47 protein-coding genes, 1 tRNA gene and 1 pseudogene are annotated in these 41,967 nt (G+C 73.3%); 24 read left to right on the forward strand and 25 right to left on the reverse strand.

Annotated elements, in window-relative coordinates; translation table 11 throughout:
• Window positions 1-262 (forward strand): hypothetical protein (locus ACGF5G_RS20970; protein ID WP_393265065.1); only part of this gene is annotated, 262 nt, incomplete at its 5' end.
• A 104-nt stretch (window positions 263-366) separates the two neighbouring features.
• Here ACGF5G_RS20970 and ACGF5G_RS20975 read toward each other — a convergent pair.
• The 3 genes from ACGF5G_RS20975 to ACGF5G_RS20985 all read right to left on the reverse strand — a co-directional run bounded on the left by ACGF5G_RS20975 (window position 367) and on the right by ACGF5G_RS20985 (window position 1,608).
• Window positions 367-564, reverse strand: a complete 198-nt coding sequence (locus tag ACGF5G_RS20975; RefSeq protein WP_393265067.1) for a hypothetical protein — start codon at window positions 562-564, stop codon at window positions 367-369.
• Window positions 565-1,219: 655 nt separating this feature from the next.
• A complete protein-coding gene (locus ACGF5G_RS20980; RefSeq protein ID WP_393265069.1) occupies window positions 1,220-1,393 on the reverse strand; it encodes a hypothetical protein in 174 nt (57 codons plus the stop codon).
• A complete protein-coding gene (locus tag ACGF5G_RS20985; RefSeq protein ID WP_393265072.1) occupies window positions 1,390-1,608 on the reverse strand; it encodes a flavin reductase in 219 nt (72 codons plus the stop codon). The genes ACGF5G_RS20980 and ACGF5G_RS20985 overlap by 4 nt, the downstream gene beginning before the upstream one ends.
• A gap of 441 nt (window positions 1,609-2,049) precedes the next feature.
• Here ACGF5G_RS20985 and ACGF5G_RS20990 point away from each other — a divergent pair, with 441 nt between their 5' ends.
• Together ACGF5G_RS20990 and ACGF5G_RS20995 are read left to right on the forward strand one after the other, a co-directional pair.
• The gene (locus tag ACGF5G_RS20990) at window positions 2,050-2,265 is read left to right on the forward strand and encodes a GntR family transcriptional regulator (RefSeq protein ID WP_225853629.1); all 216 of its coding nucleotides are present in this window, start codon (window positions 2,050-2,052) and stop codon (window positions 2,263-2,265) included.
• Between the two features lie 193 nt (window positions 2,266-2,458).
• Window positions 2,459-2,881: a hypothetical protein gene (locus ACGF5G_RS20995; protein ID WP_393265074.1), complete on the forward strand. Its 423-nt coding sequence runs from the start codon at window positions 2,459-2,461 to the stop codon at window positions 2,879-2,881.
• A gap of 110 nt (window positions 2,882-2,991) precedes the next feature.
• Here ACGF5G_RS20995 and ACGF5G_RS21000 read toward each other — a convergent pair whose 3' ends face one another.
• Window positions 2,992-3,165: a hypothetical protein gene (locus tag ACGF5G_RS21000; protein WP_393265076.1), complete on the reverse strand. Its 174-nt coding sequence runs from the start codon at window positions 3,163-3,165 to the stop codon at window positions 2,992-2,994.
• A 625-nt stretch (window positions 3,166-3,790) separates the two neighbouring features.
• Between ACGF5G_RS21000 and ACGF5G_RS21005 the strand changes: the two genes are divergently transcribed.
• From ACGF5G_RS21005 to ACGF5G_RS21020, 4 genes are all read left to right on the forward strand, one after another.
• Window positions 3,791-3,979 (forward strand): hypothetical protein, encoded by a 189-nt coding sequence (locus tag ACGF5G_RS21005; protein WP_393265078.1) that lies wholly within the window; start codon window positions 3,791-3,793, stop codon window positions 3,977-3,979.
• 1,098 nt (window positions 3,980-5,077) lie between these two features.
• A complete protein-coding gene (locus tag ACGF5G_RS21010; RefSeq protein WP_393265079.1) occupies window positions 5,078-6,646 on the forward strand; it encodes a replication initiator in 1,569 nt (522 codons plus the stop codon).
• Window positions 6,643-6,840, forward strand: a complete 198-nt coding sequence (locus ACGF5G_RS21015; RefSeq protein ID WP_088995191.1) for an excisionase family DNA-binding protein — start codon at window positions 6,643-6,645, stop codon at window positions 6,838-6,840. Before ACGF5G_RS21010 ends, ACGF5G_RS21015 begins: the two co-directional genes overlap by 4 nt.
• The gene (locus ACGF5G_RS21020; protein WP_393265081.1) at window positions 6,840-8,060 is read left to right on the forward strand and encodes a tyrosine-type recombinase/integrase; all 1,221 of its coding nucleotides are present in this window, start codon (window positions 6,840-6,842) and stop codon (window positions 8,058-8,060) included. The genes ACGF5G_RS21015 and ACGF5G_RS21020 overlap by 1 nt, the downstream gene beginning before the upstream one ends.
• A gap of 77 nt (window positions 8,061-8,137) precedes the next feature.
• On the opposite strand, the gene ACGF5G_RS21025 is transcribed toward ACGF5G_RS21020, so the two are convergent.
• Both ACGF5G_RS21025 and ACGF5G_RS21030 read right to left on the reverse strand, forming a co-directional pair.
• Window positions 8,138-8,209, reverse strand: a tRNA-Val gene (locus ACGF5G_RS21025).
• 127 nt (window positions 8,210-8,336) lie between these two features.
• Window positions 8,337-8,882: a TIGR02611 family protein gene (locus tag ACGF5G_RS21030; protein ID WP_393265587.1), complete on the reverse strand. Its 546-nt coding sequence runs from the start codon at window positions 8,880-8,882 to the stop codon at window positions 8,337-8,339.
• 304 nt (window positions 8,883-9,186) lie between these two features.
• Here ACGF5G_RS21030 and ACGF5G_RS21035 point away from each other — a divergent pair, with 304 nt between their 5' ends.
• Window positions 9,187-9,618, forward strand: a complete 432-nt coding sequence (locus ACGF5G_RS21035; RefSeq protein ID WP_007457244.1) for an SsgA family sporulation/cell division regulator — start codon at window positions 9,187-9,189, stop codon at window positions 9,616-9,618.
• Between the two features lie 105 nt (window positions 9,619-9,723).
• Here ACGF5G_RS21035 and ACGF5G_RS21040 read toward each other — a convergent pair whose 3' ends face one another.
• A complete protein-coding gene (locus ACGF5G_RS21040; RefSeq protein WP_393265084.1) occupies window positions 9,724-10,500 on the reverse strand; it encodes a glucose 1-dehydrogenase in 777 nt (258 codons plus the stop codon).
• A gap of 195 nt (window positions 10,501-10,695) precedes the next feature.
• Here ACGF5G_RS21040 and ACGF5G_RS21045 point away from each other — a divergent pair, with 195 nt between their 5' ends.
• Genes ACGF5G_RS21045 through ACGF5G_RS21055 form a run of 3 tightly spaced genes read left to right on the forward strand, consistent with a single transcriptional unit; the run spans window position 10,696 to window position 12,573 of the window.
• Window positions 10,696-11,598, forward strand: coding sequence for a helix-turn-helix transcriptional regulator (locus ACGF5G_RS21045; RefSeq protein ID WP_393265087.1), 903 nt, complete (start codon window positions 10,696-10,698; stop codon window positions 11,596-11,598).
• Window positions 11,599-11,605: 7 nt separating this feature from the next.
• On the forward strand, window positions 11,606-12,061 hold the full coding sequence (locus ACGF5G_RS21050) for an Rrf2 family transcriptional regulator (RefSeq protein ID WP_334605641.1): 456 nt from the start codon (window positions 11,606-11,608) through the stop codon (window positions 12,059-12,061).
• Complete coding sequence (locus ACGF5G_RS21055) at window positions 12,061-12,573, forward strand: GNAT family N-acetyltransferase (protein WP_393265090.1); 513 nt, start codon at window positions 12,061-12,063, stop codon at window positions 12,571-12,573. The genes ACGF5G_RS21050 and ACGF5G_RS21055 overlap by 1 nt, the downstream gene beginning before the upstream one ends.
• Window positions 12,574-12,713: 140 nt before the next feature.
• Here ACGF5G_RS21055 and ACGF5G_RS21060 read toward each other — a convergent pair whose 3' ends face one another.
• From ACGF5G_RS21060 to ACGF5G_RS21070, 3 genes are all read right to left on the reverse strand, one after another.
• On the reverse strand, window positions 12,714-13,286 hold the full coding sequence (locus ACGF5G_RS21060) for a flavin reductase family protein (protein ID WP_393265092.1): 573 nt from the start codon (window positions 13,284-13,286) through the stop codon (window positions 12,714-12,716).
• On the reverse strand, window positions 13,283-14,104 hold the full coding sequence (locus ACGF5G_RS21065) for an ABC transporter ATP-binding protein (protein ID WP_393265095.1): 822 nt from the start codon (window positions 14,102-14,104) through the stop codon (window positions 13,283-13,285). Before ACGF5G_RS21065 ends, ACGF5G_RS21060 begins: the two co-directional genes overlap by 4 nt.
• 209 nt (window positions 14,105-14,313) lie before the next feature.
• Complete coding sequence (locus ACGF5G_RS21070) at window positions 14,314-14,469, reverse strand: putative leader peptide (RefSeq protein WP_393265097.1); 156 nt, start codon at window positions 14,467-14,469, stop codon at window positions 14,314-14,316.
• Window positions 14,470-14,637: 168 nt separating this feature from the next.
• Here ACGF5G_RS21070 and ACGF5G_RS21075 point away from each other — a divergent pair, with 168 nt between their 5' ends.
• Window positions 14,638-14,817: a DUF4236 domain-containing protein gene (locus ACGF5G_RS21075; protein WP_350706667.1), complete on the forward strand. Its 180-nt coding sequence runs from the start codon at window positions 14,638-14,640 to the stop codon at window positions 14,815-14,817.
• Window positions 14,818-15,009: 192 nt separating this feature from the next.
• Here ACGF5G_RS21075 and ACGF5G_RS21080 read toward each other — a convergent pair whose 3' ends face one another.
• Window positions 15,010-15,906, reverse strand: coding sequence for a hypothetical protein (locus tag ACGF5G_RS21080; protein ID WP_393265100.1), 897 nt, complete (start codon window positions 15,904-15,906; stop codon window positions 15,010-15,012).
• 160 nt (window positions 15,907-16,066) lie between these two features.
• On the reverse strand, window positions 16,067-16,588 hold the full coding sequence (locus ACGF5G_RS21085) for a VOC family protein (RefSeq protein ID WP_393265102.1): 522 nt from the start codon (window positions 16,586-16,588) through the stop codon (window positions 16,067-16,069).
• 50 nt (window positions 16,589-16,638) lie between these two features.
• On the opposite strand from ACGF5G_RS21085, the gene ACGF5G_RS21090 reads away from it, so the two are divergent.
• The 3 genes from ACGF5G_RS21090 (at window position 16,639) to ACGF5G_RS21100 (ending at window position 19,064) form a co-directional block, all read left to right on the forward strand.
• Window positions 16,639-17,100 (forward strand): MarR family transcriptional regulator, encoded by a 462-nt coding sequence (locus tag ACGF5G_RS21090; protein ID WP_357703536.1) that lies wholly within the window; start codon window positions 16,639-16,641, stop codon window positions 17,098-17,100.
• A gap of 57 nt (window positions 17,101-17,157) precedes the next feature.
• Entirely contained in the window at window positions 17,158-18,762 is a 1,605-nt protein-coding gene (locus ACGF5G_RS21095; protein ID WP_393265103.1) for a tetratricopeptide repeat protein, read from the forward strand.
• A gap of 83 nt (window positions 18,763-18,845) precedes the next feature.
• Entirely contained in the window at window positions 18,846-19,064 is a 219-nt protein-coding gene (locus tag ACGF5G_RS21100; RefSeq protein WP_393265105.1) for an MMPL family transporter, read from the forward strand.
• Between the two features lie 121 nt (window positions 19,065-19,185).
• On the opposite strand, the gene ACGF5G_RS21105 is transcribed toward ACGF5G_RS21100, so the two are convergent.
• Both ACGF5G_RS21105 and ACGF5G_RS21110 read right to left on the reverse strand, forming a co-directional pair.
• Window positions 19,186-20,541, reverse strand: coding sequence for an ATP-binding protein (locus ACGF5G_RS21105; protein WP_393265590.1), 1,356 nt, complete (start codon window positions 20,539-20,541; stop codon window positions 19,186-19,188).
• Between the two features lie 98 nt (window positions 20,542-20,639).
• Window positions 20,640-21,296, reverse strand: a complete 657-nt coding sequence (locus tag ACGF5G_RS21110) for a response regulator transcription factor (protein WP_350685874.1) — start codon at window positions 21,294-21,296, stop codon at window positions 20,640-20,642.
• A gap of 95 nt (window positions 21,297-21,391) precedes the next feature.
• On the opposite strand from ACGF5G_RS21110, the gene ACGF5G_RS21115 reads away from it, so the two are divergent.
• Complete coding sequence (locus ACGF5G_RS21115) at window positions 21,392-22,507, forward strand: outer membrane lipoprotein carrier protein LolA (protein ID WP_393265107.1); 1,116 nt, start codon at window positions 21,392-21,394, stop codon at window positions 22,505-22,507.
• A gap of 262 nt (window positions 22,508-22,769) precedes the next feature.
• Window positions 22,770-24,989: a HelD family protein gene (locus ACGF5G_RS21120; RefSeq protein ID WP_393265592.1), complete on the forward strand. Its 2,220-nt coding sequence runs from the start codon at window positions 22,770-22,772 to the stop codon at window positions 24,987-24,989.
• Between the two features lie 299 nt (window positions 24,990-25,288).
• Here ACGF5G_RS21120 and ACGF5G_RS21125 read toward each other — a convergent pair.
• Window positions 25,289-25,555, reverse strand: a pseudogene (locus ACGF5G_RS21125) (hypothetical protein); the annotation flags it as partial.
• 252 nt (window positions 25,556-25,807) lie between these two features.
• On the opposite strand from ACGF5G_RS21125, the gene ACGF5G_RS21130 reads away from it, so the two are divergent.
• Window positions 25,808-26,755, forward strand: coding sequence for a DUF6528 family protein (locus ACGF5G_RS21130; protein ID WP_393265110.1), 948 nt, complete (start codon window positions 25,808-25,810; stop codon window positions 26,753-26,755).
• Window positions 26,756-27,269: 514 nt separating this feature from the next.
• Here ACGF5G_RS21130 and ACGF5G_RS21135 read toward each other — a convergent pair.
• On the reverse strand, window positions 27,270-27,677 hold the full coding sequence (locus tag ACGF5G_RS21135; RefSeq protein ID WP_357704394.1) for a hypothetical protein: 408 nt from the start codon (window positions 27,675-27,677) through the stop codon (window positions 27,270-27,272).
• Window positions 27,678-27,950: 273 nt separating this feature from the next.
• Here ACGF5G_RS21135 and ACGF5G_RS21140 point away from each other — a divergent pair, with 273 nt between their 5' ends.
• A complete protein-coding gene (locus tag ACGF5G_RS21140; protein WP_393265112.1) occupies window positions 27,951-28,340 on the forward strand; it encodes a hypothetical protein in 390 nt (129 codons plus the stop codon).
• A 70-nt stretch (window positions 28,341-28,410) separates the two neighbouring features.
• Here ACGF5G_RS21140 and ACGF5G_RS21145 read toward each other — a convergent pair whose 3' ends face one another.
• The gene (locus ACGF5G_RS21145) at window positions 28,411-29,364 is read right to left on the reverse strand and encodes a sporulation protein (protein ID WP_393265114.1); all 954 of its coding nucleotides are present in this window, start codon (window positions 29,362-29,364) and stop codon (window positions 28,411-28,413) included.
• A gap of 252 nt (window positions 29,365-29,616) precedes the next feature.
• On the opposite strand from ACGF5G_RS21145, the gene ACGF5G_RS21150 reads away from it, so the two are divergent.
• The 4 genes from ACGF5G_RS21150 to ACGF5G_RS21165 all read left to right on the forward strand — a co-directional run bounded on the left by ACGF5G_RS21150 (window position 29,617) and on the right by ACGF5G_RS21165 (window position 33,174).
• Window positions 29,617-30,009: a YciI family protein gene (locus ACGF5G_RS21150; RefSeq protein WP_357704416.1), complete on the forward strand. Its 393-nt coding sequence runs from the start codon at window positions 29,617-29,619 to the stop codon at window positions 30,007-30,009.
• 66 nt (window positions 30,010-30,075) lie between these two features.
• Complete coding sequence (locus ACGF5G_RS21155; RefSeq protein ID WP_393265116.1) at window positions 30,076-31,272, forward strand: RNA polymerase sigma factor; 1,197 nt, start codon at window positions 30,076-30,078, stop codon at window positions 31,270-31,272.
• A gap of 85 nt (window positions 31,273-31,357) precedes the next feature.
• A complete protein-coding gene (locus ACGF5G_RS21160) occupies window positions 31,358-32,320 on the forward strand; it encodes a TIGR03557 family F420-dependent LLM class oxidoreductase (protein WP_393265119.1) in 963 nt (320 codons plus the stop codon).
• Window positions 32,317-33,174 carry an alpha/beta fold hydrolase gene (locus tag ACGF5G_RS21165; RefSeq protein WP_393265122.1) on the forward strand — a complete coding sequence of 286 codons (858 nt, stop codon included), beginning with the start codon at window positions 32,317-32,319 and terminating at the stop codon, window positions 33,172-33,174. The genes ACGF5G_RS21160 and ACGF5G_RS21165 overlap by 4 nt, the downstream gene beginning before the upstream one ends.
• A gap of 146 nt (window positions 33,175-33,320) precedes the next feature.
• On the opposite strand, the gene ACGF5G_RS21170 is transcribed toward ACGF5G_RS21165, so the two are convergent.
• The 7 genes from ACGF5G_RS21170 to ACGF5G_RS21200 form a co-directional block, all read right to left on the reverse strand.
• Window positions 33,321-34,130 (reverse strand): hypothetical protein, encoded by an 810-nt coding sequence (locus ACGF5G_RS21170; RefSeq protein ID WP_393265125.1) that lies wholly within the window; start codon window positions 34,128-34,130, stop codon window positions 33,321-33,323.
• Between the two features lie 95 nt (window positions 34,131-34,225).
• Window positions 34,226-35,029, reverse strand: a complete 804-nt coding sequence (locus ACGF5G_RS21175) for an endonuclease/exonuclease/phosphatase family protein (protein WP_393265126.1) — start codon at window positions 35,027-35,029, stop codon at window positions 34,226-34,228.
• Between the two features lie 8 nt (window positions 35,030-35,037).
• The gene (locus tag ACGF5G_RS21180) at window positions 35,038-36,528 is read right to left on the reverse strand and encodes a phosphatase PAP2 family protein (protein WP_393265129.1); all 1,491 of its coding nucleotides are present in this window, start codon (window positions 36,526-36,528) and stop codon (window positions 35,038-35,040) included.
• Between the two features lie 77 nt (window positions 36,529-36,605).
• Complete coding sequence (locus ACGF5G_RS21185; RefSeq protein ID WP_393265131.1) at window positions 36,606-37,607, reverse strand: YihY/virulence factor BrkB family protein; 1,002 nt, start codon at window positions 37,605-37,607, stop codon at window positions 36,606-36,608.
• Window positions 37,600-38,601: a diacylglycerol/lipid kinase family protein gene (locus ACGF5G_RS21190; protein ID WP_393265134.1), complete on the reverse strand. Its 1,002-nt coding sequence runs from the start codon at window positions 38,599-38,601 to the stop codon at window positions 37,600-37,602. The genes ACGF5G_RS21185 and ACGF5G_RS21190 overlap by 8 nt, the downstream gene beginning before the upstream one ends.
• A 109-nt stretch (window positions 38,602-38,710) precedes the next feature.
• Window positions 38,711-39,289: a Clp protease N-terminal domain-containing protein gene (locus ACGF5G_RS21195; RefSeq protein WP_393265136.1), complete on the reverse strand. Its 579-nt coding sequence runs from the start codon at window positions 39,287-39,289 to the stop codon at window positions 38,711-38,713.
• Complete coding sequence (locus ACGF5G_RS21200) at window positions 39,289-39,525, reverse strand: HTH domain-containing protein (RefSeq protein WP_089001290.1); 237 nt, start codon at window positions 39,523-39,525, stop codon at window positions 39,289-39,291. Before ACGF5G_RS21200 ends, ACGF5G_RS21195 begins: the two co-directional genes overlap by 1 nt.
• Before the next feature lie 141 nt (window positions 39,526-39,666).
• Between ACGF5G_RS21200 and ACGF5G_RS21205 the strand changes: the two genes are divergently transcribed.
• Complete coding sequence (locus tag ACGF5G_RS21205) at window positions 39,667-40,449, forward strand: PP2C family protein-serine/threonine phosphatase (protein WP_393265139.1); 783 nt, start codon at window positions 39,667-39,669, stop codon at window positions 40,447-40,449.
• A 73-nt stretch (window positions 40,450-40,522) separates the two neighbouring features.
• Here the strand turns inward: ACGF5G_RS21205 and ACGF5G_RS21210 are convergent, their stop codons facing one another.
• Window positions 40,523-41,119: a hypothetical protein gene (locus ACGF5G_RS21210; RefSeq protein WP_393265142.1), complete on the reverse strand. Its 597-nt coding sequence runs from the start codon at window positions 41,117-41,119 to the stop codon at window positions 40,523-40,525.
• Window positions 41,120-41,967 lie beyond the last annotated feature (848 nt).

The following is a 41,967-nucleotide window of genomic DNA, read 5'->3' on the forward strand; positions in this document are numbered from 1 at the left end:
CGCCGCAGCGTCGCGACAGCACGCGGCGTGCCGGACAGCCGGCCTGAGTCGGCGGCAATCCACCCATTGCGAGGAAAGGCTCACTGATCTCGACATGACAGCGCACGGCGCCACGCGCCACCGCGCGGACAGCTACAGCCGTCTGCTCCCGCTCAGCTCGGCTGAGCAGTACTGCGCCGATCGTCGGGTGGGCGGTGTCTTCACGACGCACACACCCGACTTTCGTCAGCGTGGCATGGCGGTCTACTCGGCCGTGAGGTAGAAGCGGTAGGTGACCACCGCGGGGATGGTCACGTTGAGCTTCCCCCGCCGTGGTGGTCAGCATCTCCTCGTATCCCAACAGAGCGCCGGAGCGCGGATCGACGATCACGGTGTACTGGGCGGGCAGGCCGTGGCGTTGGTCGTGATCGAGAAGGCTTCCCCGGTGCGTCCAGCGCGGTCAGTGACGGTTCCGGTGACGGTGATGCCGGGGAGGTCGGCAAGAAGTCTGAGCACTGCGGCGCGCTGAGCGGGGTTCAGCAGCCGCAAGCCAGCGAGCTGGGCGACGTCCTCCAGGTACTGCACCCGGCGCCTGAGCCGGGGACGTGCCTCAAGCGTCCCCACCCGGACTGCAGCAGCCGCCAGTACTCCGTCTCCAACTCGAGCCGGCCCTTACGCCCTCGTCGTCCCATCAACACGCCTCACATGATCAGGTGTGCGGGCCGTCGGCAGGTCGGCATCTTCATCAACCGGCTGCGACGAGAGAAGCAGCCGCGTATCAGTCGGCAGTCGAGCAGCAGCGGCCCCACCGATGATCATGGCGGAGAATGTGTGCCACCGCCTGTGAGCACCCTTGGTGACGGCAGCCGCTGGAAGTGCCGGGACGAGCACCGCAAACTCCGCATCGACTCCAAAGAGATCGACGACGGTTGCCGTGATCACGGGAAGCACACCCCGTTTGCCGAGGTCAGGAGCGCGCGCGGATGGGCCTGCTCCCAATCTGCTCCCAACTTACGGGGCGGCAACGCGAAAGCCCGTCACCGGGGGTTCCGGTGACGGGCTCGCTACCTGCAAATATTTATGATGGGCGATACTGGGGTCAAACCAGTGACCTCTTCGGTGTGAACTCTCGGCGAGCGGGTCGGATCGGGCTCGATGCGAGGTCAGACGGCCTGCTGAGGCGCTTCTCGGCTCGGTTCGGCTGGCACCGCTGCTGTACTTCACTGCTGTACTGCTGGCATCAGACGAGGCGCTGGATACGGACCTTCGGGCGCTCGTTTCTGAGGTGGCCTTGCTTGTGCTGGCGGACCTGCTCGTCCCAGACCTCCTGGTCGTAGTCCGGGTCGGGCGGGATCCACTTGTGCGAGCCGTCGCTGTAGTGGAACTTCTCGTCGCCGGGCCGCAGAATGCTCATCGGGTCCAGCCGAGGAATCGGTGGTGCAGGTGGCCGGCGGGGACGTGGGCCAGGTCCTGGGCTGCATCGACGAACTGGGCGGCCAGGTAAAGGGCCAGCGACACCGGAGCACGGTCATACTCCGCTCGCAGCTCCCGCCGCCGGGTCGGGCAGGGCCACTCCCCCGCACAGCCGCCGCACGTCCAAGCCGGCTTGATCGGGTGGTGAGTGGTCATCGCGGGCCGTCCTGGCTGGGCCAGTGGCCGCGGTTGATAGGGATGCGGTGGCGGCTTCGGCACGGCAGGGCCGCGCCGCAGCGGCAGATGTGGCGCCAGTGCCGCCAGGACCACACGGGCCGATGGCGACGGGCGAGGGTGAGCGCTGCCGCCAGGACGTACTCGTCGTAGGAAACGCGCTTCATCGGCTCGCCCCAGCGGCCGGGGCCACGAACCGCCGAGCTGGGGAATTGGAAAGGAAGCACTGCCGCCTCCTGGTGCCGCAGGTGTCCGGAGGCGTGGATGCCCGATCGCAGGGTGCGCCGGACATCCACACCGGCGAGGACGACCCACAGCGCCAACCGGGGGAATCGACCTCCTCGGCAACCTCCCATAGGTACCGTTGGGTAGTCAAGGGCTGGCGTAGGTGGTCTACTCGTGTTGCCAACCGAGGGGAACACCGTGCCACCGCGTTACCGATACGAGCAGATCGCCGACGACCTCGCCGAACGCATCGCGACCGGCGAGTTCCCGCCTGGCTCCAAGCTGCCCAGCCGCCGAGAATTGATCGAGCACTACGGCGTCACCGAGCCCGTGATCGACCGAGCGATGCAGGTGCTAAGGATCAAGGGAATGACCGAGACCCTGCCAGGCGTGGGCGTCTTCGTCGCGGAGTAGGCCGCGCGGCCCGGATCCCTCGCTTTGTAAGTTCTGGGCGCTCTGTCCGGTGGGGTCCGTCCGCGTCCGTGACCTCGGGAATCTGTCTGCGCCCAGCCGCCGGCGGCTGCCCTCGTCCCGGCCGGTTGCTGTCATCGTTGCTTTCGGCAGCCACCGCAGATGGCCTACAGCTCAACACCTAGAGTGGCTGGCTGTGGATCTCGCTGAATGCCTGGAGCGGGTGCTCGGACTCAAGAATCAGCCTCTACCGGGTCCCCATGCCGCTGTTGCCGACGCGGCAGGTCCGGGCTACCGAATCTTGCACCTGAGCACCAGTGCCGAATTCTGGGAGGATCGGTCGCAGGTCAACGAGGTATGGGATCACTTCGACCGGGAGTGCCTTGTCCTGGCGGAGGCACTGATCCAAGTCTGGGGGCCCCCGGAGCGGGTCGAGCTAAGCCCAGTCCTGGACCGCTCGATGCAGGGCGAGACAGTGCCGGCCCTTGCTGGCGTCCTTTCCAACTTCGTGCCGTCCGTGTCTGTCTGGCACTTCGAAGATCGCAGCGTCTGTCTCGGCGTCGGCCAGTGGGACAGGGAACTTCCAGTCGTCCTGGTAGCCGCAGCTGGTGACCTGTAACTGTTGAAGCGGAACTAAGACGGGGCCTCCCGTGACCTGCACCAACGTGCCCGACCCGCTGGCCGCACCCCGTGCCGACCTCACGTCATTGGTGGCTGGTTGCCGACGTTTCACGCTGTCTTGTGCCCCGTGTGTGCCCCAAGCCCGACGAACGGCGCTTCCTCCAACGACGGAACCCCGTCGCCGTCGTGGCCGCCGCCGATCGCACCCAACAGCGCCTCGTTCAGCGGTCGGGGCTGTTCCATGTAGCCCAGGGCGACCATCAGGCCCGTCCCTGCCGTCATCACGCGATGGCGTTGCTGTCGGCAGCCATTCCGGCAGCGCCCTTGGCTCAGTTCGTGGAACCGCCCCGGCGAGCATGACGATAAGCGCGCTGCCGGCAGGCATTGGAACAGAATGCCCGGTCATTTCGAGAGTTCGGGTTTACTGGCACCCCACATCCCAGCCGGGCGCATAACTTAGGTAGCCGCTCCACCTGAAACGGCATACGGAACTCACGTCTGACTTCGAGCGCAATATGGGCTGGCAAAACTGGTTCTTTTAAGCGTCGAGCCACCGAATAAAGCAGGCTGTACAACATATTTTGCCCAAGTATGTGAAAATCTGGATCTCTGCCACCATATCGCCGATTAATGTAGTACCGACGCTGTCGGCAACCGTCAGAGCAGTACTTCCTATCCCTCCTACTCCCCTCGGGAAGCAGAGACCCGCACACCTGGCACGCGCGCTTCGTAGCAGCCACCAGCACATCGTAGAGCGTTACGGCTAATTCTGACGGCTGTGAGCCTCCGCAGCGGTGTTGATCAGGCAAGACCTGCTTCGCGCAGAGCTGCACTCCTATCGGATAACTGGCTAGGGCCACTCTCGCCGGCCACCACGCTTCTGGGTAAGGCGCGAGGAGGGAAGTCAGTGACTCTGCGAATTCTTTTGATCTTGGTGGCGAGTGCATGCATCGGCATTGCTCTGGGCCTCACCACTTCGACCCAGGATGGGTTCTTCGGCGCTCTCGGTATCGCCACGCTTCTTCACGCGGTGATCGAACCGAAGTCCAAGTCCCGCGAGAAGAAGGCGATATCAGGTGCTGAGCCGCTCGACTAACACCTCGGGGACCCCGGCACGTGCAATCCCGGTGCGCCATCCCGTCTGCCATCGACCCGCCCTGCTGGGAGCGGGCCGCCGCCCGGCCCGCCACGTCAAGACGGCCTTGACGCGCGTTCGGACGCTGGCGGGTCGGGTGGGGGTCTGCTCGGCTTGCCCGGGTCGAGGGCAGGTGGGATGGCTCGCGCAACCACCCACGGACCGCAACGCGCCGACGCAGCCCCGGCCATCCTGGAGCCGGAGCGCCCCCGCCGGAGGCGCAGTAACCGCAACCCCCCGACCGCCGCCAGCTCGCCGACGCGGCTGGCGTACGCTCCCCTACGCCGCGCGGGCTCGTGGCCGCGCGGCCCGGCCGGCTGCCGGCCCACCACGACCCGGTCAACGGCCCTGTCGTTCTGCGGCGGCCCCTTGGGCTTCCCGCTTCCGCGCCAGCCGCCGGGCGTGTTGCGTGGCCGGAGTCGGAGCGCCAGCGGAGCGACGGACGCGCGCCCAGGCGGCGGCGCGTGCGGCCCGTTCAGGGCCGCCTTGATAGATGTACAGAAAGTCCTCCCAGACCACCGGCAGCCGGCCGGGGACCGCTTCGGACGCACGATCACGACGGGTTGACGTGTCGAGACCCGGTGCTACTCTGGCGACCGTCGAGCACGCCAGCGCGGCCTTCCCGCCGGACCGCTGGACTCGACTCGGAGACGCTGAGCGGCCTTCCTGCCGCTGCTGGGGGACACGCCCGCCGGCTCTCGATCGCACCGGCCCGCTGTGCCGGTCACCCCCGAATCCATTAAGCGGCCCAGCACGGCCTTCGCCGTCCACGATGGCCCGGATTCGCTGACTCCAACGGGTGGAAGGGCCTGCGGCAATTCCGCCGGATGCCGACGACCAGGCTCCTCCACCCGTCCGGCCTCACCACCAGGCCGTCAACGACAGCGTCAGGAGCCATCAGCTCCTCGGGCGGGAGCGCAGCACAGGCACTTCCGCCTCCGGCGTAAGCCGCCGTCCTCGGCGGTGCCAGGAGACACCACGAACGCCACCAGCGGCAGCACCTCCGCGAGCGGTGGCGGATCGTTCCCCGTCCCTGCCACCGCTTGAGGAGAGAAAGGCATGTCCACCCTGCTCGACCTGCATCGGCCCGGCGTCGCCGCCGGCCGCGACGCCCAGGCCATGTTCCGCGCCGCCACCACCCCGGACTTCTTCGGCTGGCTGGAGCACACCCGCTCCGCCGGCGGCTGCACCCGCCCGATCCGCCTCACCGGCACCCTCACCACCGCCGAGGCAGACACCGGCCGAGTGCTGCGCGAGCAGCACACCGACGAGCTGCCCGATTGCACCCTCTACAAGGCGTGCGGCAACCGCCGCGCCGCGCAGTGCCCCGACTGCGCCTGGACCTACGCCGGTGACGCGTTCCAGGTCGTCCGCTGCGGCCTGACCGGAGGCAGAGGCGTCCCCGCCTCCGTCGCCCGGCACCCGGTCGTCTTCGCCACTTTCACCGCCCCGTCCTTCGGCGCGGTTCACCACCGGCACATCCCCCGCCACACCTGCGGCGACCGGAGGCGCTGCGACTGCCGGCCAGCTCCCTGCCACGCCCGCCGCACCGCCACCACCTGCGACCACGGGCAGCCCGCGGCGTGCTTCGCCCGCCACGACGCCGACGACCCCCAGCTCGGCCAGCCACTCTGCCTGGACTGCTACGACCACGACCACCAGGCCGTCTGGAACGGGTTCTCGGGCGAGTTGTGGCGGCGCACCAAGCAGGCCATCGAGCGCCACCTCGCCGCCCTCTGCCGCCGACGCGGCATCCCGCCCGGCCAGGTCGTCGGCGACTCCAGGCGGGTCCGGACCGTTCCGCCAGTGCGGGTGTCGCACGGCAAGGTCGCCGAGATGCAGCGCCGGGGCGCGGTCCACTTCCACGCCCTGCTGCGCCTCGACGGCGTCGACCCCGGCGACCGCGACGCCCTGGTGCCGCCGCCGGCCGGCGTCACCGTCGACGACCTCGACGCCGCCATCCGCGCCGCCGTCCGGCAGATCACCGTCACCGCGCCCGCCCACCCCGACCGACCGGAGGGCTGGATCGTGGCTTGGGGCGAGCAGGTCGACGTGCGGCGCATCGGCACCGGCGACGGGGACGTGACCGACGGGAAGGTCGCTGCCTACCTGGCGAAGTACGCCACCAAGTCGACCGAGGTCACCGGCCACTACTCGACCCGCCTCACCCCGGACACCATCGACGCCTACGCCGACCCGGAAGGCGACCACCTCGCCCGCCTCATCGACGCCTGCTGGCGACTCGGCCGCCCCACCCACACCACGACAGCCACCGGCGCCGCACCCAGCGGCGAGCGTCAAGGCCACCTTGACACCACACCGAACCCCTACGCGGGGCTGCGCCGCTGGGCGCACATGCTCGGCTTCGGCGGCCACTTCCTCACCAAGGCCCGCCGCTACTCCGTCACCTTCGGCCTGCTCCGCGACACCCGCGCCACCTACCGCCGCGCGGAGGACGACACCGCCGACACCATCACCGTCGGCGTCCTCTCCTACTCCGGGGCTGGCTGGCTCACCGACGGAGACGCGCTCCTGGCCAACAGCGCCGCTGCCGAACGCCGTGAGCGCAGACGCGTGGGACGCCAGGAACTCGCCCACGAAGCCTGGCTTGCCGGAGCCGCCGCATGAGCCACGACCTCCGCCCCCGCTGGTACTCCCCCGCCGAGGTCGCCGTGCTGCTCGGCTTCGGCATCTCCAAGGTCAAGATGAAGATCGCCACCGGCGAGCTGCGCTCCATCAAGGACGGCAAGTACCGCCGCATCCTTCCCGAATGGGTCGACGACTACATCCGCGAGCAGGTCGAACGTCAGGAGGCCGCCTGATGCCCGCCCGTGCCCGCGCCAACGGCGAAGGCTCCATCTTCCCGTACCGCAACGGCTTCGCCGCCTACGTCTGGGTAACCAAGCCGGACGGCCGGCGCACCCGCAAGTACGTCTACGGCAAGACCCGCGAGGCCGTCCACGACAAGTGGATCAAGTTGCACCAGCAGGCTAAGCAGGGCCCGATGGCGACGAGTGTCCCGACTGTCGGCAGCTTCCTCACCTACTGGCTGTCGGAGATCATCGAGCCGAACCGCGCACCATTGACCTACGCGACATACGAGACGTTCGTCCGCCGCTACATCGCCCCCGGCCTCGGAGCCAAGCGGCTCGACCGGCTCCAGTCACGCGACGTGCAGACGTGGATCAACCAGGTGGCCCGCACCTGCCAGTGCTGCGCCCAGGGCAAGGACGCTGCCCGGCCCAAGCACAAGCGGCGCTGCTGCGCGGTCGGCCGCTGCTGCCAGGCCGTCCCGTCCACACGGACGGTCAGCGACATCCGGGCCGCACTGCGGGCCGCCCTCACCCACGCCCAGGCCGAAGACCTCATCGCCAAGAACCCGGCCGTGCCGGTCACCCTCGCCACGGTCCGCCGCCGGCGTGGCAAGTCGTGGTCGAGTGACGAGGCCCGCAAGTTCCTCGAATCGGCCCGCGCCGACGAGGACCCGCTCTACGCCGCCTACGCCCTGGTCCTCGTCGTCGGTCTGCGCAAGGGTGAGGCGTTGGGGCTCACCTGGGACGACATCGACCTCGACGCGGGAGAGCTGACCGTCGGCCGCCAACTGCAACGGGTCCGGGGAAAACTGCTTCACCGCGACACCAAGACCCAGGCGTCCGACGCCACACTCCCCCTCCCCGATATCTGCCTGACCGCGCTCAAGTTGCGAAGCGAACAACGCAACGTGGCGCGAGAAACGGCCGGAAAGGCGTGGCAGGAAACCGACCTCGTATTCACCACCCGCTATGGCACACCGATCGAGCCACGCAACTTCCAACGGAGTTGGCAGACCCGGTGCGACAAGGCGGGCACACGGCCGATCACCGTCCACGACGCCCGGCGTACCTGTGCCTCGCTGCTCGCAGACCTCGACGTCCACCCGAGAGTCGCCATGCAGGTGCTCCGGCACGCCCGCTTCTCCGTGACGATGGAGATCTACACCCAGGTCTCGTCCAAGGCGACGCGGGAAGCCCTCAAGCGCCTCGGCGACTCCCTCGGCCACTGACGCCGCTGCTGTACTTCACTGCTGTACGACAGCAGAAAGGCCACCTCCCGAAGCCGGGAAGTGGCCTTTGACCTGCGTGGGCGATACTGGGATCGAACCAGTGACCTCTTCGGTGTGAACGAAGCGCTCTCCCGCTGAGCTAATCGCCCTCAGCGCCGATGACTCTACCTGATCGAGGGACCGGACCGGAAATCCGGGGTCGGCGCGTCGCTGGGTCTCGACCGCCGCCCCACCACGCCCCCGCCACGGGCACGCCAGGGTCGCCGCAGCGGCACGTCAGTTCGTCGCGAGGTAGTGCAGGGCCTCGGCGATCACGTCGATGCCGAAGCTGTACTTGAGCGACAGCCAGACCACCGTGCCGACGAAGACCAGGCCGACGCTGCCGAGCACGAAGCGTACGGCCAGCGACTGGTCCTTCACCCACTGCGTCCAGCTGTGCACGTGTCGGCGGGTGAAGCCGAGCAGCCGGCGAGCCCAGTGGAACTCGACGGCCCAGATGCCGAGGCCGGCGATCACCAGCAGCCAGCCCGGCCCGGGCAGCGGGATGAGGGCGATGCCGATGGTCACCACGAGTGCGCCGGCGATGGCGATGAAGATCTTGAGGGCGACGCGGCCGGTCGGGTTGGCCCGGATCAGGTCGAGGGTGGTGGCGAGCCGCTGCCGCCAGCGCGGACGGCGCCGCCGCTCGGCCAGCGCCGTTCCGTTGGCGCCACCCCGGTCGACCGGCGTCCGACCTGACCGGCCCTGCTGCTCCATCGGCACCCCGTACCCCCGCTTTTCGGCTGCCCGGACCGCGACTTTCGGCCCGCCCGGCGCGGCCATCGGATCCACTGAGGATCGTTTCGTGACCATTTCCTCCCCCAGTGTGGCGCGCGCCCGTCACTGCAACGGTCGACTGGACGTTACCGGAGTAAGTCGACGACTGAACCACCCGATGCCGGGCGGGATCGCGCACTGGGCAGAACCGGAAAACCCTACATGAATCCTCACATTCACGCGGACTTTCCGACCCCCTTCCCACCACTGGGTGAAGTCAGCGTATGGCGGAGCGTAGCCAGGAGTAGCACCTGAGTATGGGAAAAGCGGGACACGCGCGTTCCGCAGCGGTGCCGGGGGGAGATCGTCCATGAGTGTCATCCGACCGACGACCGTAGAGGTCGAGACGTCGCTAAGGCTCGTCGCACCTGACGCCACGGCCTTGCCGGTGCGTGCCAGTCTGCGTTACGACCCTGCTGATCCGTATGCGGTCCATGTCCTGTTCCACGCCGAATCGGCCGGTGGCGAGGCGGTCAGTTGGTCCTTCGCCCGGGAGCTGCTGGTCACCGGCCTCGACGAGCCGGCCGGCATCGGCGACGTGCGGGTCTGGCCCTGGGCCACCCCGCGCGGGGACTTCGTCGCCCTGGCGCTGTCGTCGCCCGACGGCAACGCCCTCTTCGAGGTGCCGCGCAGCGTCCTGGTGCGCTTCCTGCGGCGAACCTACGTCGTCGTCCCGCGCGGCCGCGAGGCCGAGCACCTGGACGTCGACACCGCGGTGAACCGGCTGCTCGCCGGCCGCTGAGAAAACCGGCAAGACGGGCCATCCGGGGCCGCGCGGATCTGCCGAGTCCGCGCGGCTCCGGCCCGCCAGGGGGTACGCGGGCAGCCCTCCCGCCCGGGGCCGGGCTCAGCCGTGCGTGGTGATGCCGCCGTCGACCGGGATCACCGCGCCGGTGAGGTACGCCCCGGCGCGGGACGACAGGTAGATCGCGGTGCCGGCCATGTCCTCCGGCCGGCCGATCCGCCCGAGCGGCACCTGCCCCTCGATGGCGGCCCGGGACGCGGGGTCGTCCAGCGCGAACGCCATCATCTTGCTCTCGAACGGCCCCGGCGCGATCGCGTTGACCGTGATCTGCTCGCCGGCGAGCTGGTGGGCGAGGCTGCGGGTGAGCATGTGCACGGCGGCCTTGGTCGCCGAGTACGCGTACACCTCCATGAACGGCACCCGGATGCCGTCGACGGAGCCGATGTTGATCACGCGGGCCGGGTCGTCGGGGCTGGCGGACGCCCGCAGCGCGGGCAGCAGCGCGGTGGTGAGCCGGAAGACGGCCTTGACGTTGACGGCCCAGAGCTTGTCGAACGCGCTCTCCGGGTACTCCTCCAGCGGCGCGCCCCAGGTCGCGCCCGCGTTGTTGACCAGCACGTCGAGCCGGTCGACGCGCTCCCGGACGGCGGCGGCGAGGCCCTCGGCGCCCGCGTCGCTGCTGAGGTCGGCGGGGATGGCCTCGCAGCGCCCCTCGGCGGAGAGTTCCTTGGCCACGGCCTCGCACACGTCGGCCTTGCGGGACGAGATGATCACGTGCGCGCCGGCCCGGACGAAGCCCTGGGCGATCATCAGGCCGATCCCCCGCGAGCCGCCGGTGACCAGGACCGTCTTGCCGTCTACTGAGAACAGATCCGTCATGCCCATCCCATCGCGAGTCGGCCGGGACCGCCGGGGGTGAACGCGGCCGGCCCGGCCGGTGCGACCGGCTGCGGGCGTGCCGCGACCGGACGGCTCTACCGCTCGGTAACGTAGCCCGCCGCCGACAGCCCGGACAACCCCCGCCCGCCGTCTTCGGGATGCGATGATCGTCGCCCCGGGCTACCGTCGCAGGCGATGGTCTCTTCCGGTCAGCTCTCCCCCGCGCCGCCCGACACCCCTGCCACCACCCCAGCCGAGATCGACACGCTCACCCTGGGTGACCTCGCGTCCGGCCCGGGTTGGCGGCGTCCGGTGCTGCTGGACCGGGACCTGCTCATCCTGACCGCCGGCGGACACGGCACCGCCGAGCTGGACTTCCGCGCGCTGCCCTGCCGGCCCGGCACGCTGCTGCGGGTGCGCGCCGGTCAGGTGCTGCGCTGCGCCGGCCCGCACCTCGACGCCACGGTGGTGCGCTGGGACGCCGACGCGCTGCGCGGGCTGGACGTCGACCCGGACGCCGTCCCGGCCTGGCTCCAGCTCGCCGGCGAGGACGAGGACGCGGTGATCACCGAGGTGAGCCAGCTCGCGGTGGACTGCCAGCGGCACCACGGGCTGGCCGCCGCCCGCGGCCTGCTCCGCCACCAGCTCGCCGTGCTGCTGCTCCGGCTGTCCCTGCTGCCCGAGGGCCCCCGTCCGGTGCCGCGGGCGGAGGCCGCCACCTTCCACCGGCTGTGCCGGGAGATCGAGCGCGGCTACCAGCACACCCGCCGGGTCGAGGACTACGCCGACCGGTTGGGCTGCTCGGTGCGGACGCTCACCCGGGCCTGCCTCGCGGTGACCGGGCGCAGCGCCAAGCAGGTGGTCGACGAGCGGGTGGCCCTCCAGGCGAGCCGGCTGCTGGCCGCCACCGACGAGCCGGTCGCCCAGATCGGGCGGCGGCTGGGCTTCTCCGAGCCGACGAACTTCGGGCGGTTCTTCACCCGCGAGGTCGGGATGAGCCCGGGCGCGTTCCGGGCCGCCCGTGAGCAGCCGGCGCCCGGTCCGGTCGTCCGGCCCCGTCCGCCCGCTGACGCGGTCGGCGGGCTCCGCCGGGCATGATGACGGGGTGCAGATCTCCGCGCGCGGCGACTACGCGGTACGGGCGGCCCTGAGCCTTGCCACCGCGTACCCCAGATTGCTCTCCACCCAGGCCATCGCGGCGGAGCAGGACATGCCGCGCAAGTTCCTGGAGGCGGTGCTGGCCGACCTGCGGCGGGCCGGCATCGTCCGGGCGCAGCGCGGCGCGGAGGGCGGTTACACGCTGGCCCGGCCGCCGCGGGAGGTGACCGTCGGCGCGGTGCTGCGCGCGGTGGAGGGCCCGCTGGCCGGGGTCCGCGGCCTGCGCCCGGAGGAGACCAGCTACGAGGGCGCTGCCGAGAACCTGCCCGGGCTCTGGGTGGCGGTGCGGGCGGCCGTGCGACGGGTGGTCGACGAGGTGAGCCTCGCGGAGATAATCAGTGGCCGGCTGCCCGCCCACGTGCGTAGGTTGACCGCTTTGCCCGACGCCTGGGAGCCGCGCTGATGCCCACCCCCACCCTGCAGACCGACCGGCTGCTGCTGGAGCCCTACGGGCCCGACGACGCCGAGGACTTCGTCGCCCTCTTCACCGACCCGGAGGTGGGCCGGTTCATGGGCGACGGCCCGATGGCGGCCGAGGCGGCCGGCGCACTGTTCGGGCGGGTCTTCACCAAGGTCTACGCGGCCGACCTCTTCGACGTCTGGGCGGTCCGCCGCGAGGGCCGGTACGTCGGGCACGCCGAGATCAAGCGGACCGACCAGGTCGACGGCCACGAGCTCGTCTACGCGCTGGCGAAGCCGGCCTGGGGCGCCGGCCTCGGCACCGAGCTGGCCCGGGCCCTGGTCCGGTACGGCTTCGACACCCTCGGCCTGCCCCGGGTGTACGCGACGGTCGCCGACGCCAACCACGCCTCGCTGGCGCTGCTGGGCAAGCTCGGCTTCGTCCACGAGCGCGACATCGCCGAGGACGACGGCAGCGTCACCCGCGTCCTCGCCGTCGGCCGCGCCCCCGCCTGAGACACCCGGCGGCCTGCCGGTGGTCACCACCCACAGCAGGTCCTGGGCGGCCCGGTCCAGCGCGAGCGGCTCCCCGCCGGGCGGTGGCGCGGCGGACGCGCACCCGTCCGCCGCGCGCACGCCCGACGCCGCCGAGCCGGTCACGCCGGCGCCGCAGTGACCGCGCCGGTGTAGCCGCCGCGGTGGTAGACCAGCGGGTCGCCGTCCTCGCCGCCGCCGAGGGCGAGCGGCTCGGCGACGAAGAGGGTGTGGTCGCCGGCCGGCAGCCGGTGCACGATCCGGCAGAGCAGCCGGGCCAGCACTCCGGTCAGCAGCGGCACCCCGAACGGCCCCGGCGTCCAGTGCGGGTACGCGGCGAACCGGTCCACCCCGCTGGTGGCGAAGACCCGGGCGGCCTCCCGCTGGCCGGCGCCGAGCAGGTGCACGGCGACGTGCTCGGCCCGGGCGAGCACCGGCCAGCTCGACGAGGCGACGCCGAGGCAGAACGAGACCAGCGGCGGGTCCAGCGAGACCGAGGTGAACGACGTGGCGGTGAACCCGACCCGGACGGGCTCGCCGAGGCCGCCGAGGCAGGCCGGCTCGACGGTGCCCGGGGCGACGGCGGTGACCACCGTGACCGTCGCGGCCTGCCGGCGCAGCAGCGCCCGGTACAGGTCCCGGTCCACCGGCAGCAGGTCGGCGGTGTCCGCCCGGGGACGCTCGACGGTGGTCACGCCGGCACCAGGGCCGGGGCGGCCTGTGCGGCGCGGACCTCGTCGCGCAGCAGCGCCCAGATCTGGTGGCGGTGGTGGCGGAAGGCGTCGGAGGAGCGGACGTCCGCCACGGCGTCGCGGTCGCCGAGGTCGATGTCGACGACCTGCTTGATCCGGCCCGGCCGCGAGGTCATCACCGCGACCCGCCGGCCGAGGTGGACCGCCTCGTCGATGCCGTGCGTGACGAACACGACCGTCTTGCCGGTGCGCTCCCAGATCCGCACGAGGTCGTCCTGCAACGAGTCGCGGGTCTGCCCGTCGAGGGCGCCGAACGGCTCGTCCATCAGCAGGACGTCCGGGTCGTGGGCGAGGCTGCGGGCGATGGCCACCCGCTGCTTCGTGCCGCCGGAGAGCTCGTGCGGGTAGCGGTCGGCGAACCCGGTGAGCCCCACCAGCCCCAGGTAGTGCGCGACCAGGTCGGCGCGTTCGGCCCGGGGCACGCCCCTGGCCTCCAGTCCGTACGCGACGTTGCCGGCGGCGGTGCGCCAGGGCAGCAGCGCGTACTGCTGGGAGACGATCCCGCGGTCCAGGCCGGGCCCGGTGACCGGCCGGCCGTCGACCAGCACCTGCCCGCCGGTGGGCCGGGACAGCCCGCCGAGCAGGTCGAGCAGGGTGGACTTGCCGCAGCCGCCGGGCCCGACGACGACGAGGAACTCGCCGGGGCGTACGCCGAGGGTGACCTCGTCCAGCGCGGTGACCGCGCCGGGGGACGCACGCCGGCCGGCGCGGGCCGGGAAGGTCTTCGTCACCCGGTCGAAGAGGATCTTGTCGGTGCTCATGCCGCCACCCGGCCCACGGCGGTGACGGGGGCCGCGGAGAGGGCACGCGGACGGGTACGACGGGGTGAGTCCATGGGAGTCTCCTGATCTGTCCACGACGCGGTGGAGGAAAGCCCGACGAGGGGCAGGGAGGCACGCGCCGCTCCGCGTCGAGCGGACGGGCGGGCGAAGTGCGGCGATGGGGCCGGGCCGGGGTGGTGCCGGTCAGCTCAACAGAGCGCGCTCGCGTGCCGGACCAGGTCGACGTGCACGCGAGCGGTGAGGAGGAGCTCGTCCCGCTGCGACATGACCTCATGGTGCCGGCGGGCGTACCGGCCGGTCAACGTCCTTCCAGAAGATGAGATCGGGGCCGCCGCTTTCGTCATCTCCCCATCCACACCAGGGTCCACCGACCCGTAACACCCATCTGGTGGATAGGGATTGTCGGCCCTGCGGGCACCGTCCACGACAGACCGGGACGGGTTTCGGAAATCAGCGCTCCGGGCATGTTCGGTTCCGTCAGGACAGGGAAGGGAATCGAAGGGAGCCCCGCGATGGGTCTGATGTTCCGCAAGCGCAAGAAGTACGGCCCGATCATCCTGAACTTCACCGAGAACGGCTTCTCGTCCTGGAGCATCAAGATCGGCCGCTGGTCCTGGAACTCCCGGGCCAGGGCGCACCGCGTCGACCTGCCGGGCCCGCTGTCCTGGAAGCAGGACAAGTCCCGGGCGTGACGTCCCGAGGTCGCGCGGGGTGCCGGTGGTCTCCACCGGCGCCCCGCCCGACGTTCGGGCCGCCATCGCCCGAGGAGTGGCGCCGGCGCGGAAGAAAGGCGCTGTCGGGCAGGAGTGGCGCCGTCGCTCAGGTGTTGCGCCGGCGCGGAGGGCTCGGCGTGGAACGGGCCGGCCGCGAACCCGTCGACGCGGTCAGGGAGTCGACCGCGCGTCCCGGCCGGTGACGACCACGTCGCCGCCGAGCCGGCCGTGCTCCGGGTCGCGGGTCACCTCCCCCGCCCCGAGCAGCCCGGTCAGCGCCCGGACGGCGTCGGCCGAGCGGTAGACGGTCGCGGTCAGGGCGTACCGGCGCAGCTCGGTGACCGTACGCGGGCCGGAGCGGGCCAGCTCGGCCAGCAGTTCCCGGCGCAGCGGCCCGGGCTCGGGGACCAGCGCGATGTCGAGCAGCCGGCCGGCCGGGTCGGCCGGGTCGCGGTAGCGGACCCCGGCGAACTCGTCGACCGCCCAGAGCGCCTCCTTGAACGCCTCCAGGCTCTTGTCCGAGCCGGTCGCGAGGGCGAGCAGCCGCGCGGGCCCGCCGTCGGCGGGCACCAGCTCCACCTCGGTCGCCAGCGGGAAGCCGGCGTCGGCGAGGGCGCCCCGGGCGGGTGCGCCGGGCGCGGTGGCGAGCAGCACCTCGGCCGGCCTGCCGCCCGCCGCGGCGGTCAGCACGGCCGGGTCGGCGGGCCCGTCCACGTACGACAGCAGGGGCCCGCCGGTCGCGCCGGCCGCCTTGAGCGCCACCGGCAGCCGGGCGGTCCCGCCGGGCACCAGGTGCACGGTGGCCTCGGCCGGCAGGTCCGCCTCCACCGCGCCCAGCCGGGCCGGCAGCTCCTCGGTGCCGGCGGCGAGCACGAGCACGGTGAGCTGGCGGCCCCGCAGCCGGTCGGCGTACTCGGCGACCACCCGCAGGGCGGCCTCGGCGGAGTCGGCGTCGCCGTCGTCGTACGCCAGGGCGACGGTGACCCGGCGGGCGCGGTGCAGCGCCCCCGGCAGCCAGGTCTCCAGGTGTCGGACGAGCAGCTCGCGCAGGACGGCGTCGGTCGGCATGCTGCCGTTCTACCGCACGCGGCCCGGGCCGGACGCCGCTCCCCCGGGCCGGGCGCCGCTCCCCCGGGCCGGGCGCCGCTCCCCGGGCCGGACGCCGCCCGGGCCCGAGGGCGGCCTCGCCCGGGGCCGGCCGGGCAGGGGATCCGCCGGGACGGCCGGCTCAGGCCGGGACGGAGATGCCCACCCCGCCGCGGGTCTGGCCGCCGTAGCGCCGCCGCTCGGCGGCCAGGTCGAGCCGGCCGATCCGCTTGCGGGCGGCCAGGGCGGCGTCGTCGAGCCGGTCGGCGGGCACCAGCCAGACGATCTCGAACTCCAGGCCGTCCGGGTCCTGCCCGTAGAGGCTCTTGGTGGTGCCGTGGTCGGAGGTGCCGACGAGGGCGCCGGCCGCCGCGAGCCGCTCGGCGGTGACGGCCAGCTCGTCGAGGGTGTCGACCTCCCAGGCCAGGTGGTAGAGCCCGACGGTGCCGCGGCCGGCGGCGGAGCGGCGCGCGCCCTGGCCGACCTCGAACAGGCCGAGGTCGTGGTCGTTGGTGGAGCCGGGGGCCTGGAGGAAGGCGGCGCCCCGGAAGCCGTCCGGGGTCATCGGGATCTGCCGGAAGCCCAGCACGTCGCGGTAGAAGGCGACGCTGCGGGCGAGGTCACTGACGTAGAGCACGGCGTGGTTGAGGCGGTGGATTCCCATGTCACCGACGCTAGCGCGATTTGGTTGAACATTCAACTACCGGGCGTATGATGGTGGTCATGACCCGCTGGCTGGACCCGGACGAGCAGCGCACCTGGCGTGCGTTCCTGACCGCCTCCCGCGCGCTGATGGAGACGCTCGACCGCGAGCTGCAACACGACGCCGGGATGCCGCACGCCTACTACGAGATTTTGGTCCGGCTCTCCGAGGCGCCGGAACGGCGGCTGCGGATGAGCGACCTCGCCGAGGCGAGCGGCTCCTCCCGCAGCCGGCTCTCGCACGCCGTGGCCCGGCTGGAGGCGGCCGGCTGGGTCCGCCGCGAGGAGTGCCCCTCCGACCGGCGCGGCCAGATCGCCGTCCTCACCGACGAGGGCTTCGCGACCCTCGCCGCCGCCGCGCCCGGCCACGTCGAGGGGGTACGCCGGCACCTGTTCGACGCGCTGAGCCCCGCCCAGGTGGACCAGTTGCGCCGGATCAGCGAGGCGCTCGTCGACCACCTGACCGGATCCTGACCAATCCACTCCGGCCCGGGTCTTGTACTTACCGTCGTCGGGTGAGCACGATGGGGCGTGCCTTCCGGCTTCGGGGAACTGACTGACCAGGCGCACCACCTGGTGTCCACCGGCGACCTCGCCGGCGCCCAGCGGCTGCTCGCCGACGCGCTGACCGACGCCGACCCGCGCCCGGCCAACGCCACGCCCGAGCTGGCCGAGGCCGCCAGCCTCCAGGCCCGCGTGCTGGTCGCCCTCGGCGAACCGCACTCCGCCCGGGGCTGGGCCGCCTTCGCGTACGCGGCCACGAACAGGTTGCACGGGCGCTCCGACCAGCGCACCGTGGCCGCCGCGGCCACCCTGGCGGCGGTGCTGCACCGGGTCGGGAGCTGGTCCCGCGCCGCCCGGCTCTACCAGGAAGTGATCATCGAGCTGACCGCCCTGGACGGCCCGGAGTCGCTGCGGGTGCTCGCCGCCCACGCCGACCTGGCGACCGTGGAGTACGCGCGCGGCCAGTGCCAGGTGGCCCGCGACCGGCTCCAGGACGCCTGGGAGCTGCACCGCGAGGTCTACGGCGACGGGCACCCCAGCGGCATCAAGATGCTGGCGCGGCTCGGGGCGATGCAGCGCGACTGCGGGCAGTTCGCCGAGGCGCACGACAACCTGGCGCTGGCCCGGGAGCTCTGCCGGCAGCACCTGCCGGCCGACGATCCGCTGGCGGCGCAGGTGGCGACGCTGGCCCGGGCGGCCGCCAGCCCGGATCATGTCTGCGCCGACACCGCCCCCGTCGGGCGGGACGACCCGATCGTGCCGGCCGCGCGCACCCCGCCCCCCGGTGACGCGCAGACGGCGTACCACCCCTCGCAGCCGGGCTACCGGCCGGCCGGGCCGGACCCGTACGAGCCAGACCCGTACGACCCGGACCCGTACGAGCCGGCCGCCGGGCAGCCGCATCCGGTGCCGACGCCCCGCCAGCCGGCCGAGGACCCGGCGCGGGGCTGGTGGCCCCCGGAGCCGGCCGCCGGTGAGCAGCCGGCCGACAGCGCCGTGCCGCCGTCGGTCGTGCCCCTGGCCGGGGCCGAGGAGGCCGACGGGGTGCACCGGGTCCGCCAGCACGGCACGCCCGCGGAGCCCCACGAGCCGTACCAGCCGTCGCGGCTGCTGCCGGTGCCGGTGCACCGTGCGCCGGCCCGGCGCGACAACCGGCTGCTGCCCCTGGTCGTCGGCGGCGTCGCGGTGGTGTTGCTCGGCACGGCGGCGGTGGTCGCCGGGGTGGCCGGGATGGACGGTGACGACGGGCCAGCGCCGCCGGCCGCGACCGGGGCGTCGGCCTCAACCGGGACCGGCGCCGGTCCGCCGGCCACCACGGCCGGCCCGCCCGCCGCCGGCCCGACGGCCGGTGCCGCCTCCCCCGGCACCCCGCCGGGCGGCGTGACGCTGCGCGACAACCGGGACAACGTGACGCTGCGCTGGACCTATCCCGCCGGGGGCGAGGGCCCGGTTGTCATCTCCGGCGGCCGGGTCGGCCAGGCGCAGACCGCGTTCGCCAACCTGCCCGCCGGCACCACCGACTTCGTCGTCTACGGCCTGAACCGCAGCACCGACTACTGCTTCACCGTCGCCGTCGTGTGGTCCACCGACTCGATCGCCCGGGCGGAGGAAGTCTGCACCAAGCGCCGCTGACCCGGCCGTGTCGTCCGTCGTCCGTCGTCCGTCGCAGAGTACGTCCGTCAGTGGGCCTGGCGGGTGCGCCGGCAGGTCGCACCGTGACGTCGGCCGCCCTGCTCGGCCCCGACATCGCGGTCAAGCAGGGAGGCCTCGGCATGGCCGTCGCCGTGCTCATCGACGCCACCATCATCCGGATGGTCCTCGTCCCCGCGGTGATGGAACTGTGCGGCAGGGCCAACTGGTGGATGCCCGGACGCCGGGCGCCGAAGGCGCCCTCGGCGGCACAGGCCAGGGTCGCGGCAGAGGTCAGCGGCTGAGCCTTCCTGGTAGTGGGAAGCGCGGGGAGCCCTCGGCGGTTTCCCCGCGCTCCCCGTGCGAGGCTCCGAGCGGACTACTGGCGGTGTGGTCGACGGCGGAGCGCGGCGGCCTGTGCGCCGGTCAGGGCTGCTCCGGGTCCGGCAGGGCCGGCAGCGCGAGGCGGACGCGCAGCCCCGGCCCGCCGTCCCGGCCGGGGTGGGCGTCGGTCAGCTCGACGCGCCCGCCGGCCCGGCGGACCAGTTCCCGCACGATGGCCAGGCCCAGGCCCGCGCCGCCGTCGTCGCGCGCCCGCGCGTCGTCCAGCCGGGTGAACCGGCCGAACACCCGCTCCCGGTGCGCGACCGGGATCCCCGGCCCGTCGTCGGTCACGGTCACCAGGTGGTACGCCGCCACGCCGTTCTCCCGGCCGGCGGCCAGCACCACCTCGGCGCGGGCGTGCCGGACCGCGTTGTCGACCAGGTTGGCCAGGATCCGGCGCAACTCGTCGGGGTCGCCCTCGGTCCACAGCGGGCCGGCCGGCGCGTCGAGGCGCACCGGCGGGGACGGGTACCGGCCGGCCACCGACGCGAGCAGCGCGCCCAGGTCGACCGGCCCGGTGGCCCGCGCCGGCGGGCGCTCGTCGAGGCGGGCCAGCAGCAGCAGGTCGTCGACGAGCCGACCGAGCCGCTCGGTGTCGGCGAGCAGGTTCGCCGACACGGCGGTCCAGTCCGTCCGGTCGGCCAGCCGCCGGGCCACCTCCAGCTCCGTACGGATGTTGGCCAACGGGCTGCGCAGCTCGTGGGCGGCGTCGGCGACGAAGGCCCGTTGCCGGTCCCGGGCCGACTCCAGCCGGCCCAGCATCCCGTTGAGGGTGACCGCCAGCCGGTGGATCTCGTCCTGCGAGGCCGGTACGGGCAGCCGCCCGCCCCCGTTGCGCCCGGTGATCTCCTCGGCGCCCCGGCGCAGCGTCTCCACCGGGCGCAGGGTGGCCCCGACCACCCGCCAGGCGACGGCGGCGAGCACGGCCACCAGCAGCGGAAAGCTCACCAGCAGGATGGTCCGCACGACGTGCCCGCTGTGCCGCGCGTCCGCCAGCGAGCGGGCCACCAGGACGGTGAGCGGCTCGGCGGCCGTGCCGGCCGGCACGGCCACCACCCGGACCGGCCCGGCCAGGTCGATCCGCTCCCCCGACACCGTCAGCCGCTGCCGCGCGCCGGCCTCGATCCGGTCGGGCGGGACCATCGGCACGAGCCGGTCGGCGTCGATCGAGGCGGCCCGCACCCGTCCCTGCGCGTCGACCACCTGCACCCGGACCTGTCCCCCGGCCACCGGCAGGGGGTCGGGCAGGGCGTCCTCGGCGGCCAACAGCGCCACGGCGTCGGCGGTCCGGAACGCCTCGGTGTCGACGGCGCGTTGCAGCGACCAGCCGAGTACGCCGAGCAGGACCAGCCCGCCGACGGCCAGCCCCAGCGAGACGCCCAGTACCCCGACCACCATCAGCCGCCCCCGCAGCCCGAGCGCGGCACGCAGCCGCCGTGTTAGCAAGGGCCCCTTCCTATACCGGCGGCGATAGGAAGGGGCCCTTCCTTCGCCCGTCATGTGGCGAGCCGGTAGCCGGCGCCCCGGACCGTCTCCAGCCGTTCACGGCCGATCTTGCGCCGCAGGTAGCCGACGTAGACCTCGACGGCGTTGGGCGCGGTCTCGTCGCTGGCGTCCCAGACGTGGTCCAGCAGCTCGGTCTTGGAGACCACCTCGCCGGGGCGGCGCATCAGGTAGTCCAGCAGCGCGAACTCGCGGGCGGTCAGCGCGACCTCGGCGTCGGCCCGGGTCACCCGCCGCCGGGCCGGGTCGAGCCGCAGGTCGCCGACCGCGAGCACCGTGGGGCGTTCGGGCGCGCCGCGGCGCAGCAGGGCCCGCAGCCGGGCCAGCAGCACCACGTACGAGAAGGGTTTGGTGAGGTAGTCGTCGGCACCGCAGTCCAGCCCGTCGGCCTGGTCGTACTCGCCGTCCTTGGCCGAGAGCATGAGGACCGGCAGCCAGTGCTCCTCGGCGCGCAGGCGGCGGACCACCTCGTAGCCGGAGAGGCCGGGCAGCATCACGTCGAGGATCATCGCGTCGTAGCCGCCGTGCCGCGCCGCGTCGAGCCCCGCCGGGCCGGTCGCCGCCACGTCCACCGCGAACCCCTCGGCCTGCAGCCCCCGTTGCAGGGCGGACGCCAGCCGGGACTCGTCCTCCACCACCAGCACCCGCACGCAGTCAAGGGTGCCACCCCCGCGCGGGTGGCCGTACCGTCGTCCTCAGCACCCTCACAGCGTCGAACGGGCAGGATGTCATCAGGAGGTGTCACATGTCCGTCCTGAAGAGCCGTCCCGTCCTGCGGTGGCTGGTCCCGGCGACCGCCGTCGTGACCGTCATCGGCGGCGGCGCCGCACTCGGCACGTTCGCCGCCCAGGCCGAGCCGAGCCTGCCGCCGCGCACCGCCGCCCAACTCCTGGTCGACCTGCAGACCTCCCGGTTGGAGGGGCTCTCCGGCACGGTCGTGCAGCGCGCCGACCTGGGCCTGCCGCCGCTGGCCGGGCTGGTCGGCGGCGACAACCTGACCGGTCTGCTGACCGGCACGCACACGCTGCGCGTCTGGCACTCCGGCCCGGACCGGCAGCGGATCGCCCTGCTGGACACCCTCGGCGAGCGGGACGTCATCCGCAACGGCCGGGACGTGTGGACCTGGGACAGCCGGGCCAACGCCGCCACCCACCGCACCCTGCCAGTGGGCGAGGGCGAGGCCGCCGCCCCGGAGTTGCCGGCCACGCCGCAGGACGCGGCCGACCGGGCCCTCGCCGCGATCGACCCGAGCACCGAGGTGAGCGTCGGCCGGTCCGCCACGGTCGCCGGGCGGGACGCGTACGAGCTGGTGCTCGCGCCGCGCGACGCCGCCTCGCTGGTGCACCAGGTGCGCATCGCCATCGACGCGCGCGAGCACGTGCCGCTGCGTTTCGAGGTCTTCGCCGACGGCAGCGACCAGCCGGCCTTCGAGATGGCCTTCACCGAGGTGTCGTACGCCCGGCCGGACGCCGACCAGTTCGCCTTCAACCCGCCGCCCGGGGTGAAGGTGACCGAGGAGACGGTCGGGGAACGCCCGGCCGGCACGCGCAAGGATCGGGCGGGCGACGGCGAGCGGCCGGACGTGCGTACGGTCGGCGAGGGCTGGGGCACTGTGGTGGTCGCGCGGCTCGACGGCGCCGGCGCGCCCGGCGGCCCCGGCAAGGCCCCTGCGGCCGGCGCCGGCCGCGAGCCGGCCGGCGAGGCGGCGGCGCTGCTCGGCGCGCTGCCCGCGGTCAGCGGCGACTGGGGCAGCGGGCGGCTGCTCACCGGGAAGCTGTTCAGCGTGCTGCTCACCGACGACGGCCGAGTGATCGCCGGGGCGGTGACCCCGGAGCGGCTCTACGAGGTGGCGAAGGGCTGAGCGGAGTCGAGCGATCGGGGGTCCGCCACGCGGCGGGCCCCCGACTCGTCCGTGGGGCGCCGCATGACGTGGCCCGGCGCGCTTGGTCCGGGCGGCCGGGACGCGGTATCTTTCCCAGTTGGCGCAACAAAAAGGAACGGCCCTCGAAAGCCGTTCCGAGAGAGATACTAACCAATTGGGAGACGGCTTGTCAAGGCATTCCGCCGATTCCGCTGAATTGCAGTCCGACGACGAGATCGGCCGCGAACAGGAATACGTCTCGATGCTCTACCGGCGGCTGGACGGGTTGCGTGAGCAGGCGTCCCGCCGGCTGACCGAGGAGCTGCGGGCGACCGGCGGCACCCAGCAGGCCCGTTCCCAGCGCGACAGCGCGGTGCGGATGTACGCCGATCAGATCGAGCAGTTCGCCGCGGTGGAGAACGGCCTCTGCTTCGGCCGCCTCGACACCGACGAGGGCGGCCCCCACTACATCGGCCGGATCGGCATCTTCGACACCAGCGGCGACTACGACCCGCTGCTGATGGACTGGCGCGCCCCGGCGGCCCGCGCCTTCTACCTCGCCACCGCAGCCAACCCGCAGGGGGTGCGCCGCCGCCGGCACCTGCGCACCCGGGAGCGCAAGGTGACCGCGCTCAACGACGAGGTGCTGGACCTCGCCACCGCCTCCCCCACCGCACACGAGGAGCTGACCGGCGAGGCGTCGTTGCTCGCCGCGCTCACCGCCGGCCGGACCGGCCGGATGCGCGACATCGTGGAGACCATCCAGGCCGAGCAGGACCGGATCATCCGCGCCGACCTGCCGGGCGTCCTCGTGGTGCAGGGCGGCCCGGGCACCGGCAAGACGGCGGTGGCGCTGCACCGCGCGGCGTACCTGCTCTACACCCACCGGCAGCAGCTCTCCACCCGGGGCGTGCTGCTGGTCGGCCCGAACGCCACGTTCCTGCGCTACATCTCGCAGGTGCTGCCGGCGCTGGCCGAGACGGGCGTGCTGCTGCGGACGCAGGGCGACCTGTTCCCCGGCGTCAGCGCCCGGCGCACCGAGCCCTCCGAGACCGCCGCACTGAAGGGCCGGGCGGTGATGGCCGACGTGCTGGCCGCCGCCGTGCGGGACCGGCAGTGGGTGCCCGACGAGCCGCTGGAGATCGAGCTGCCGCAGCAGGAGGTGCTTCGGCTCGACCCGGAGACCGTTCGCGCCGCCCGGGACCGGGCCCGCCGCTCCGGCCGCCCGCACAACCTGGCCCGGGCCCTCTTCGACGTCGAGATCGTCCACGCGCTCGCGGCCCAGGTCGCCGAGCGGATCGGCGCGGACCCGCTGGGCGGGGAGAACCTGCTGGAGGAGGCCGACGTCGCCGAGATCCGCCGCGAGCTGCGCGAGGAGCCCGAGGTGCGGGCCGCCCTGGACCGGCTCTGGCCGGTGCTCACCCCGCAGCGCCTGCTCGCCGACCTGTACGCCGACACCGAGCGGATCGCCGCCGCGGCGCCCATGCTCACCGACGCCGAGCACGCCCTGCTGCACCGCGAGCCGGGCGGCTGGACGCCGGCCGACGTGCCGCTGCTGGACGAGGCGGCGGAGCTGCTCGGCGAGGACGAGCGGGCCGCCGCCGCGCGCCGCGAGCGGATCCGGGCCATGCAACGGGAGTACGCCGAGGGCGTGCTGGAGATCGCCCGCGGCTCCCGGTCGATCGACGTGGAGGACGAGGCCGACGGCGGCGAGATCCTCGGCGTGACCGACCTGATCGACGCCGACCGCCTGCTGGAGCGGCAGGAGGAGGCGGAACGGCTGACCACCGCCCAGCGGGCCGCGGCCGACCGGAGCTGGGCGTTCGGGCACGTGATCGTCGACGAGGCGCAGGAGCTGTCGCCGATGGCGTGGCGGCTGCTGATGCGCCGCTGCCCGAGCCGCTCGATGACCATCGTCGGCGACGTGGCGCAGACCGGGGCGCTGGCCGGCACGCCATCCTGGGCCGACGCGCTGGAGCCGTACGTGGCGCAGCGCTGGCGGCTGGAGGAGCTGACCGTCAGCTACCGCACCCCGGCCGAGATCATGGCCGTCGCCGCCGACGTGCTCGCCGAGATCGACCCGGCGCTGCGCCCGCCCCGCTCCGTACGCTCCGGCGGGGTGCCGCCGTGGGACCGCACGGTGGCGCCGGAGCGGCTGGCGGCGGAAGTGGTCGACGCGACGACCCGGGAGGCGGCCGGCCTCGACGACGGCCGGCTCGGGGTGATCGTGCCGGCCGGCCGGGTCGACGAGCTGGGCGCCGCGGTCACCGCCGCCCTGCCCGAGGCGGCCGTGGGCGAGCACCCGGAGCTGGAGAGCCGGGTGGTGGTGCTCACCGTCGCCCAGGCCAAGGGCCTCGAATTCGACTCGGTCCTGCTGGTCGACCCCGACCGCATCGTGGCCGAGTCACCGCGGGGCCACAGCGACCTCTACGTCGCCCTCACCCGCGCCACCCAACGCCTCGGCGTCCTCCGCCCGGCCTGATCCTTGCGGGCGTGTCGTGGTGGGGGTGTGGGGGGTGTGGCCCACACCCCGTCGGTGGTCGCGCGCCGTCCGTGCCTGGATGCCGGTTGTGCGGTACGGCTGTCGTGAGGCGTCCGCGAAGCGCCGGTGAGGCGTCGGCGTGGGGTCGGTGGGGTTGGTGTGGGGTCGGCTGCGGGGTGGCGACCCGTCGACCCGCAGTCGGCAGGTCCGGGCGGGTCGGGTGACGTGGGCCCTGTCGAGCTGCCCCGTTTGTGGGACCGCCCGGACCCCACAGGGTGTCGCCGCCCGGCCCCTGTCGAGCGCAGATAGGCCAGCTTCTCCAGCTCCGCCTTCACCGCGGCCGGGCTCGACGACGTCGGCGCCACGCCCAGCCAGGCCAGCGGGGTCCGGCCGAGATAAGCGTCCGGGACCAGCAGCAGGTCCAGCTCGGCGTGCCGCCGGTCCGTGAGCAGATGCCGTACCCGCGACCAGGTCTCCGTCCGAGCCCGAGCCCGGGCCGCGGCCACCCGCCGCAGCAGCAGGATCACGCCCGGACGCATCACCCGCGACGACAGCAGGTACTCGCAGGGCTCCTGGATCGGCTGGCGCAACAGCCGTGCGGGCAGCGTAGCGCAGCCCGGGTGCTGTCCGGTACGCCGCGCGACACCCTGAACGTGGTCGACCGTGACACGCTGTCGCCCATCCAACGCCATCATTGGCAGCCGGTTACCAACCGCATACGCTCGAACACCATCAGTCGTGGTGCAGGCCGACATTCCGTGGGCCGCACCCGTCAACGCCCCCCCGACGGGGCTCGTAACACGGGAAGGTTCATGGCGATGATGCGATCGGCAGACAGGGCGCGACGGCGGTGGCGCGCGATCGGCGCAGCCCTCGGCGCGGCGACGGTGGGCATGGTGGGAGTGCTGGTCGCGCCGACCGGCGCACAGGCGGCCAGCGACCGGGTCGCGGTGGTCGACCAGCGGTACGGGGTCAGGATCTTCAGCGCCGGCGCCAGCCGGTGGACGGCTGGTTCGGCCCAGTGGTCGTGGAAGCGACCCGCCGGCAGCGGCTGGAAGAACCTCTCCGACGTCAAGTTCCGCAAGCAGGGCTCGCGGTACGTGGTCCTGGTGGCCGCGTCCGGCGGCCGGGCCGGGATCGTCGACTACGCCACCCGCAAGGTGCGGTACCAGGTCACGCCAGGCGGCAACCCGCACGCCATCGAACTGCTGCCCAACGGCGCTGTCGTGGTCGCCTCCTCCGATCCCGGCAAGCTCACCCTCTACGGCAAGGGCCGGACCAGCCCGGCCGCCACGAAGGCGTTCGCCAAGGCGCACGCCGTCTACTGGGACAGCGCCATCAAGCGCCTCTGGGCCGCCGGCGGCACCCGGCTGTGCAGCTACAAGGTGAGCGGCACGGCCATCGCTCCTAAACTCACCAACGCCGCCTGCCGGACGGTCACCGGAAACGTGCACGACCTGTCACCGGTCTACGGCACCTCCGCCAACCTGTGGATGAGCAACACCAGCCACGTTTACCGGTACGACATCAACCGCAACCGATTCCAGCGGGCACCCGGCTACATCGACACAAGCAAGATCAAGAGTGTCGGTAACCACTCCGGCGGGCTGGTCTTCACCACCAAGGTCGGCGGTGCGAACGGCGACGGCACCTACGGCAACGGCAACGTCTGGCTGTACCGGCTGAACGGTTCCTACGTCGGCAACCGCTACCTCTCCGGGGCGGCGATCTACAAGGCCCGGCCAGTGGTCTGGAGCTACCGGTAGCCACGCCCCGGGAGCCGGTGGCGGGTGCCCGCCGGGTCTCCTAGGCCTGCCGGCAGGCCCTTCGGGCAGGAGAGTGGTGGGGGCGCCCCCACGTGGTCCGGGTCGGGCCACTCCCGCCGGGGCACCGGACGCGCCGGTGGCCCACGGGTAGGTCCGCTACCGGGGCTGCACGTCGGGGTCGGCGCTCACCGCTTGCCGCCCGGCCGGTCGGTGCGGGCCTGGTCGGGCTGGGCTTGCAGACGCTCGGCGCGGGCCTCGGCGGCCTGGGCCTCGCCGTAGCTTCCGGACCAAGAACAACTCCAACCCTAGTCAGAGGCCCTGCGTGAACGCCTGGAGTTGTGATCGTCATCCCCTGCTTGAACAGCGCTGGAGTTGTTTTTGGTCCGGAAGCTACCGGCAGGCCATGACGCCGCTGGCCGGTACCCCGCACGGGGGTGCCGGCCAGCGGCGTCCTCGCCTCCGACCGTCAGTGGTCCCGCCTACGCCGTTGGGCGGGTGGGGCCGCGACCGGTGGTCATTCGTTGGTGAAGTTGCCGACCTGGCTGGCGGTGCTGGACTGGTCGCTGGTGGAGCCACCGGCGGGGGTGCTCATGCCGCCGGTGGTGGCGTCGCCCGTGGTCGTCGGGGCCACCTTGCCGCGGTGCCGCTCGGGCTGCCGGGCCAGCCGCCGGGCGCTGGCCGGGCCGGCGGTGCCGCCGGTCGTGGTGATCGCGCCCTGCCCCCGGGTGGGGCCCCCGTCGCGCAGCACGTCCGGGTCGACCGGGACGTGGGCCGGGTCGTCCGGGTCCTCGTCCTGGATGACCCGCTGCACGTCGGTGGGGGGTACGGTCACCTCGTCCAGGACGCCCTCGCCGTACACGCCGCCGGCGATCCGGTCCTCGGCCCGCCGGGCGGCGTCCTGTCGCATGTCGTCCTCACGCACGTCCATCACCTCACAGAAGTGTCGGTCCGGGTGCGTGCCCGGCGACCGCCCCGGCAAACCCGCGCCGCCGGGCCGGCGGCGTACCCCGTCCGTGGCGCGCCCGCGCGACCCCGGCGGACCAGATTTTCCCGGCCTCCGGCCGGTGTTACTGCCCCCGACGGGTCGGGTAGACGGCGGGTGCCCTCGCCATGAACGCGAACCGTGCCGTGGCCGAAACGCGGTAGCGGGGGGAGGGAATGCAGGTACGACTCATCGCATCCTGAGGAGGACAAGATGAGCACGCAGGCTGCATCCACCAGGCCGATGAACCGGCCGGTGCAGGAAGCGCCCAACCGGGCGATGCAGGACCGGGCCATGCAGGAGACGCCCACCCGCCCGATGCCCATGGTGCCCGACGGACGTCGGGAAGGCATGCAGGCACCCGGCACGGAGACCAAGCCGTCGCTGCGGACCACCGAGTTCTGGGTCTATATCGCGGCCGTGATCGGCGTGCTGGCCGCATCACAGCTGGTCGGGAAGAACTCGGCCGGGGTGGACATCTTCCGGGCCCCCAACGCGTGGTTCATGATCACGCTGCTGACACTCGGCTACCTGGGTAGCCGTGGTCTGGCCAAGGCCGGCAGCAACTGGCGCAGCGGTGAGGAGCGCAGGGCCCGGCACTGACCGGGTACGCGCGCCACAGCACGCGGTGGCCTCCGGGACTTCCGTCCCGGAGGCCACCGTCGTGTTGGTCCTACTCCTCGAAGCCGCCGAAGTCCTCGGCGAAGTCACCCTCGATCGCGTCCTCGATCATTTCTCCGGCGACCATGCCGCCGACGAGACCGAGCGCGGCGCCGGCGGCCACGCCGCCCATGCCGGGGCCCCGGCCGTGTCCGTGACCGTGCCCGCCGAAGCCCTGCGCGCGCAGGCTGCCGTAGCGCGAGGTGGTCTCCCGCAGCCAGCCGTCGACGACCTGGACCCAGTCCGTCCGGTCGGCGTCCGCGTACGACACCCGGTAGTGGCCGAAGGCGTCGTGCCCGGCGGTGAGGAACCCGCCGCGCTTGTCGCACTCCAGGATCACCTCGACGCCCTGCGGGCTGGTGACGAAGGTCAGCTCGACCTCGTTGATGGTCGACGCGTACTGGGGCGAGGCGAAGAACTCGATCTCCTGGTAGAACGGCAGCGTCTGCTGCGTGCCCCGGATGTGGCCGCGTTCCAGGTCGGCGTGCTTGAAGCGGAACCCGAGCTGCTGGAACGCCTCCAGGATCCGCTCGTGCACCGGCAGCGGGTGCACGTTGACCTGGTCCAGGTCGCCCTTGTCGACCGCCCGGGCGATCGCCAGCTCGGTACGCAGCCCCATCGTCATGCCGCGCAGCCGCTGGCCGTACACGTCGGTGATCGGGGTCTCCCACGGCACCGGGAGCTGGAACGGCAGGGAGAGCTGCTGCTTCGGGGCGAGCTGGAACGCGCCGCTGACCGGCAGCCGGTGGAACTCCATGATGCCGGCGTACTCGGTGTCGCCGCCCTCGATCTCGACCCGGGTGACCAGGCTGACGACGACCTGCTCGACGTTGGCCGGGGCGTCGCCGCCGACCAGGTTCACCTGGCCCTCCAGGGTCAGGCCGGGTCGGGTGTTCGGGTTGGTCAGGACGGTGTCGACGCTCGGCCCACCCACACCGAACGCGCTCAGCATCTTCTTGAAGACCATCGGAACTCCCGCAGGATCACGCCGCACTCCACCCTGGAGCGGGTCGTTGACTGGTCAAGACCCTATCCACCACCCCTGTGAAGTGCCTGTGAGGGCACACTCCGCCGCACCTCTTCATTCGCAGGAGCGGGCGGCGGCGAAATTTCTCGGAATTTCTTCGGCCGGGATGTCGAGGACCGGAGTGCCGGCTTCTACCTGTGGGTGAGAGCACCGATGATGGTGCGCAGTCGTGAGGAGCCAGACGTGAAGTACATGTTGCTCATGCAGTTCAGCGCCGCCGGCACGGACTTCCCCTCGATCGACACCTGGGCGCCGGAGGAGATCCGGGCGCACATCGGGTTCATGGCCGAGGTCAACGCCAAGCTGGTCGCCGACGGCGAACTGGTCGACGGCCAGGGGCTCGCCGCGCCCGACCAGGCGAAGATCGTCCGGGCGGGCTCCGACGGCGCGCCCGTGGTCACCGAGGGGCCGTTCGCCGAGACCAAGGAGTTTCTCGCCGGCTTCTGGATCGTGGACTGCGACAGCCCCGAGCGGGCCGTCGCGCTCGCCGCGCACATCTCCACCGCGCCCGGCCCCGGCGGCCGGCCGCTGAACATGCCGATCGAGGTGCGCCCGGTCATGTCGGCCCCGCCACTGGAGATGTGACGACTGGACGCCGCCGAACCATCCGCCGAGGACCTGCTGCGCGAGCTGGCGCCGCAGGTCCTCGGCGTGCTCAGCCGCCGCTTCGGCGACTTCGCCACCGCCGAGGACGCCGTGCAGGAGGCGCTGCTGGCGGCGGCGACCCAGTGGCCGGTCGAGGGGACGCCGGACAACCCCCGCGGCTGGCTGATCCAGGTCGCGTACCGCCGGATGGTCGAACTGGTCCGCGGCGAGACGGCCCGGCGGCGGCGCGAGGACCTCGTCGCCCGCCGCGAGCCGGACGACCGGCGCGCCGCGCCGCCACCGGACGAGGAGCTGACCGCCGACCGGGACGACACCCTGACCCTGCTCTTCCTCTGCTGCCATCCGGCGCTCTCGCCGGCCTCGGCGATCGCGCTGACCCTGCGCGCGGTCGGCGGGCTCAGCACGGCCGAGATCGCCCGCGCCTTCCTCGTGCCCGAGGCCACCATGGCGCAGCGGATCAGCCGCGCCAAGCAGCGCATCCGCGGCTCCGGCATCCCGTTCCGAATGCCCGAGCCGGCCGACCGGGAGGCCCGGCTGGCCGCGGTGCGGCACGTGCTCTACCTGATCTTCACCGAGGGGCACACCGCCAGCCTGGGCGCCGACCTGCGCCGGGTGGACCTGTCCGAGGAGGCGATCCGGCTGACCCGGGCGCTGCACGCGCTCCTGCCCGACGACAGCGAGGTGGCCGGCCTGCTCGCGCTGATGCTGCTCACCGACGCCCGCGCCGCCGCGCGGACCGGCCCGTCCGGCGAGTTGGTCTCCCTGGCCGACCAGGACCGCAGCCGGTGGGACGCGGCGGCGATCGCCGAGGGGGTCGCGCTGGTGACCCGGGCGCTGCCCCGCGGGCCGGTCGGGCCGTACCAGATCCAGGCGGCCATCGCCGCGCTGCACGACGAGGCACCCAGCACCGGGGAGACCGACTGGCCGCAGATCCTCGCCCTCTACGAGGTGCTGGAACGCTTCTCCGGCAACCCGGTCGTCGCCCTCAACCGCGCGGTGGCGACCGCCATGGTGCACGGCCCGGCGGCGGGCCTGGCGGCCCTCGACGCGCTGGACGCCGACCCCCGGCTCGCCGGGCACCATCGGCTGCCCGCCGCCCGCGGGCACCTGCGCGAGATGGCCGGCGACCGGGAGGGCGCGGTGGCCGCGTACCGGGCTGCGGCCGCCCTGACCACGAGCCTGCCCGAGCAGCGCTACCTGACCATGCGCGCCGCCCGCCTCGCCGCCGGACCGGAGGGTTGACCGGCGCCGCCGGGGGTATCCGTTGACGATCCGCCCGGGTCCGGCCGCCGAGCCGGGTGGGGAGACGGCTCGGAAGGAGAACGCCATGGTCACCGTCGGCTACACCCTGTTGTGCGAGCAGGCCGGCCCCAAGCACCTGGTCGACTACGCGGTGCGGGCGGAGGCGGCCGGCTTCGACCAGCTCGTCATCTCCGACCACTACTACCCGTGGCTGGATTCGCAGGGCCACTCCCCGTACGCCTGGTCCGTGCTCGGCGCGGTCGCGCACGCCACCAGCCGGGCGGAGCTGATGTCCTTCGTGACCTGCCCTATCCGCCGTTACCACCCGGCGGTCGTGGCGCAGAAGGCCAGCACCGTCGGGGTGCTCTCGGACGGCCGGTTCACCCTCGGCCTCGGCGCCGGCGAGAACCTCAACGAGCACGTGGTCGGCGGCTGGCCGCACGTGCAGCAGCGGCACGAGATGTTCGAGGAGGCGCTCCAGATCATCCGGCCCCTGCTCAACGGGGAGACGCTGACCTTCTCCGGCAACCACTACGACGTGCCCGACGCCTACGTGTGGGACCGGCCGGACCGCCCGGTGCCGATGGCGATCGCCGCCTCGGGCCGGCAGTCGGCCATCCTCGCCGCCGAATACGGCAACGGCATCGTCGCCACCGAGCCCGACCCGCACATCATCGAGATGTACGAGGACGCCGGCGGCGCCGGGCGGCCCCGCTACGGGCAGGTGGCCATCTGCTACGGCCCGGACGAGGCGGAGTGCCGCAAGATCGTGCACGACCAGTTCCGCTGGTTCGGAATGGGCTGGAAGGTCAACGCGGACCTGCCCGGGCCGGAGTCGTTCGCCGCCGCCACCCAGTTCGTCCGCGAGGAGGACGTGGCCGCGGGGATCTCCTGCGGGCCCGACGTGGACCGGCACGTCGAGGCGTTCAAGAAGTTCGTCGACGCGGGCTTCACCCACGTGGCGATCGTGCAGGTGGGCGGCGAGACGCAGCCCATGTTCCTCGACTGGGCGCAGGAGCAGTTGCTGCCGAGGCTGCGCGAGCTGTGAGGATCTCGCCGACCCGGCGGCCCCGGGTGACCCCGCCCGGCCGGTTCGGACCGGCCGAGCTGCGCCTCGCGCTGGCCGCGCCGCGCCCGGCCGCCGGCCTGACCAGCGAGTGGCGGCTGGTCGACGGGATCCGTACGCACACCCGCCGCACGGCCGGCCCGGGCACCGGCGCCACACCCGTCGTGCTGGTGCACGGGCTGGCGGTGTCCCACCGCTACCTGACCCCACTCGCCCTGGCGCTGGCCGACACCCACCCCGTGTACGCGCCGGACCTGCCCGGCTTCGGGCTCACCGAGCGCCCCGCCACGACGTACGACGTGGCCCGGCACGCCAACCACCTGGCCGCCTGGCTGGCCGCGTACCGGATGCCGCCGGTCTGCCTGGTCGGGCACTCGTTCGGCGCGGAGGTCGTCGCGGCGTTGGCCGCCCGCCAGCCCGACGCGGTCCGGGCCGTGGTGCTCGCCGGGCCGACCAGCGACCCGGCCGCCCGGTCCCGGCGGGGACAGTTCGGGCGGTGGCTGGTGGACACCCTGCGGGAGGCGCCGTTACAGGCGCCGATCCTGCTCCGGGACGTCGTGGACGCCCGTCCCTGGCGCGTCCACGCGACGCTGGCGCACTCGGTACGCAACGGCGTCGAGGCGGACCTGGTCGGGATCACCGCACCGACCCTGGTGGTCGCCGGCTCCCGGGACCCGGTGGTGCCGGCGTCCTGGCGGTCGCAGGTGGGCCGGCTGGTGCCGCACGCCCGCACGCTCACCGTGCCGGGCGCCGCGCACAACGTCGCGACCACCGCGCCGGCCCAGGTCGCCGACGCGATCCGTGCCCTGCTCGCCCCGTCCCTGACGAACAGGTGATCACATGCGCATCGGCAACACGGAGATCCGCCCCGCCGGCGGCGGCCTCGGCTGCCTCCTGATGATCCTCTTCTCGATCGTCGCCTCGATCGTCCTGACCGTCCTGCTCAACCTGGTCCTGTGACCCGCGTTCGCCCGCCCCCTGGTCAGCGGCGCAGGCCGAGGGCGGCCAGCACCTCGCGGGTCGCCTGGCGGACCGGGTCGACGACGCTGCCGCGCAGCCAACGGGCGACCGGCAACACCGTCGCCCGCCACGCGGCGGCGACCGCCCGGCCCACCGGACGCACGGCGTGCCGCCACAGCCAGCCCGCCGCGAGCACGAACGGCCGCAGGGTGAGCGCGTAGCACCACCACAGCAGCCGGCCGGCCGTCCGCCATGCCCACGCCGCCGCGTCGAGCAGCACCCGGCCGACGGCCAGCAGCCACCGGCCCAGCGCGGCGAGCCCGGCCGCCAGCAGGCGCCCGAGCGGGGCGAGGAGCCGGGCAAGCCAGCGCAGCGGCAGCCAGACCAGGTGGTACGCCAGCCAGGCCAGCGGCACCCACACCACCGTCCGGGCCAGCCAGGCCAGCCCGCGGGCGAGCCACACCAGCGGCACCCACACCACCGCCCGGACCAGCCAGGCCAGCCCACGGGCCAGCCACACCAGCGGCACCCACACCAGCGTCCGGACCAGCCAGGCGATGCCCCGGGCGAGCCACACCAGCGGCAGCCACAGCAGGTGACGCAGCAGCCAGCCGACCGGGCGCAGCAGCCAGCGGTCCAGGAACCGGCCGACCGGCGCGAGCAGCCAGCGGTGCAGCCACCCGCAGACGGCGGCGACCAGCTCCCAGACCAGCCGCACAGGCACGACCACGACCAGCGCGATCCCCCGGGCGACGGCCACGACCAGCGGCGCGGCTCCAGAAGTGGCGGATGGTCCGGTGGCGCGCGGAGCCGGGCCCGGCGAGTCGATCACCGGCACACGGTAACCAGCCCCGGCAAGCACCCGGCGGCGGGCACGTCGAGGCGGCCGGATGGCCGACGGGTCGGCCGGGTGACCGACCGGGTCGGTCAGGCCGGGTCGAGGGCCAGGTCCGCGACGAGCGGGTAGTGGTCGGAGGCGTACTCGGTGTCGCCGCCCCGGACCACCCGACAGTCCCGCACCCGGGCGGCCAGCGTCGGGGTGCCGAACAGGTAGTCCAGCCGCATGCCGGAGAACTCCGCGCCGCCGCCGTGCCGGGTCGGCGCGGTCAGCCCGGCGTCGGGCGTGCCGGCCGCCGCGTACAGGTCGACCAGGCCGGCGGCGAGCAGTCGGGCCACCGCCCGGGTGTCCACCGTCCGCCCGTCCCGACGCAGGTGACGGCGGCGGTACGCGGCGGGGAGCCGGGCGATCCGGTCGGTGTGGTCGGCGACGGGGTCGAGGGTGTTCAGGTCCCCGGCCAGCAGCCCCAGCTCCCCCGGCGCGCGGCGCAGCGCGGCGGCGGCCCAGCCCGCCTCGACCCGCCGCCGCAGGCCCGAGTACGGGTCGAGGTGGACGCTCAGCACGGTCAGCGGGCCGGCGTCGGTCGCCACGGTGACCCGCTGCGCGGCGTGGTGGAACGGCCGGCGCACCTGGGCGGCGGCGAGGGCGCGCAGCGGCGGCCGGAGCAGCACCGCCACCGGCTGGCCGAAGCAGGAACGGGCGAGGTGGGGCCGCATCCCCAACCGGCCCGCGAAGTCGCCGAGCACGTCGCCCGAGTCGAAGTCCCGCAGTTCCTGCAGGGCCAGCACGTCCGGCCGCTGCTCGGCGACGACCCGCGCCAACCGGTCCCGCCGGTCGGCGCCGCCCCGATCCCGGCCGCCGGTCCGGATGTTCCAGCTCATCACCCGCAGCATCGGTACCGTCAGTCCACCCGGGCGGCCTTGGCCAGCTCGTCGTCGAGGGTGTGCACGTCCTCGGACTCGAGGCTGGGCCGGTTGCCCTCGCGCAGGTCCTCGTTGGGGCGGACGACCCAGTAGAGCAGCCCGATCCATCCGATGGTGAGGATGATCGCGCCCATGACGTCGGTGGGGTGGTGCATCCCCCGGTACATCCGAGAGATCGCCACGGCGGCCGGCATCACCACCGCCAGCGCCACGAAGATCCACCGCCACCACCGGTCCGTACGCGGGACGACGATGATCGCGACGGCGACCCAGACGCAGAGCGTGGCGGCGATGTGGCCGGACGGGAACGACGAGGTCGGCATCGGGCCGTCGAGGTTGCCCACCGGCGGGCGCGGCCGGTCGACCGCGGCGGCGGAGGCGAGGAAGAGGCTCAGCTCGCCGAACATGGTCAGGGCGACGAACAGCACCGGCCGCCAGCGCCGCCACACGGCCAGCACGAGCGGGCAGAAGACCAGCGAGATGAGCAGGATGGCGTGCGTGTCGCCGGCCTTGCTCCACCACCAGCTCAGGTCGTCCCGGTCGGGGGTACGGTGCTCCGCGAACCACCTCGGCACGTCGGTGTCGAGAGTGGCGAAGAGGGTGCCGCCGGCGTGGTAGCTGACGAACATGCCGAAGCCGTAGAGCGCGCCGAGGACCAGCACCCACCCGACGACCAGCTCGAACACGGCCGCCCGGGGGTGCGGCAGCAGGTGCGCCTCGTCGGGGGCGGGGGCCACCTCGTGCGCGGCCTCCGGCTCCAGCCCCTCGGTCAGCGCCGGGACCGGCCGGCCCCGCTCCAACCGCCACAGCCGGAAGGCGTACGCGGTGACGCCGAGCCAGGCGGCGCCGAGCAGCCAGGCCCCGAGCACGTCGGAGACGAAGTGCACGCCCAGCGCGATCCGGGTCAGCCCGATCAGGAACACGACGGCGGCGACCAGGACGATCGCGGGCCTGCGCCAGCGGCGCGACATGGCCGGCAGGAAGACCAGCAGCAGCGCCCCGTACGCGACCATCGAGCCGAGCGCGTGCCCGCTGGGGAAGCTGTCCCCGGCGTAGCTGCCGATCGGCACCTCCACCTCGGGGCGCAGCCGGTCGACCAGCGTCTTGAGCGCCGGGTCGAGGATCAGCGCGCCGAGACCGGTGACGATCAGGAACACCGCGAGCCGGCCCTGCCGGCGGATCAGCAGGCCGACCACGGCGACCGACACCAGCCAGACGATGACCGCCCGACCGCCGAGGTCGGTGAGCGCGTTGAGCACGGTCACCAGCGGCCCGTGCGGGGCGACCAGGTCGTTGAGCCAGGCGGCCACGCCGTGGTCGACGTCGTACAGCGGGGTCCACCGGGTCCGGACCAGGACGAGGAGCACCCCGAAGCCGACCCCGGCGCCGAGCACGACCGCCAGGCCGGCGAGCGTCCGCTCGGTGAAGTGACCCAGGGGTCGACGCAACGCCTCTTTGACCGCGGCCACGGCAGCCTCCCTCTCGCTCCTGGCGTGCCGCAATACCCGATCGGCGCTGCGCGTACACCGGGGGTGTCCGGAACGGACTACAGGGAGGTCATGTCGCCGGTGTCGTGGAGCTGGTCGCGTTCGGCCTCGGGCTCCCAGAGGTCCGGCTGGGCGGGCTCGCGCACCCCGATCCGCAGCGCCTCCAGCTGGGCGGCGAAGGAGAGCCCGCCGAAGAGCGCCATGCCGGTCAGGTTCGCCCACAGCAGCAGCGCCATCATGCCGGTCAGCGCGCCGTAGGTCTGACCGAACCCGTCGCTGAACCGCACGTACGCGGCGAGCAGCAGGCTGGCCACCCACCACAGCGCGGTGGCGATCCCGGCGCCGAAGAAGAGCCAGGACAGGCCGGGCTGGTTGCGGCGAGGCGCGTGCCGGAAGAGCACCGCGACGGCCAGCACGGTCAGCCCGAGACTGAGCGGCCAGCGCACCACGTCCCAGACGCCGTTCGCGAGTTCGCCCCAGGCGTAGTGCCGCTGCACCGAGTCACCCATCGGGCCGCCGCCGACGAGGATCAGGAACCCGGTCAGCGCCGGTACGCCGGCGGTGAGGGCGAGGACGGCGGCGCGGACGTACTTCCACAGCGCCGGGCGGTCCCGTTCCACGCCGTAGATCCGGTTGGCCCCGCGCTCGATCTGCGCCATCGTGCTGGTCAGGGCGACCAGACCGGTGATCAGGCCGAGGCTGAGCGCCAGCTCGCCGGCGCGTTCGGTGCGGTCGCCCTCGCCGAGCAGCTCGGCCACCACCGGCTCGCTCGCCCCGGGGGTGAGTGCGAGCACCGTGTCGGCGACGACCTGGCCGCCCTCCTCCACGCCGAGTTCGCTGATCAGGCCGGTCAGCGCGATCATGAACGGCACCACGGCGAGGCACAGTTGCAGCGCGAACGCGCGGGAGTGGCTGAAGCCGTCGCCGTAGCGGAACCGGATGAAGGCGTCCCGCAGCAGGTGCCAGCCGCCCTGCCGGCGCAGCGTGTGCCAGGCGTCGTCGGCGTTGAGCTCCTCGTCGGGCATCAGCCGGGTCTCCGGCACGATCCTGGTGCTACTCACGGTGCGCCTCGTCGATGAGCTGCTCGCCCCGTTCTCCGGCCGCCTGCGCGTCCTCGGCCAGGTCGGGGGCCTGCTCGGGCTGCGGCACGCAGAGCCAGAGCGCCCGCCGCCGGATCTCGGCCTTCAGGGTGCGGCCCGGCTCGATGAGGTCGCCGTCGAGCTCCCGGGGCTGGGCCCGGTTGCTGGTGATCTCCACGCGCCGGCCCCGGAAGACCTCCATCCGGGGCACGCGGTCCTGCCGGCGTACGACGGCCCAGCCGAGCGCCAGCCAGTGCCGCAGCGTACGCGGGGTGAGCACGGCGACGTCGAGGTAGCCGTCGTCGGGCTCGGCGTCGGTGAGCAGGCGCACCCCGCCCTGGAGGCGCCCGACGTTGGCGATCAGCACGGAGCGGGCCCGCCGGCGGATCGGCTGTTGGTCGTCGATGCGGATGGACACCTTCATCGGTCGGTCGCGCAGGTGCTTGGCGGCCCCCACCACGTACGCCGGCCAGCCGATCCGCTTCTTGGTGGTCTCCGAGGTGGCGGCGAGCATCTGGGCGTCGAAGCCCATGCCGGCCATCACGGTGAAGTAGTGGTCCTCGACCGCGCCGACGTCGAGCAGCCGGCGACCGCGCTCGATGGCGACCTCCAGCCCGGCGGCCAGGTCCCCGGAGAGGCCCAGGTTGGCCGCGAGCAGGTTGCCGGTGCCCTGCGGGAGCACGGCGAGCGCGACGTCGGTGCCGACCAGGCCGCTGACGCAGGACATCACGGTGCCGTCGCCGCCGCAGGCGAAGACCACGTCCACGCCGGCCGCGACCGCCTTTTCGGTCTGGCCACGGCCCGGATCCTCGACCGTGGTCTCGAACCAGAGCGGCTCGGGCCAGCCGGCGGCGGCGAGGGCGTCGTGGACCGTCCGGTACAGCTCGTCGAGGTCGGCCACCTTCACGGGGTTGACCACCACGGCGGAGCGCAGGCCGCCGTGGTGGGCCGCGCGCCTGTCCTGTCGAGGATCCACGGCGCCAGTGTGCAGCAGATCCGGTGCGGCAGCGAGCCGGCGACGCGGTGACGTTACGCGCAGCGAGAACAGGTTTACGATCCCGCCCCGGGTCGCCGGCTCCGGGGGCTCAGGCCGCCGCCCGCAGCGCGGTCTCCACCCGCCGGCGCAGGTCGTCCAGGTCGGCCCCGGCCTCGGTGAGCACCAGCGCACCCAGCCCCCGCCCCTCGCGGAGCACCCCGAGCAGGATGTGCTCGGTGCCGATGTGGCGGTGGCGCAGCCGCAGCGCCTCCCGCAGCGACAGCTCCAACACCTTCTTGGCGGGGGAGGAGAAAGGCCCGCCCGCGTACCGTCGGCGGCCCCAGCGGCGGCGCGGCGCCGGCACCGCCTCGCGCAGCGCGCCCGGGCCGAACGAATCCTCGATCCGGGCCACGATCGCGGCCAGGTCGATGCCGATCTCCCGCAGGGCGGCGGCGTCGGCGTCGGCGAGGCCGGTGCCGCCCCGCTCGGTGTGCCGGCGGACGCGGGCCCGCAGGTCGTCGGCGCGGACGCCGGCCTCGGCGAGCACCCGCGCGGCGAGGCTGTCCCCGTCGGCGAGGAGGGCGAGCAGCAGGTGCTCGGTGCCGACCGGCCGTTGACCCTCGGCCCGGGCCTCGTCCCGGGCGACTCGCACGACGGTGCGGGCCCGGTCGGTGAACCGTTCGAACATCACGCCTCCCAGGAGGATCCGACCGCCGGTCGCCCGGCGTGCTTCTTGTGGACCGCCTGCCGGCTGACCTCGAGCTCGTCGGCGATCTCCTGCCAGGACCAGCCCTGTCGACGGGCGTTGTCCACCTGGACCACCTCGAGCCGTTCGAGCAGCCGGCGCAGCGCGCGGACGGCGCGCAGCCCGACCCGGGGGTCGGTGCTGCCGGCTGCCGCGGCGAGTTCCGTTGCCTGACTCATGCCGTCAACTTACGTTGACATCCATCCCCCTGTCAACCCATGTTGACACCCGAGTTCGGCTCGCCCGGTGCTACCGTCCGCCGGTGTCCAGCCTTCACCCGCCGGCCCGCCAAGGCTCCCGTGCCCGATGCCGAGGTCCCCGTGTCCGATGAGGTTCCCGCGCCCGCCGAGCCGCGCCACCATCCGCTCGGCGAGATCACGGTAGAAGCCGTCGGCGGCACCGTCGTCGGCAACCGCTATCCGGCCAACTTCGACGTGCTGCACGTCGACCCGGCCCTGCCGTTCGCGGCGGTGGCCGACGGGATGGGCGCCGGCGAGGGCAGCCGCCGGGCCGGCACCACGGCGATGGGCACCCTGGTCGCACAGGTCCGGGCCGCCTGGCCCGATGTCGGCCCCCGGCAGTTGCGCGCCGCCGTGGCCGGCGTCCAGTCGGCCGTACGCGCCGCCGGCGCGGGCCTGGCGGAGCTGACCGGCTGTACGCTGACCGCCCTGCTCGTCGAGCCCGACGGCGGCCAGGGCTGGCTCCTCCAGCTCGGCGACTCCCGCGCGTACCGGCTGCGCGACGGCCTGCTCGAGCTGATGACCGTCGACCACACGGCGGCCTGGCTGGGCGTGCTGCACGGCTGGTACCCGGCCGACTCCCCCGCCGCCGCCCGCGCCCGCTACCAGCTGACCCGCTACGCCGGGCACCCGGGCGAGCCGGAGGCGGACCTGCTCGCCGTGTCGCTGCGCCCCGGCGACGTGTGGCTGCTCTGCACCGACGGGGTCAGCGACCAGGTCGACTACCACCTGACCCGGGAGCTGCTGGCGGCGCCACGACCGGAGGAGGCGGTCCGGGACCTGCTGGGCGCCACCCTGGAGGCCGGCGGCGACGACAACGCCACCGCCGTGATCGTCCGGGTCCACGCCGCCACGCCCCACTGACGGTCGGAGGCGAGGACGCCGCTGGCCGGTACCCCGCACGGGGGTACCGGCCAGCGGCGTCATGCACCTGTCGTCAGCTGTTCCAGTGCTCGGCAACCAGGTCGGCGGCCTGCTGCTCCCACTGGGCGTAGTGGTCGGGGTACGCCGACACCTGCACGGTCTGCGCGGCCTCGGTCAGTGGCATGTCCTGCCACCCGTCGACCTGCTTCAGACCCTTCAGGAACGCCGTCGTCGAGTACTCCGGGTCGGTGATCTGCTCGACCGTGCCCCAACCGCTCGACGGGCGCTGCTGGAACAGACCCAGCGAGTCGTGGTCGTTGCGGTCACCCAGATGACCCAGGTTCTCCAGCTTCGACTCCTGCAACGCCGTCGCGATCGACACCACCGCGGCCCGCTCGTCCATCCCGGCCTTCTTCGTCGCCGCAATGATCGCCTTCACGTTACCCACCTGCTCGTCCGACAGGTCGATGCGCGACTGCGCACCCTGCACACCATGCGGAACCAGCTTCGCCCGGTCCACACCCGGCTTCTCAGCCTGCACCGCCACCGCCACAGGCTTACCCGACTCGACGACCGGGGCGGCATGAGCAGCAGCCGGACCAGCGAACACACCACCGGCAAAAGCCAGACCAGCAACACCAAGAACGCTCTTACGCAGGATCGTGTTCATCAGACGCTCCATTCGGGGGTTGGCACCACACGCCGAAGGGGGGGTCAGCGAGGGTGCAAGCACCGTCCGGCGCTCGCAGAAAATCGGGGGATCCGGCGTCACACGCCGGGAAGAATCAGACCGGCCATCTGGAGACCGGGAGCGGCCCGTGTCGCGGGGCGGGGGTCGCCCCTTCATCGGCCGGGACCATGTGTAACGACCGGCGGCCCACCAACATTCCGGGGCCCGGGGCCGGGGGCCTGCACGCCAGCCCGCCCGGGGCGGCGGGGTGGTCTTGCTCGGTCGTGCGCAGGGTGTAACGACCCCGGCCCGGCCACGATTCCGCCCGGAGGATGCCCCCGGTCACACCCCGAACCGGACCCACGGGACACTGCCACCCGGCCCCTGTCGAGCTGCCCTCACAGATGGGGCACAACGTGCCCCGGCAGGATGCCGCCCCCGGTCCCTGTCGAGCTGCCCTTACAGATGGGGCACAACGTGCCCCGGCAGGCAATCGAGCCTGGTGTGACGGGGGTGGTCCCACAGACGGGGCAGCTCGACAGCACGCCCCCGACCACCCGCCTTTCGGGGCGAACGGTCCCACAGACGGGGCAGCTCGACAGCGCCCACCGCACCCACCCACCGGCCCGGTCAAGAGCGGGCCGACGGGCCGTGACCTCGCGGTCGACACCTCGCCAACGCATCGCCCGTCGCCTCCCGACGGGCGTCCCGACGGGCCTCCCCGACGGCCATTGCCGGATGACGGACAGCCAGGCACGGACGGCGCGCGACCACCGACGGGGTGTGGCCCGCCGTGCCCGGCGCAGGGATCAAGCCTGACCGCCCGGAGCCGGGCACGGCGGGCCACA

This window comes from Micromonospora sp. NPDC047730, from assembly GCF_043204765.1.
Classification (GTDB): domain Bacteria; phylum Actinomycetota; class Actinomycetes; order Mycobacteriales; family Micromonosporaceae; genus Micromonospora.

Bases quoted from the DNA above. Each gene is read 5' to 3' on its own strand.
- ACGF5G_RS21065 (WP_393265095.1), bottom strand. From the start codon at position 14,104: ATGAGCACCGACAAGATCCTCTTCGACCGGGTGACGAAGACCTTCCCG.
- ACGF5G_RS21075 (WP_350706667.1), top strand. From the start codon at position 14,638: ATGGGTCTGATGTTCCGCAAGCGCAAGAAGTACGGCCCGATCATCCTG.
- ACGF5G_RS21045 (WP_393265087.1), top strand. From the start codon at position 10,696: ATGGTCTCTTCCGGTCAGCTCTCCCCCGCGCCGCCCGACACCCCTGCC.
- ACGF5G_RS20985 (WP_393265072.1), bottom strand. From the start codon at position 1,608: ATGACCACTCACCACCCGATCAAGCCGGCTTGGACGTGCGGCGGCTGT.
- ACGF5G_RS21070 (WP_393265097.1), bottom strand. From the start codon at position 14,469: ATGACGAAAGCGGCGGCCCCGATCTCATCTTCTGGAAGGACGTTGACC.
- ACGF5G_RS21105 (WP_393265590.1), bottom strand. From the start codon at position 20,541: ATGGTGGTCGGGGTACTGGGCGTCTCGCTGGGGCTGGCCGTCGGCGGG.
- ACGF5G_RS21085 (WP_393265102.1), bottom strand. From the start codon at position 16,588: ATGGGAATCCACCGCCTCAACCACGCCGTGCTCTACGTCAGTGACCTC.
- ACGF5G_RS21200 (WP_089001290.1), bottom strand. From the start codon at position 39,525: ATGAGTCAGGCAACGGAACTCGCCGCGGCAGCCGGCAGCACCGACCCC.
- ACGF5G_RS21040 (WP_393265084.1), bottom strand. From the start codon at position 10,500: ATGACGGATCTGTTCTCAGTAGACGGCAAGACGGTCCTGGTCACCGGC.
- ACGF5G_RS21015 (WP_088995191.1), top strand. From the start codon at position 6,643: ATGAGCCACGACCTCCGCCCCCGCTGGTACTCCCCCGCCGAGGTCGCC.
- ACGF5G_RS21080 (WP_393265100.1), bottom strand. From the start codon at position 15,906: ATGCCGACCGACGCCGTCCTGCGCGAGCTGCTCGTCCGACACCTGGAG.
- ACGF5G_RS21035 (WP_007457244.1), top strand. From the start codon at position 9,187: ATGAGTGTCATCCGACCGACGACCGTAGAGGTCGAGACGTCGCTAAGG.
- ACGF5G_RS20980 (WP_393265069.1), bottom strand. From the start codon at position 1,393: ATGAGCATTCTGCGGCCCGGCGACGAGAAGTTCCACTACAGCGACGGC.
- ACGF5G_RS21010 (WP_393265079.1), top strand. From the start codon at position 5,078: ATGTCCACCCTGCTCGACCTGCATCGGCCCGGCGTCGCCGCCGGCCGC.
- ACGF5G_RS21160 (WP_393265119.1), top strand. From the start codon at position 31,358: ATGGTCACCGTCGGCTACACCCTGTTGTGCGAGCAGGCCGGCCCCAAG.
- ACGF5G_RS21145 (WP_393265114.1), bottom strand. From the start codon at position 29,364: ATGGTCTTCAAGAAGATGCTGAGCGCGTTCGGTGTGGGTGGGCCGAGC.
- ACGF5G_RS21175 (WP_393265126.1), bottom strand. From the start codon at position 35,029: ATGCTGCGGGTGATGAGCTGGAACATCCGGACCGGCGGCCGGGATCGG.
- ACGF5G_RS21130 (WP_393265110.1), top strand. From the start codon at position 25,808: ATGATGCGATCGGCAGACAGGGCGCGACGGCGGTGGCGCGCGATCGGC.
- ACGF5G_RS21140 (WP_393265112.1), top strand. From the start codon at position 27,951: ATGAGCACGCAGGCTGCATCCACCAGGCCGATGAACCGGCCGGTGCAG.
- ACGF5G_RS21000 (WP_393265076.1), bottom strand. From the start codon at position 3,165: ATGACGGCAGGGACGGGCCTGATGGTCGCCCTGGGCTACATGGAACAG.
- ACGF5G_RS21115 (WP_393265107.1), top strand. From the start codon at position 21,392: ATGTCCGTCCTGAAGAGCCGTCCCGTCCTGCGGTGGCTGGTCCCGGCG.
- ACGF5G_RS21195 (WP_393265136.1), bottom strand. From the start codon at position 39,289: ATGTTCGAACGGTTCACCGACCGGGCCCGCACCGTCGTGCGAGTCGCC.
- ACGF5G_RS21150 (WP_357704416.1), top strand. From the start codon at position 29,617: ATGTTGCTCATGCAGTTCAGCGCCGCCGGCACGGACTTCCCCTCGATC.
- ACGF5G_RS21210 (WP_393265142.1), bottom strand. From the start codon at position 41,119: ATGAACACGATCCTGCGTAAGAGCGTTCTTGGTGTTGCTGGTCTGGCT.
- ACGF5G_RS21090 (WP_357703536.1), top strand. From the start codon at position 16,639: ATGGTGGTCATGACCCGCTGGCTGGACCCGGACGAGCAGCGCACCTGG.
- ACGF5G_RS21120 (WP_393265592.1), top strand. From the start codon at position 22,770: ATGCTCTACCGGCGGCTGGACGGGTTGCGTGAGCAGGCGTCCCGCCGG.
- ACGF5G_RS21020 (WP_393265081.1), top strand. From the start codon at position 6,840: ATGCCCGCCCGTGCCCGCGCCAACGGCGAAGGCTCCATCTTCCCGTAC.
- ACGF5G_RS21030 (WP_393265587.1), bottom strand. From the start codon at position 8,882: ATGGCCGCGCCGGGCGGGCCGAAAGTCGCGGTCCGGGCAGCCGAAAAG.
- ACGF5G_RS21055 (WP_393265090.1), top strand. From the start codon at position 12,061: ATGCCCACCCCCACCCTGCAGACCGACCGGCTGCTGCTGGAGCCCTAC.